The following is a 57,671-nucleotide window of genomic DNA, read 5'->3' on the forward strand; positions in this document are numbered from 1 at the left end:
GCATCGCGACCCCCCTGCTAGGCGGATTGTTGCTGCTGGCCAGTACCTCCATGTTCGTCGGCAGCCTCTTCGTGGCACGCCGACGTATTAATCCGCCCGCTCGGCTCTCCAAGGGGCCCTGGATGCGCCTGCCCAAGAGTCTAATGGCGTTTTCGCTAGGTGTTTTCCTAATCACTCTACCCACGGTGGGCCTACTGCCCCAGGGTTTGCTTGAAGGTGGCAGTAGCTGGCTGCTGGCGCTGGTATTGGCGGGCGTTGTGGCCTGGGGCCTGGGGGAAATGTTTTTCGGCATGACCTGGGGCGGGCCCATGAAGCACGCCTTCGCCGGTGCCTTGCACCTGGCCTTTCATCGTCGCGCCGAACGCTTTTCCACCAAGAAAGGGGGCGCTGGCCGATCAACGGGTCTCAAGGCACTCAACCTTGAGGATGAAGCGGCGCCTCTGGGCGTGGAAAAGCCAGCCGACTTTACCTGGAATCAACTGCTGGGCTTCGATGCCTGCGTGCAGTGTGGTCGCTGCGAGGCGGTGTGCCCGGCATTTGCCGCCGGTCAGCCGCTCAATCCCAAGAAGCTGATCCAGGACATGGTGGTGGGCATGGCCGGGGGCAGTGATGCCGCCTATGCTGGTTCTCCCTACCCCGGCAAGCCGGTAGGTGAACACGCTGGCTCGCCCCATGGGCCTATTGTGGCGCTACAGGGAAAGGCTTTGGTCGACGCCGATACGCTCTGGTCCTGTACGACCTGCCGCGCCTGTGTCGAAGAGTGCCCGATGATGATCGAGCATGTGGATGCGATTGTCGATATGCGCCGCCACCTGACCCTGGAGCGTGGCAAAACGCCCAACAAAGGCGCCGAAGTGCTCGATAATTTGATCGCCACCGACAATCCCGGCGGTTTCGACCCTGGCTCGCGGCTCAACTGGGCGGCGGATCTTAACCTACCGCTCATGGCAGATCTTAAGCAGGTCGATGTGCTGCTGTGGTTGGGGGATGGCGCCTTTGATATGCGCAACCAGCGTACCTTGCGCGCACTGGTCAAAGTGCTGCGCGCCGCTGAAGTCGATTTCGCAGTGTTGGGTACTGAAGAGCGCGATAGCGGCGATGTGGCGCGGCGTCTGGGCGATGAAGCGACGTTCCAGTCTCTGGCGAAGCGCAATATTGCCACTCTGGCCAAGTATCGCTTCTTGCAGATTGTTACCTGCGATCCCCACAGCTTTCATGTGCTGGGCAACGAGTATGGCGAACTGGGTGGCGACTATCAGGTTCGCCACCACAGCACCTTCATTGCCGAGCTATACGAGGCCGGTCGACTGGCGTTCGCACCTTGGAAAGGCGGCAGCGTCACCTATCACGACCCGTGTTACCTGGGGCGCTATAACGGTGAATACGAGGCACCGCGCAACGTACTTAAGGCGCTGGGTATCGAGGTCAAGGAGATGGAGCGCTCCGGCTACCGCTCGCGCTGCTGCGGCGGCGGTGGTGGGGCACCGATTACCGATATTCCCGGCGAACGGCGGATTCCCGACATGCGCATGAATGACGTCAAAGAGAGCGGCGCCGAGCTGGTCGCAGTGGGCTGCCCTCAATGTACCGCCATGCTGGAAGGGGTGGTGGATGCCAGCGCCGAAGTGCGTGATATCGCCGAGCTGGTGGCCGATGCCTTGGTAGAGCGTCCCGCGGGTGATGCGTCTGATGGGCCCCGCCGGCCTGCTGCAACGACGACGGCTGAAGAGGTTACCGTATGAGCGAGATTATACGTCGCGATCCGCGTCGCGAGTGGATCGCCCGGAATCGTCTGCACCCCGAGTACGCCACGGTGCTGGCCGCCCTGGGTGTACACAGGGGCGGCGGAGCGACCAGCGAATGGATGGGCCCCAACGGCGTGGTGCGCAAGAACCCTCGTGCCATCGGTTTTATCGGCCCTAATGGTGTCAAACGGATTGACCGCAGTGGCCTCCAGCAAGGAGGGCAGTCCACCGCGGCAACAACGGCGGCCCGCGATAGCCGCCGCACGGTGACCATTGATCAACCCGCCTTCCTGGTGGCTGTGGTGCCCGACCTGACCGGCGGGCGACTCTCCGGACATGACAAGGATCTGCTGGGCTTGGCACGGCGCCTGGCGGATGCCGACGCCGAGCATCCTGGCGCCGTGGTGGCGATCCTCTTTGGCGAGCATAAGGAAGAGGCGCTGGGCGAAGCTGGCATCGATCGCGTCGTGCATCTTGATGATGAGTTTTACGCGGGGTTCTCGCCTGAAGCGCGCCTGGCGGCTTTAAGCGCCGTCGAGCGGGAGATGACGCCGCGCTTCTGGTTGCTGCCTGACTCCCCGCTGGGGGGCGCCGACCTGGGGCGGCGTCTGTCCTTGCGCTTGGGCGAACGCGCTGCCACGGGGGTGTGGCAGATCGAAGCTGACCACGAGTCTCCACTGGGTTGGCGCTGTACGGCTCGTGGCGGCGCCGGAAGCCTGGATATCCAGCGCCCTCTGCCGCGGGTTGCCCTGGCGCTGGCCGAGTGCGCCGAACCGGTGGACGAGACCCGGCATGCGGCCGAGCACCTGACCCTGGCAGCGTCAATCCCCACCACTCTATCGCGCATTGAAGACCTGGGGCAGGTGGCGGTGGATCCCGCCGGCGTGGCGCTGGCCGAGGCCGAGTTCATCCTCTCCGGCGGCAACGGTGTTAAAGAGTGGGATGCCTTCCACCATGCCGCGAAAGTCCTCGGCGCTACCGAAGGGGCGTCCCGTGTCGCGGTGGACGACGGCTTTATGGCCCGCGATCGGCAGGTGGGTGCGACCGGCACCTGGGTAACCGCCCGAGTCTATATGGCGGTGGGTATTTCAGGCGCTATCCAGCATCTGCAGGGCATTCAGCGCTGCGACAAAGTGGTGGCGATCAATCTCGATCCGGGGTGCGACATCATCAAGCGCGCCGACCTGGCGGTGATTGGCGACAGCACGCAAATTCTGGCCGCATTAGTGGCCATGGTGGAACAGCAGCGGGGAGGTCAGCGCGATGCAGCCTGATCGACAGCAACAACAGCAGGGAATCGATGTGGCAGTGCTGGTCTCCATAGGCCGTCACCCGACAACCGGACGCGCGCGGCGCGCCGAACAGGATGCCCGGGGCCTGGAGCTAGCGCTGGCCATGGAAGCCGAACTGCCGGGCACTCGGATTAGCGTACTGCATGCGGGGCCCCAGGCGGATGACAGCGAATCGGCGCTACGCGGCTACCTGGGCATGGGGCTTGAATCCATGACCTTGCTCGAACAGCCCGCGGGCAGTGATGCCATTCTGTCCCTGGTGGAGCATTTAGCCGCTACCTCGCCCCAGCTAGTGATCACCGGTGCCCGGGCAGAGCGCGGTGAAGGCTCTGGGCTTTTGCCCTATGCGTTGGCAGAACATCTCGGCTGGCCATTGGTGAATAGCTTGGCATCGATAGAAAAGGTGGAAAATGGCGTGGTAACGCTGCTTCAGGCGTTGCCAAGGGGCCAGCGTCGCCGTCTCAAGGTGCGTCTGCCCGCTATCATCAGTGTGGATGAAGCAGCGCCGGCGGCGCGTCAAAGCGCCTTCGGCCCGGCGCGTCGCGCCACCTTTGCGGTTACGCCGACGACCCCTGAAGCCGACAGCGAGCTGGCCCAGTGGCAACTTGCCCTAGCGCGTAAACGGCCTAAGCGTCTGAAAATCGTTAAAGCTGCGTCGGCCAGGGATCGCTTCAAGGCGGCAGCGGCCAAGTCCGAGGGCAAAGGCGGGCAGGTGCTCACCGATGTGACCCCCGAGCAGGGCGCCGAGGCGATCTACAAGTTGCTCAAGGAGGAAGAGGTGCTGCGCTGAAACGCATCACGCCTCTAACCATCGTTCAAGCCCGCTTCCCTGCGGGCTTTTTGTTGGGTGATGGCCCACACGACGCATTGACTATTTGCCAACAAAGCCCGGATAAAGCTGAAGGCGCTGTCTCTCCAGACGCAAGCCTATCCAGGCATGCAGTACCAGCACCAGGATGACCACACCACCACCGAGCAGCGTCGAGGTGGTGGGTGTCTCACCTAATAACCACCACACCCATAGCGTGCCCAGCGCGGTTTCGACCAAATAAAACAGCGCCACTTCCGTTGACGACAGATAGCGAGTGGCGCTGTTGATCAGCACCGTGGCCAAGGGCATCTGCACCAGCCCCATCAGTGCCAGTACGCCATAGCGTTGGGCATCCAGATCCAACGGCGAGGCCATGGGCAGGGCAACCGTCGCAGAGAGCAGCCCACCACCGGCAACCACCGTCATAGGGTCAATCGCTGGATAGCGTCGCAGTAGAGTCAGGTTACCGCCGATAGCTGCCGCGGCCGCCAAGGCATAAAGATTACCTACCAGCATCCCCATGGCCCCTTCTCCCATGAACACCAGGCCCATGCCCAGCATGCAGACAGCAATGGCCACCAGCGTTCGCAGCGCGACTTTTTCACCCAGGAAAATCCTTGAAAACAGCGCAGCAAACAGCGGCGCGGTGCTCAGGATCACCACCACGTTGGCCACGTTGGCGTTCATGACCGCCAGCACAAAAAGGCTGGAGATGAGACCCAGCAGTATGGCTGAGGCTAGCGAGGAAAAGGGGTTGCTTCTCAGCGTTGCCAGTCGCTTGCTAACACTACACAGCACCCCCAGCACGCAGAACATTAATATTCCGCGCCAGAATACGATGGTCCAGCCATCAGTATCGGACAAGCGTATCAACAGACCGTCGAAGCTGAGGCATACCACACCGAGTATCACGATAAGCAGGCCGCGCTGGTACGAACTTAGCTGCATGATCCTATCTCCTGGTCAGCAAAAAAAACTAACCGCCCGCCGGGTAGGCGAGCGGTTGAGTGATTAGTAGCAGGCCAATGATCGTTGGCCTACTCGGGTTGGGTCTCGGCGCTTAACGATTGTCCGCCATGACCGTGCTCGCCGGGGCGGCTTTCTGATCAGGACGAACCAGCCAGTAGCCTACGGCCCCGGCGATAAACAGCATGCTGCCGCAACCTATCGCCAGCAGGTAAGCTCCTTGAACCGCACCGGATGCGAGCGCGAAGCGCTCGGCAAATCCGGCTAACGTCGCCGCGTACTGCTGCCACAAAAACAGCCCGATGGCGACTCCAGAGAGCATGGTGCATATCGCGATCCAACGGGTGCCCGATACCCAACCGCTTACCGCGCCGCTATCAAACTCATGCAGGAAAGCCCGGTACGCTGTCTCTGCCTGACTTACACGCGTCATTTTTGACGCCAGCGTAATCGCTACCAGCGCCATCAGCGTACTCAGCAGCACCGGATGCAGATAAACCGGCAGGCTGAGCCACTCGGCCTGCACCATCAACGAGAGAGCGACATTGCCGACAAAGCCCACGGCCAAGCCCCAGCTCGCGCCTGCGGCGGTGATCCTGCGACTCCAGATGCTCATCAACGCCACCGGGCCCCAGGAGGAGGCAAACAGGGTGGCGGCAAACCACACCACCGACATCACTGCCGGCGGTTGGAACAGCGCGAGCAGCAGTGCTATCAGGCCCGCGCCAAGCACCGCCATACGGCTTTTGCGCATGGCCGATTTTTCGTCGGTTGAGGCGGGCAGGATATCGTTGGAAAGGCTAAAACCAATGATCGACAGAAACGTCGAGCAGGACGAGAGCCCAGCAGCGAACACCCCGGTCAGAATGACCACCCCAAGCCAGGTAGGCAGCACGTTGAGGGCCACCCATATCATGGAGCGTTCAGGGTCGAGCTGCGGGTCATAAAGGTTGATCGCCGCGCCAGTCATCATCATTAGAGCGTAGAAAACGGCAAGTGCCACGGCGGTCAGCATGGCCGAGCGCATCACCACGTGCTCGTTGCGGGCCATCAGGTAGCGGCTGGATTGCCAGGGACTTGCCGCCAGCACCGCCGCCCAGACCAGGCCCAGCGTCAGGCCCCAGATCAGCGCCTCGCCGGGAGAGGAGAAGCTGGCCTCCGGCCCTTCGATCACCCCATGCCACAGCGCGATGCCGGGCTTGTCCGTCTGAATCAGCAGCCCTTCGACGACCCCGCTCCAACCGCCTAAGTCCTGAATGACATACAGCGAGCCGCCCACTGCGGCCAGCGAGAAGATCACGAACATGATGGTGTCGGTCAGCATGACCCCCGGTGAGCCGGAGTAGAGGATGAAACCGGTATAGGTCGCCCACACCAGCACCAGGCCCACCCAGTAGGGCATCCCGGTCAATTCCGAAAACATGATGCCCGCGCCCTGCATTACGCCCAGCAGGTAAGCGCCCAGGCCGACGATCGTGGTGAGCCCGGCAATGGCCTGCACCCGGCGCGAGGCAAAGCGTTTACCGAAGAACTCCGGCACGGTACGTGCCCCGCTGCGGCGCAGATAGCGGCCAAACACCAGCGCGCCCAGCAGGCAGCCCGAGGTGCTCACCGCCGCAAAGATCAACATGACAAACGGATAGCCCTGATAGGCAAAACCCGTCTCGCCGAGAAAGGCGCTGGTGCTTAAGTAGCTGGCCACCAGCGTGCCCAGTATAAAGAAGGTGGGCGCATTGCGACCGGCGACCAGATAGTCATCCAGCCCCTTGACGCGCCGCCCGGCCAGATGGCCGATGACAAAATAGCCGACCAGACTCAGCAGTATTGCGATGGTGTAGATCATGGAAATAGCCGTGGAGTTGTTGACGTTGTTTAGCTATGGTGCAGCGCTTTACCTGCCTTCTCATTGCCATTAGCGGCACACAGTGCCGGAATCACGACACCATATCCGCAAACCAAAAGGGGCGCCATGGCATTGGCGCCCCCGAAAGCAACAGATGGTTGGTTTGATTAGCTAGCGATTTTAGGCATCGCGTTGCTCTGCTGCCACTCTTTGTGAAGCCCTTTGTAGAGGCTGAAACACATCAGCAAGAGTACCAGTGTAAAGGGCAGCCCTGTGGCCACCGCGCCCGCCTGCAGTGCGCTGAGTGCCGTGCTCCCTCCGCCATACAGCAACACACCAGCAATCACGCCTTCAAGCGTTGCCCAGAATACCCGCTGACTCTTGGGCGCATCGGTCTTGCCACCGGCGGTGATGTTGTCGATGACCAGCGAGCCGGAGTCGGACGAGGTAATAAAGAACACCAACACCAGAATAATCGCCAGCGTCGAGGTGATACTGGTCAGGGGCAACTGCTCCAGCATATGGAACATGGCAAGCGAAACGTCGCCAATACCGTTAGCCAGTTCACCCACACCGTTGGCAGCCTGATAAAGCGCAGTGCCGCCAAAGGCGCTCATCCACACCAGTGTGACCAGCGTGGGTACCAGCAGTACGGCGATGAGAAACTCACGAACCGTGCGCCCCCGTGATACACGAGCGATAAACATGCCGACAAACGGTGACCAGGAGATCCACCACGCCCAATAGAAGACGGTCCAGCCGTGGTACCAGGTGTCATCATCGCGGCCAATCCAGTTCGACAGCGGCAGCAGGTGGCTTGCGTAGTCCAGTGCGGTGGTGCCAATCCCCGTCAGAATCATCAGGGTAGGCCCTGCCACCACCACAAACAGCAGCAACGCCGCCGCGATGACCATGTTGATATTCGAGAACAGCTTAACGCCACCGTCGATACCCCGCCATACCGAGATCAGCGCAATGACCGTGACCACCACGATAATTGCCAACTGGGTACCGATGGTATTAGGGACATCGAACAGGTAGGCGAGGCCGCCAGCTGCCTGGGTAGCGCCAAACCCAAGTGAGGTAGCCAAGCCAAAAATGGTGGCCAGCACGGCAAGAATATCGATGATATGGCCCGCCCAGCCGCGCGTTCGCTCGCCTAGGATGGGGTAGAAAGCGGAGCGAAGCGTCAGCGGCAAGCCCTTGTTATAGGAAAAGAAGGCCAGCGAGAGTGCCACCACGCCATAAATGGCCCAGGGGTGCAGTCCCCAGTGGAACATGGTTGCCCCCATGGCGGCGCTGGCGCCCTCCGGCGTCCCTGCCGGTGTATTCAAGGGCGTTCCATACCAGTCGGTGTAGTAGGCTACGGGCTCAGCAACGCTCCAGAACATCAGGCCAATACCCATGCCCGCTGCAAACAGCATGGCGAACCAGGAGGTGCGCGAGTATTCAGGTTTTGCATCCTTACCGCCTAGCCGAATCCGCCCGAGTGGCAAGCAGATCAGTACAAGGCAAAACACCACAAAAATATTGCCAGCGATCATAAACAGCCAGTCGAAGTGTTCGATCGACCAGTTTTTGGCAAGCCCTAAGTGGGTATTAGCAGCATCTGGATAGACCAGCGCGTAGATAATAAACAGTAGGATGGCGAGAGCGGAAAGCGGAAAGACGGGGTTATGAAAGTCCAACCCCAATATCTGAGTATTGTCCTGTCCGGGCGACAGAACCGGGTCGTCGTTGTTATTCATCAGGTTTCCTTGGTGGCTCTTGTTAGACGTCGGGTATGCATCACCATTGCCGACGCTATGAATTGTTGGGCCTGTTTCAAAAGAGGAATGTCGTGAAAGCGACCTCTATCTATTCGTCTTGGCTAGGATGTCTTGAATAGATACGTGAGTGCCTTATTCGGGTAAGTCCTTAAGCGCGGAGGGGATAGGGTGGGAAAGCGCCATCAACCATCATGAACAGAACAATAAACCACAGGAGCCAGCCATGAATGCAGCCAACCGCGGAGTGGTCTACAAGGGGCCGGGTGAGGTCGCCGTTGAGTCCATCGCCTATCCTGAACTCGCCCTCGGCAATCGCAAATGCGAGCACGGCGTGATTCTCAAAGTAGTCACCACCAATATCTGTGGCAGCGACCAGCATATGGTACGCGGCCGCACCACCGCCTCACCTGGCCTGGTACTCGGCCACGAAATCACGGGTTTGGTGATTGAGGCCGGCCGTGATGTTGAATTCATCAAGCCGGGCGATCTGGTCTCGGTGCCGTTCAACATTGCCTGCGGCCGCTGCCGCAACTGTAAAGAGGGCCGCACCGGGATCTGCCTCAACGTTAATCCAGCCCGCCCAGGCGCTGCCTATGGCTACGTGGATATGGGCGGCTGGGTCGGCGGCCAGACCGAATATGTCATGGTTCCCTATGCGGACTTTAATCTGCTGAAGTTTCCGGATGCCGATCAGGCCATGGAGAAGATCAAGGATCTGACCCTGCTCTCCGATATTTTCCCCACCGGCTTCCACGGCTGTGTGACCGCCGGTGTCGGCCCCGGCAGCACCGTCTATATCGCTGGTGCTGGGCCTGTGGGGCTGGCCGCTGCGGTTTCCGCTCAACTGCTGGGTGCGGCCTGCGTGATCGTTGGTGATATGATCGAAGAGCGCCTGGCCCAGGCCCGCAGCTTTGGCTGTGAGACCATCGACCTGACCCAGGACGGTGACATGGCCGACAAGATCGAGGTGATTCTCGGCGAGCGTGAGGTTGATGCCTTTGTCGACTGCGTTGGCTTTGAGGCTCACGCCTGTGGCTGCAATCACGGCAAAGAAGCGCCTGCGACGGTGCTCAACTCGGCGATGTCGTTGACCCGAGCCGGTGGTCAGATCGGTATTCCGGGCCTCTACGTGACCGAAGATCCCGGCGCGGAAGACGATGCTGCCAAGCAGGGCTCGCTGAGCATGCGCTTTGGCCTCGGGTGGGCCAAGTCACACAGTTTCCATACGGGGCAGTGCCCGGTGATGAAATACCATCGCCCGTTGATGCAGGCTATTCTGTTCGGCAAGGTCAATATTGCCGATGCGGTGAATGTCCAAATGATTAACCTGGATCAGGCGCCCCAGGGCTACGCCGACTTCGATGGCGGTGCGGCTAAGAAATTCGTTATTGACCCACATGGCAGCGTGGCTTAATAACTTATTTAATAAGCACTGAGTAATCAGCACTGAGCAATAAGTCCTGAGCAATATGGCCTGAGTAACAAGCCCTGACCACTGCCTGAGGGCAGGCTAGTGCGACCCTAGACGGCGCCCCGCGGGGTGCCGTCTTTGTTCATTCGGCAAAAAGCTGATCAAGATAATAATGAGTAACCCATGACCGTCCAGACCGTGATCCCCAAGCGCCGCTTCCGCGGCAAGCCCCGCGGCCGTGAACTCGACCCCCATCTTCTTGAGGCGTTGCGTGAGCTGCTGGGCGACGAACGCCAGGACGCCACGCTGCGCCGCCGCGACTTATTGATTGAACACCTGCATGCCCTTCAGGATAACCGCGGTCATCTGCTGTTGGCAGATCTGCGTGCTCTGGCGGCTTATATGAACCTGCCCATGGCGGCCATTTACGAAACCGCCACCTTCTATGCCCACTTCGATGTCATTCACGATGACCAACTGCCGCCGCCCGCGGTGACCATTCGCGTCTGCGACTCCCTAACCTGTCAATTGGCCGGTGCCGAGGCGCTTAAGGCACAGCTGGAAGCGAATGTGGATATCGAGCAGGTGCGAGTGCTGCGCGCTCCTTGCATGGGGCGCTGCGACACGGCGCCGGTGGCGGAAGTGGGGCACTATCATGTGCCGTTCGCTACTCAGGAGCGTATCGCGTCGGTGATCGAGGAAGCACACTTTCATCCTGACCCCGTCGATTGGCAGCGACTGGACGACTATCGCCGCGAGGGCGGTTTCGCGTTACTGCAAGCCTGCCGTGAGGGAGAGGTCACGGTGGAAGCGCTGATGGAGGCGATGCAGCAGGCCAATCTGCGCGGCCTGGGTGGCGCGGGTTTCCCTACCTTCAAAAAATGGACGTTCGTGCGCCAGGAGGCCGGCCCCCGTTACTGCGCTATCAATGCCGACGAGGGCGAGCCCGGTACCTTCAAGGATCGCTATTACCTGGAAAATTCGCCCCACCAGTTCCTTGAAGGCGCCTTGGTCAGCGCCTGGGCGGTAGAGGCCGAGGCGCTGTATATCTATCTGCGCGATGAGTATCCGGCGTTACACGGCGTGCTGCGCGAGGCGATTGGCGAACTGGAGGCTGCTGGTCTGGTGGCGCCGGGTTACATTGTGCTGCGTCGTGGTGCGGGGGCTTATATCTGCGGCGAAGAGTCGGCGATGATCGAATCGTTGGAAGGTAAACCGGGCAAACCCCGCCACCGCCCGCCGTTTGTGGCTCAGAAGGGGCTCTTTGATCGGCCGACGCTGGTCAATAACGTCGAGACCGTCTACTGGATCCCCATGATCTGGCAGCGTGGCGCGGAGGCTTTCTCCAGCCAGGGTCGCCATGGCCGCGTAGGGTTACGCAGTTTCTCTGTCTCGGGTCGGGTCAAGCAGCCCGGTGTGTATTTGGCGCCCGCGGGGATAACCCTTCAGGAATTAATTGACGAGTATTGCGAAGGCATGGCCGACGGCCACCGCCTAGCGGCCTACCTACCCGGCGGCGCCTCCGGCGGCATTCTGCCCGCTGCCAAGGCCGATATTCCCCTCGATTTCGACACCCTTCAGGAGCACGGCTGTTTTATCGGTTCCGCAGCGGTGATCGTACTCTCCGATCAGGACGATCTGCGCGGGGTGGCTACCAACCTATTGGCCTTTTTTGCCGATGAGTCCTGTGGCCAATGCACGCCCTGCCGGGTGGGCACGGAAAAAATGCTCACCCTGCTCGAGCGGAATGAGTGGGACGCCGGGCTGATGACGCAGCTCTCCCAGGTAATGATCGATGCCTCTATTTGCGGACTCGGCCAAGCGGCACCTAATCCGGTGCTGGGGCTGTTGAAGGATTTCCGCGGCGAGCTGGCCGCCCAGAACGTAATCGTCAAGGGGTAGGGGGATGAACATGAGCATGAGCGAACAAAACCCAGGCAAAAGCTTTACCCTGACGCTGGATGGCGTTGAGGTGAGTGCAACCCCCGGTGAAAGCCTCTGGCAGGTGGCCAAGCGCGCCGGCGAGACCATTCCCCATCTCTGTTTTAAGGACACAAGCGGTTACCGCGCCGACGGCAACTGCCGCGCCTGTATGGTGGAAATCGAGGGCGAGCGCACCCTGGCCGCCAGCTGTCTCCGTGAGGCAGCCCCCGGCATGGTGGTCAAAAGCGCCAACTCCGAACGGGCGCATACCGCCCGCAAGATGGTCATGGAGATGCTGCTGGTCGACCAGCCTGAGCGGGAAGAGAGCCCCGACAGCTCAAGCCACTTTTGGGCCATGGCTGACCAGTTGGCCATTGATGCCACGGCGGTGCGCCGTAAACTGCCCAGGCGCGAAGAGCGCGAGGCGCCCACCGTACATCATGTGGCGTCCCGGGCGGAAAGTCTGGAACAAGACAGCAGCCACTCTGCCATGCGCGTCAATCTTGACGCCTGCATCGAGTGCAACCTGTGTGTGCGTGCCTGTCGCGAAGTGCAGGTTAACGACGTGATCGGTCTGGCCCACCGCGGCGCGGCATCCAAGATCGTGTTTGATTTCGACGACCCCATGGGGGATAGCACCTGCGTGGCCTGTGGCGAGTGTGTGCAGGCCTGCCCCACTGGCGCGCTTATGCCCGCCACTCTGGTTAACGCAGAAGGGCGCGGTGATTCTGCGGTGGCTGACCGCCAGGTCGATTCGGTCTGCCCCTACTGCGGGGTGGGTTGCCAGCTCACCTACCATATCAAGGATGACGAGATCCTTTACGTGGAGGGCCGCGACGGCCCCTCTAACGAGAACCGGCTGTGTGTTAAAGGCCGCTTCGGCTATGACTATCCGCGCCATCCATCCCGACTAATCGCTCCGCTGATTCGCCGTGAAGGTGTCGCTAAAGGGATTGATCCGGACTTCGACCCTGCCAAGCCGTTGACCCATTTCCGTGAGGCCAGTTGGGACGAAGCCCTGGATGTTGCTGCCAGCGGGCTTGTGAACCTAAAAGCGGCCCATGGCCCGGATGCCCTGGCCGGGTTCGGTAGCGCCAAGTGCTCCAACGAAGAGGCGTGGCTGTTCCAGAAACTGGTACGTACCGGCTTCGGCTCCAACCATGTGGATCACTGCACCCGCTTGTGCCATGCCAGCTCCGTGGCGGCACTCATGGAGTGTATTGGCTCGGGCTCGGTCACCGCCTCCTTTATGCAGGCCAGCCAGGCCGATGTGGTCATTCTTACCGGCTGCAACCCGGCTGTGAATCACCCGGTGGCGGCTACTTTCTTCAAGCAGGCCGCCAAACGTGGCACCAAGATCGTGATCCTCGACCCCCGCGGTCAGGCGCTGGATGCCTATGCCCACCTGAGCGTGCGCTTTTCACCGGGCGCTGATGTGGCGCTGTTCAATGCCATCCTCAATGTGGTCATCAGCGAGGAGCTGTATGACACGGCCTATATCGCCGAGCATACCGAGGGCTTTGAGGCCCTTAAATTGCACACGGTGGATATGACCCCCGAAGCGATGAGCGGCCTGTGCGGTGTTGAGCCCGAGATCATCCGCGATGTGGCAAGGCTGTATGCCAACGCTGAACGGGCGATGATTTTCTGGGGCATGGGCATTTCCCAGCACACCCATGGCACCGATAACGCCCGCTGTCTGATCTCGCTGGCGTTGGCCTGCGGCCAGACCGGTCGCCCCGGCACCGGCCTGCACCCTTTGCGGGGGCAGAACAACGTTCAGGGCGCGTCTGATGCCGGTCTGATACCCATGGTCATGCCGGACTACCAGCCCGTTAGCGATGCCCAGGTACGCAGTGCCTTCGAAGAGCTGTGGAATACCAAACTGGATCCCACACCCGGCCTCACCGTGGTGGAAATCATGGACGCCATCACCGCGGGCACCATTCGCGGTATGTATATCCAGGGCGAAAACCCGGCGATGTCCGACCCGGATCTGGCCCACGCCCGGGCTGCCCTGGCCAAGCTGGAGCATCTGGTGGTTCAGGATCTATTTGTCACTGAGACCGCCCAGTTCGCCGATGTCATCCTGCCTGCCTCCGCCTGGCCCGAGAAAAACGGCACCGTCACCAACACCAATCGCCAAGTGCAGATGGGGCGTGCGGCGCTGCCGCTGCCGGGCCAAGCCAAGCCGGATTGGTGGATCATTCAAGAGATTGCCAAACGTTTTGGCCTGGGCTGGGATTACCAGCACCCGCGGGACGTCTTCGCCGAGATGAAGCAAGGCATGGCCTCTCTCGACCATATTTCCTGGGAGCGTTTGGAGCGTGAGCAGTCGGTGACCTACCCCTGCCCAGCGGAGGACTCGCCAGGGTACGACGTGGTCTTCAGCGATGCCTTCCCCACTGCCAGCGGTCGGGCGAAGTTCGCCCCCACGCGCCCGCTGCCACCGGATGAGCCAGTAGATAACGACTATCCCACGGTACTGACTACCGGGCGCCAGTTAGAGCACTGGCATACCGGTTCCATGACCCGGCGCGCCAAAGTGCTTGATGACCTGGAGCCGGAAGCCGTAGCCAGCCTGGCCCCCGCTGAGTTTATTCGATTGGGAATGGCGCCGGGCGATGACCTGACAATCGCCACCCGGCGGGGCTCCATCACTCTCAAAGCGAGGACGGATCCGGGAATGCCGGAGGGGATGGTCTTCGTGCCCTTCTGTTACGGGGAAGCAGCGGCGAACTTGTTAACCAACCCGGCGCTGGATCCTTATGGCAAGATTCCGGAGTTCAAGTATGCCGCTTGCCGGTTGAGCCGCAGTGCTACCCTTCAAGAGAAGGAGTCGCTAAGCGTCTAAAAATACTTGTCCACTACAGCCTGGCCCGCATTAGCGGGCCAGGCTTTTTTTATAATCCTGAGAACCTCAACCCTGAGCTAGATGAAGCGTCGGGGTATCGTAGCCTAAGTTCTCAAGCACCCGATTGGCGTACCAGTCGACAAAATCGATAACACCGAACTCATAGGTTTCAGAGTAAGGGCCGGGTTGGTAGGCCTTGGAGTTGATGCCGCGCTGGTTCTCTTCGGCCAGTTGGCGATCCTGGTCGTTGGTGGCATCCCATACGCGGCGCAGCTGTTCGGGGTCGTAGTCAACGCCTTCCACCGCGTCCTTGTGAACCAGCCACTTGGTGGTCACCACGGTTTGCTGCGGGCCAAGGGGAAGTACGCGGAACACCACCGCGTGATCGCCCATGAAGTGATTCCATGAATTGGGCAGGTGCAGGATGCGCAGCGAGCCCATATCAGGGTTGGGTAGGCGGCCCATTAGCTTCTTACAGCCGGGCTTACCGTCCATTGTCATGGAGACAATACCGTCCAGCAGCGGCGTGCGGGTCAGACGATTGCGTTTGCCAAAGCGCTTCAACTGATAGGGCACTTTCGCCTCATCCCAATCCGCTTGTTTACATGCCACCAGCTCCTTATAGGCGGGCGTTGCGCGCGGATCGTCGGTGTCATCAAACTCCTGCAATGAGTTCAGCAGCTCAGGGTGTGCGCCGTTGCAGTGATAGCACTCGCGGTTATTTTCGATGACCAGCTTCCAGTTGGCTTGCTCGACGATACTGGACTCGGTGGCGACCTTGACGTTGTCCATCTGGTAGGGCTCAAGATAGTGCTCAAGCGTTTCCAGAAAGTCATCCATGGGGGTCGGGTTGTCGCTTAAGTTGATAAAGATGAAGCCGCCGGCGGTGCAAACGCTGACCGGCTTGAGGCCAAACTGATCCAGGTTGAAATCAGTGCCCATATCGCTGCCGGCAAACAGCAAGCGACCATCAAGCTCGTAAGTCCACTGGTGATAGGGGCAAACAAGTTTTGCCACTTTGCCTTTATCCTTTACGCAAAGTCGCGAACCGCGGTGGCGGCAGACATTGTGAAAGGCATGAATGGTACCTTCACCACCGCGTACGATGACAACGGGGTTGTCACCGATATCCAGTGTCATGAAGTTACCCTTGGTGGGGATCTCGCATGTCATTCCTGCGAACAGCCACTCTTTCTCAAACACCTCTTGCATATCAATTGCAAACAGGCGGGCATCGTTATAAAACGGCTGCGGAAGTGAAAAGGTGCGCTCCCTCGTTTGCAGCATATTGGCCGTTGACTCACGGGCCGCGACGAGCGGGTCATCCATTGTGTTTAACACGTACTTTTGCATACCAGTATCCTCGTAAACCACCGCTTTCCCCTCTAGGGCTGCGAGTCGGCCGTTAGTCAAGATTGTTTATCTTGTTGTTCTGTTGCGTAACCTGGCGTTTTATTCAAATGTGGTCTGACGTCAGGGACAGATTGTGTTGCAGGCTACTCCCTGCCAGTTATCTGCCCGCGACATTAGGTGGCGTAGTGGCGACTAAAAAAGAGGTTTCTAAACGATAAAGAGTGGCACGAGGTAAGTGCGCGTCGTTGTCAGGTAAGTCGGCTAGCAGGCGCATCCCCAGAATGCATCTCAACGGTACTGACCGTATAGCGATTACGGTTCGGTGATGCATAGTGATAACGGCTGGTCAGGCAGAGGCGATAATGACAACCAATTTCTTCAATCCGGTCACGACCCAAACCTGGACCAACGGCCGTCACCAGGTACGTTGCGTTAAGGTCATCCAGGAAACCCAGGACGTGCGCACGTTCTGTTTTATGGCCGAGCAGCCTGTACTGTTCTTTTTCAAGCCCGGTCAGTTCGTGACGCTGGAGCTTGAGATTGATCATCAGCCGATCATGCGCTCCTATACGATTTCCAGTTCCCCTTCGATCCCTTACAGCTTTTCCATCACCGTTAAGCAAGTGCCTGGGGGTAAGGTATCCAACTGGCTGCATGCGAACCTGAAAGTGGGTGACGAGCTGGTCGTGCACGGCCCGGTAGGCAACTTCAACTCCATCGACTTTCCTGCCGAAAAAGTATTGTTTCTCTCTGGCGGTGTCGGCATTACCCCATTGATGTCCATGACACGCTGGCTTTTTGATACTAATGCCACTGTGGACGTTGAGTTCATACACAGCGCTCGAGCCCCTCGTGATGTGATTTATCATCGCGAGCTGGTGCATATGTTTTCGCGCATTCCTGAGTTCAAGCTGCATATCATATGCGAGAGCAAGGAGGACATTGGTGAGGCCTGGGCCGGCTACCGTGGCTACCTTACTCAGCCGCTGTTCGAACTCATTGTGCCGGACTTCATGGAAAGGGAGATATTCTGCTGCGGCCCGACCCCCTACATGAACGCCATCAAAAATATTCTGCGTGCCAACAACTTCAACATGGATCACTACCATGAGGAGTCGTTTGGCGCGACGCCGGTTGAGGTACGTGAAGATGTCCTTGAGCTGGCTGAGCAGGCGGAAGTCGAAGCCGAAAATGTCGATACCAGCGAATTGCACAGCATCGAGTTTGCCTCTTCAGGGAAAAGTGTGCGCATTCAGCCGGGTGAGACGGTTCATGCGGCGGCAGCCAAGCTGGGTCTGCATATTCCCAAGGCCTGTGGTATGGGGATTTGCGGTACTTGCCGTGTAGAGCTCAAATCGGGTGAGGTGGAAATGGAGCATAACGGCGGTATCACGGATGAGGATGTCGAAGAAGGCTATATCTTGTCTTGCTGCAGCCGTCCTAAAGGAGATCTGGTGGTGGATTTCTAGCGCTGGCAGCCATTTTAATCCCTGTCACAAAACGCCCTTTATGGTTATGGCCGTAAAGGGCGTTTTGGTTTTAGTGATAACCAATAAACCTCCATCTTGGACAGCACTGGTCGCTAATAAGTAAGCATTCACCATTGGTTATACCCTGCTGGGATGGGGCTTTTTCGGCGGCTTTTCCGGTGCTTTCGCGTCAGCAGCAACCTAAATGTAGCCGATGTCGCAAATGCATCGAGTGGTGACGTCGGCAAGCATCTTGGGCCCGGAAACCAACGATAGTATCGCGGTAAGAACGCGTTGATAGGGACTTTGGTTAAAAGCGACCTGGGTTTATCAGCATTAAAGAGTATGTCCAGCACTTAATAAAAAAGTGACTCATGAGGAGGCGGTAATGCTTCAAACTAATTTTTCCCCCAATGCACGCTTGGCCAGTTTCGACTCTTTGCTTGCAGAAGCAATTGCAGAAGAGACGGTTCGCCAAGAAGCGCATATTGAATTAATCGCCTCCGAAAATTATACCAGCAAGCTTGTTATGGAAGCGCAAGGTACACAGCTGACCAACAAGTATGCAGAAGGCTATCCAGGTCGCCGTTACTACGGTGGTTGTGAGTTCGTGGACAAGGTTGAAGCCTTGGCCATTGAGCGGGCCTGCCACCTTTTTAGTGCCAATTATGCCAATGTGCAGCCGCACTCCGGGGCCCAGGCCAATGCCGCTGTGTTTATGGCGCTGGTATCGCCGGGCGATACCGTATTGGGTATGAGTCTTGCCCACGGTGGGCACTTAACCCATGGTGCTGCCCCCAATTTCTCGGGTAAGCACTACAACGCCGTACAGTATGGCCTCAAGCCGGAAACCGGCGAGATCGACTACGAAGAAGTTGAACGCTTGGCTCGCGAGCACCAGCCGAAGATGATCATCGCGGGCTTCTCCGCTTACTCTCGCGTGGTGGATTGGCGCCGTTTTCGCGCTATTGCCGATGAGGTAGGCGCCTGGTTGATGGTCGATATGGCCCACGTCGCTGGATTAGTGGCCGCTGGCCTCTATCCAAGCCCGCTTCCCTTCGCTCATGTGGTCACCACCACCACCCATAAAACGCTGCGCGGCCCACGGGGTGGTTTGATTCTCTCCGCCCATGGTGACGAGGCTCTTTACAAGAAGCTCAATGGGGCGGTATTTCCGGGGCAGCAGGGCGGCCCGCTGATGCATGTTATTGCCGCCAAAGCGGTAGCGTTCAAGGAAGCCATGAACCAGGAGTTTGTGCGCTACCAGCAGCAGGTGATCGATAACGCCCAGGCCATGGCCAAAGTGTTTATGGAGCGCGGCTACGACGTGGTGTCCGGCGGCACCGACGACCACCTCTTTTTGGTTTCGCTTATACGCCAAGGCATTACCGGTAAAGATGCGGATGCAGCCCTTGGCCGCGCACATATCACGGTGAATAAAAACACGGTGCCCAACGACCCGCAAAGCCCCTTTGTGACCTCTGGCCTGCGTATTGGCACCCCCGCGGTCACCACGCGTGGCTTCGATGCCGAGGAGTGTAGCGAGCTGGCTGGATGGATCTGCGACATCTTAGACGAATTGGCGGCAGGCAAAGACACGACCTCCATTGAAGCTGAGGTGCAGGCCAAAGTGACCGACGTGTGTGCCCAGCACCCTGTCTACGCTGAGTCCGCCGCTGAAGCCGTCGAATCCATTGCTTGAATTGGCTTGCCGGCAGGGCCCGGCGCGGCTGAACTGAGGAGACACCTATGCAACGCTATTCCGGCTTCGGCCTGGTCAAGCACGCGCTGAGCCACCACGAGAACTGGGAGCGCCAGTGGCGTAATCCAACGCCCAAGAAGCAGTACGATGTGATCATCGTTGGCGGTGGTGGTCATGGCTTGGCCACGGCTTACTACCTGGCCAAAGAGTTCGGCGTCAAAAATGTCGCAGTGATCGAAAAAGGGTGGCTGGGCGGTGGTAACACCGCCCGTAATACCACCATCGTACGTTCCAACTACCTATGGGACGAATCGGCCGCTCTCTATGAGCACGCCATGAAACTGTGGGAAGGGCTTTCCCAAGACCTTAACTACAACGTCATGTTCTCCCAGCGGGGGGTGCTCAACCTGGGGCATACCCTGCAGGACATGCGCGATATCCAGCGCCGGGTGAATGCCAATCGGCTGAATGGCATTGACGGCGAAGTATTAGACGCCAAAGGGGTGCAGGAGCTGGTGCCGATTATGGACTGCTCCAAAAACGCGCGTTACCCGGTCATGGGTGCCTCCTGGCAGCCGCGTGCTGGCGTGGCCCGCCACGATGCGGTGGCTTGGGGCTATGCCCGCGGTGCCGATGCCCACGGCGTGGACATTCTGCAGCAGACTGAAGTGACTGGCTTCAAGATTCGTGATGGCCAGATCTACGGTGTACACACCAACCGTGGCGATATTGAAGCCAAAACCGTCGGTTGTGTGACTGCCGGTAACTCCAGCGTACTGGCCAAGATGGGCGGCTTTAACTTGCCGTTAGAGTCCCATCCGCTGCAAGCCTTGGTGTCTGAACCGATCAAACCGATTCTCGATACGGTGGTGATGTCGAACCAGGTGCATGGCTACATCAGCCAGTCCGACAAGGGCGACCTGGTGATCGGCGCGGGCATCGACGGCTACAACGGCTATGGTCAACGCGGCAGCTATCCCACCGTGGAGCACACGCTTCAGGCGATCGTCGAGATGTTCCCGATCTTCTCGCGGGTGCGCATGAATCGTCAGTGGGGCGGTATTGTTGATACCTGCCCGGATGCCTGTCCGATTATCTCCAAAACGCCAGTGAAAGGCCTGTACTTCAACTGCGGTTGGGGCACCGGCGGCTTCAAGGCGACGCCGGGATCGGGGCATGTGTTTGCCGCCAGCCTAGCCAAGGGGGAGATGCACCCCATTGCCGAGCCGTTCTCCATGTTCCGCTTCCATAGCGGTGCGCTGATCGACGAACACGGCGCTGCCGGCGTGGCCCACTAGGGTTCATACGAGAGGAATATCCGCATGTTCTATATCTACTGCCCCTACTGCGGCGAACACCGTGAGGAAGAGGAGTTCCACCCCAAGGGCCAGGCGCATATCGAGCGCCCCAAGGAGCCCGAGGCGTGTAGTGACGAAGAGTGGGGTGACTACCTGTTCTTCCGTGACAACCCCCGTGGTGTTCACCATGAAATGTGGGTGCACGCGGTGGGTTGCCGCAAGTTTTTCAACGTGACGCGCCACACCGTGAGCTACGAAATTCTCGAGACTTACAAAATGGGCGAGCAGCCGTCGATTACCGCCGACAGCCAGAGCCAGGCTCGCGAGGGCGCTGCGGTAAGCCAACAAGAAGGAGTGCGGGCATGAGTCAGTCCAAGCAACAAGTGTACCGCCTTAACACGGGCGGCCGTATCGATCGCTCCCGCACGTTGAGCTTTACCTTTAACGGCCAGCGTTACCAAGGGCACCCTGGGGATACCCTGGCTTCGGCGCTGCTGGCTAACGGTGTGGATATCGTTAACCGCAGCTTTAAATACTCGCGGCCCCGCGGCATTGTCGCTGCGGGTGCCGAGGAGCCCAACGCCATCGTACAGCTAGGCAGCAGTGAAGCGGCCCAGGTGCCCAACGTGCGCGCCACCCAGCAGGCACTATATGATGGCCTGGCCGCCAGCAGCACCAATGGCTGGCCAAACGTACAGCGCGACCTGATGGGGCTGTTCGGCAAGCTGGGCGGGCAGTTTATGCCGCCGGGCTTCTACTACAAGACCTTTATGGCGCCGGCCTCGATGTGGCTGACCTACGAGAAGTACATCCGCAAGGCGGCGGGGCTGGGTCGCAGCCCCATGGAAGCCGATCCGGACAGCTATGATCACTTCAATCAGCACTGCGATGTGCTGGTTGTCGGCGCAGGCGCCGCAGGTCTTGCGGCAGCGCTGGCCGCCGCGCGCAGCGGCGCTCGGGTGATCGTTGCCGATGAGCAGGAAGAGATGGGCGGCTCGCTGCTGGCCAGCCGTGAAACCCTGGAAGGCAAGCCAGCGGATCAGTGGGTTGCCCGGGTGCTGGACGAGTTGGCGAGCTGCGAGAACGTCACGCTGCTGCCGCGTACTACGGCCAACGGCTATCACGATCACAATTTTGTGACGCTGCACGAGCGGCGTACCGAGCACCTAAGCGATACGGCGCCAGTGGAAAATGGCCACCGTCAGGTACGTGCCCGCCTGCACCGGGTACGCGCGGGTCAGGTGATCCTGTGCACGGGCGCCCACGAGCGGCCACTGGTCTATGCAGGTAACGATGTTCCGGGCAACCTGCTGGCTGGCGCTGTGTCGACCTACATTCGCCGCTATGGCGTGGCGCCGGGCCGCAAGCTGGTGCTCTCCACCAGCAACGACTACGGCTACCGCGCTGCCCTGGACTGGAAAGAGTCCGGCTGCGAGGTTGTCGCTATCGTCGACGCCCGCGAGGCACCAAAGGGCGATTGGGTCGATGCCGCGCGCGCCCAGGGTATCAAGATTATTACCGGCAGCGCCGTTATCGAGGCGAAGGGCAGCAATCGGGTCACCGCGGCACGGGTCGCCAAGATCGATATTGAGGCTTTCAAAGTGAGCGGCCCGGTTCAGGAACTGGCTTGTGACACCATTGCCAGCTCTGGCGGCTACAGCCCGGTGATTCACCTGGCTTCTCACACCGGGGCGCGGCCTAACTGGCGCGACGATATTATTGGCTTCGTGCCGGGGCTGGTGAAGGGCGTTCAGGCCTGTGGCGGTGCCAACGGCTGCTATGCGCTGGGTGACGTGCTGGCGGAAGGTGTCGAGGCGGGCATCAAGGCAGCGGCCGCCATGGGACATGCCGTTCAGACGGTCACTCTGCCGAGCGCTGAACGTCTGCAGCAAGGGCCTGCGGTGGCGCTCTTCCAGGTGCCTCATGAGAAGCCAACGCTGCGCGGTCCCAAACAGTTCGTCGACCTGCAGAACGACGTCACCGCGGCGGGGATCGAGCTGGCGACCCGGGAAGGCTTCGAGTCCATCGAGCACATCAAGCGCTATACCGCGATGGGCTTCGGTACGGATCAGGGCAAGCTGGGCAACATCAACGGCATGGCAATTGCCGCCCGCTGCCTGGGTCGCTCCATTCCTGAGGTGGGCACTACGGTGTTCCGTCCCAACTACACCCCGGTTACTTTCGGCGCCATTGTTGGTCGCCACTGCCGTGACCTGTTCGACCCTGAACGTTACACCGCGCTGCACCAATGGCACGTAGAGCGTGGCGCCGAGTTCGAGGATGTAGGTCAGTGGAAGCGCCCCTGGTACTACCCAGAGAAGGTGAATGGCAAGACCGAGACGATGCATGAAGCGGTTGCCCGCGAGTGTCTGGCGGTGCGCGAGAAGGTCGGTATCCTCGATGCCTCAACGCTTGGCAAGATCGATATCCAGGGGCCGGATGCGCGTGAATTCCTGGGGCGGGTCTACACCAACAAGTGGGAGAAACTGGCGGTTGGTAAATGCCGTTACGGCCTGATGTGTAAAGACGATGGCATGGTCACCGACGACGGTGTGACCAGCTGCCTGGCTGAAAACCACTTTTTGATGACCACCACTACCGGTGGCGCTGCAGCGATCCTGGAATGGCTGGAGCTGTGGCATCAAACCGAGTGGCCGGAACTGGATGTCTATTTCTCTTCGGTGACTGACCACTGGGCCACCATGACCATCACTGGCCCGGAAGCGCGCAAGCTGCTCGCCGAGATCAGTGATATCGATCTTGACCGCGATAGCTTCAAGTTCATGGATTGGCGCTCCGGGAAAGTGGCGGGCGTGCCGGCACGGGTCTTTCGCATCTCCTTTACCGGCGAGCTGACCTTCGAGATCAACGTGCAAGCCAATTATGCCATGCACGTGTGGCAAACCCTGTTCAAACATGGCGAGAAGTACGGCCTGACGCCCTATGGCACCGAAACCATGCACGTTCTGCGTGCTGAAAAGGGCTTCATCATCGTGGGCCAGGAAACCGACGGCTCCGTGACGCCGGAAGACTTAGGGATGCAGTGGTGCGTTGGCTACGACAAGCCCTACTCATGGATTGGTAAGCGGGCCCTGACACGCAGTGACACCAAGCGTGAGAACCGCAAGCAGCTGGTGGGGCTCAGGCCGAAAGACCCGAAGGTGATCCTCGAAGAGGGGGCCCAGATCGTGCTTGATCCCAAGCATGCGATCCCTATGCCGATGGTGGGCCATGTTACCTCCAGCTACTACAGCCCGATTCTGGATTCAGGCTTTGCACTAGCGGTGGTCAAGGGTGGCCATCAGAAACTAGGCGAGACGGTCTACCTGCCCATGGCGGATGGACAAACCCATGAGGCTGAAATCGTCAGCACCATTTTCTACGACCCCAAGGGAGAGCGCCAGCATGTCTAACGCGGCCACCTTCGACACCCGTACTGATACCGCGATCCCGGTAGAATCCCCGTTAGCCTATAGCTATCGTCGCAGCGGCGCTCCTCGGGGCAGCGGTTACCGTCTTAAGCTACGCGAGCGGGCAATGCAGGGGCATCTGATCCTGCGTGGTGGCGCCATCGTGCTTGATGAGGCAGTGCGCGAGGTACTGGGGATCAGCCTGCCTGGCAAACCCCAGGCGCTGGTGCTTGATGCCAGCGGCGAGCGCTCCATTCAGTGGCTTTCCCCGGACGAGTGGCTGGTGATTGTACCCGGTGGGGAAGAGTTCCCACTGGAGACGCAGCTGCGTGAGCGTCTGGGAGATGCCCACTTCGCCATTAGCGACGTTAGTGGTGGACAAACAGTGCTGGAGCTTTCCGGCGAGGCAGCCCGTGAGCTGTTGATGAAAACGGTGATCTACGATGTTCACCCCAGTAATTTCCCAGTGGGGAAAGGCGTCACTACCGTTTTTGCCAAGGCGACCACTATCCTTCGTCGCCCTAGTGAAGAGCGCTGGGAGCTAGTGGTACGGCGCAGCTTTGCCGACTACTGCTATCGCTGGTTACTGGATGCCGGTTCAGAGTACGGCGTTAACGTAGAACAATAAGCTGGCAGGCCGGAACACTGTTTCGGCCGCTACGATCTTTCGCGATGATCTGCCGCTACTAGAGATGCACTATGAGCCGAATGAGTGATACCTGGATACTTGCCGCCCAATGCCCGAGTCGCTTGGGAACGGTGGACGTCGTCACACGCTTCTTGAAAGAGCAGCAGTGCTATATCACCGAACTCAACTCTTTCGATGATCGACTGGGCGGGCGCTTTTTCATTCGCGCCGAGTTTCGCCCAGAACAAGATGAGTTTCATGAAGAGCGCTTTCAGGCCGATTTTGCAGCAAGAGCCAACGAATTCGATATGCAGTTCGAATTGACGGCCCCTGGCAAACGCACCGGCACCGTGATTATGGTCTCCAAGGCCGATCACTGCTTGAATGATCTTCTCTACCGTTATCGGACGGGCCAGCTTCCGCTGGATATCAAGGCGGTGATTTCCAATCATCCTGATCTGGAGCCGTTGGCAGCATGGCACGATTTGCCCTACCACTACCTGCCGATCACGCCCGAGACGAAATTGCAGCAGGAAGCGCAGATACGCGAAATCATCGCGGATACCGACGCTGAGCTGGTGGTGCTGGCAAGGTATATGCAAGTGCTTTCGCCCTCTATGTGTGAGCTCTTAGCCGGCCGGGCCATCAATATTCACCACTCGCTGCTGCCCGGTTTTAAAGGCGCCAAGCCTTATCATCAGGCGTATGAGAAAGGGGTTAAGCTAGTCGGCGCAACGGCCCACTACATTAATAATGACCTTGATGAAGGGCCCATTATTGCCCAAGGGGTCGAGCCAGTGGATCACACCCACTACCCAGAGGATCTGGTTGCCAAGGGGCGTGATATCGAGTGCTTAACCCTGGCTAGAGCGATTAGCTATCACTTGGAACGCCGCGTGTTTTTTTATTCAGGACGTACGGTGGTGTTTGGTAACTAAGATTTTTGGCTTATAGCGATTAACGATAAATACACACAGTTCTAGCGCGCTTTTATAACTGGGCTACTGTCGCCGCTAAGCGTTTTTCAGTGCGCTAGGTAGCCCTTAAACATGCTAATGCGTGCTTAAAAATTTCGGTTTATAAAAATAAAAAAAATCATCAATAAAAGATAGTTTCGTTTTATTTGTCGCCACATCAATAACTTATTAAAACTTTCAGGCGCCGCCTGATTTTCCCCTGTTTATACGTCAAGAGGTGCTCCAATGCCTATCAGTGTTTTCGACCTTTTTAAGATTGGAGTAGGCCCCTCCAGTTCCCATACCGTCGGGCCCATGCAGGCGGCTTTTAAGTATGTCACCACCCTGCGCGAAAACAGCCTGCTCGATGAGGTAGGGCATCTTGAAGTCCATCTTTATGGCTCGTTATCCGCCACCGGTATCGGACATGCCACCGATAACGCCATTATTATGGGGTTGATGGGGGAACGCCCTAGCACAATAGATCCCTCGATTATTGAGCCCGCCATTCAGGCGCTGAAAGAGAGCCAGTCATTACAGCTGGGTCGACAAAAAGCAGTGAAGTTTGTTTGGGAGAGTGACCTCTATTTTCATGAAGAGAGCTTGCCACATCACCCTAATGCCATGAAGCTGGCGGCTTTTACGCATCAGGGCGACTTGGTGTATGAAAATACCTACTACTCGGTGGGCGGCGGTTTCGTGGTTGAACAGGCCCAGGTGGATATGCCGCTGGACGATTTGGGTGGCGTTACCCTTCCTTACAACTTTGACACCGCTGACCAGCTCTTGGCGCTCTGTAAAAAAGAGCAGCTAAGTGTCAGCCGACTGATGCTGGAGAACGAGAAAGTCTGGCGGACAGAGGAGGAGGTCAGAGACGAACTGTGGCGTATCTGGCAAGTGATGTGTGAATGCATCGACAACGGATTAACCCACGAAGGGATACTGCCGGGCGGGTTAAAAGTTAAGCGCCGGGCCAAGCTGCTTCATCAACGCCTTCAAGCAGCAGAGCAGAATGAGTGCCTGATCGCCTCGACGTTCTCAGCGATGGAGTGGGTGAATATCTTTGCCCTCGCCGTCAACGAAGAAAACGCCGCAGGTGGGCGCATGGTCACGGCGCCGACCAACGGCGCCGCGGGCATCATCCCCGCTGTCTTGCACTACTATATGAAGTTTCAGCCCAACGCCTGTGAGAAAAACGTGGTGGATTTTTTGCTGGCGGCAGGCGCCATTGGCATTCTCTGCAAGAAAAATGCCTCAATCTCCGGCGCCGAAGTGGGCTGCCAGGGGGAGGTTGGCTCAGCTTGTGCCATGGCAGCCGCTGGCTTGGCTGATGTGATGGGGGGCACGCCCGAACAAGTAGAGCATGCGGCCGAAATCGGCTTGGAGCACAATTTAGGGCTAACCTGTGACCCCGTTGGAGGGTTGGTTCAAGTCCCTTGTATTGAGCGCAACGCTATCGCAACGGTAAAGGCGATCAATGCCGCTCAGATGGCACTGCGCGGCGATGGCACTCACTTTATATCGCTGGATAAAGTGATTCGTACCATGCGCGATACGGGGAGAGATATGTTGGATAAGTATAAAGAGACATCCAAAGGTGGCTTAGCGGTTAACGCTATTGAGTGTTAACAAGCCGCTGTAGCATTAGATGTAAATGCTGGATCCTTGCTGAGAAAGGATTCAGCATTTTCTTTTTGAGTAATGGGGGCAAAAGAGATGGTTAGCTGGTTAGCCCTGCCATCCCCATCACAAACTTAAGCACCAGCGAAATCAGCAGCAATACACCCACACTTGAAAGCCAGATAGCGACTAGCCAGCTTAGGCGCTTAGCAATTGGTTTCATTTCGGTCTCCTTCGTTATTCGGTTCTCGTGCCTATTTCGTTAACAGCATTAGTGATAAGCGTCACCAGGTTTTACCTTGCCGCGGAAGACGTAGTAACTCCAGGCGGTGTACATCAAAATAACCGGCAGAATAAACAGCGTGCCTACTAAGGCGAAGCCCTGGCTTTGGGCGGGGGCAGCGACCTGCCAGATAGACGCATCGGGCGGGATAATTGTCGGCCACAGGCTAATACCCAGGCCGCTGTAACCTAAAAATACCAGTGCCAGTACCAACACAAAGGGAAGGGCGGTGTCTTGACAGGAGATAGCACGCCATAGCCACCAGCCAGTAAGCACGACTAAAAGCGGTACCGGTAAAAACCACAGTAAGTTGGGTAGCGAGAACCAGCGAGCAGCAATATTCGGGTAGGCCAGCGGTGTCCATACGCTGACCAGAGCGATCATCACCAGAAGCCCGATCATCAATGGCTTGGTAATCTGGTACATGCGCTGCTGTAAACTGCCCTCAGTTTTCATAATCAGCCAGGTACTGCCGAGTAGCGCATAGGCAAACAGCAGTCCAACACCGCAAAACAGCGAAAAAGGCGTGAGCCAATCCAGCGAGCCACCGCTGAAATGAACGCCATCGAAGGCGATCCCCTGAATATAGCCGCCCAAAGCAACGCCTTGTGCAGTGGTCGCCAGCAGCGAGCCACCGATAAAAGCTTTATCCCACACATGGCGCCGCTGGGGGGTAGCCTTGAAGCGAAACTCAAAGGCGACCCCGCGAAAGATCAATCCCAGCAACATAACGATTAGCGGAATCGCCAGCGCTTCCAACACCACGGCGTAGGCGAGAGGGAAGGCGGCGAATAGTCCCGCGCCGCCTAACACCAGCCAGGTTTCGTTGCCGTCCCACACGGGCGCCACGGTGTTCATCATAATGTCGCGTTCATGCTCGTCATGAACGTTTAGAAAAAGTAGGCCAATACCTAAGTCAAAACCATCCATGACCACATACATCATCACACCAAAAAGGATGATAATGGCCCAGGTAAGTGATAAATCAATGCCCATAGTGCACCCCAATCTAATAGTGAGTCGTCAGTGTGTCGTTAACCGCCGAGAGCGGCCGTGCGGGCGTGTGTTGATGGCCTGGGCCACCTGAGGTGTGCGAAGGAGAGTCGCTTGGGCCGTTATTAACCAAGCGCATCATGTAGATAACGCCAGTGCCGAAGACGGCCAGGTAGACCACCACAAAGGCCGCCAAGCTAATGCTGAGGTGCACAGCGTTGTGCGCTGAAGCGGCATCCGCGGTACGCAGTAATCCGTAGACGACCCAAGGTTGGCGGCCCACTTCGGTGGTAAACCAGCCAGCCAGTAAAGCCACTAGCCCTGCTGGGCCCATGCCTAACGTAAACATTAGAAAGCGGCGTGATGTATATAGCCGCCCTTTGATGCGCAGGGTGTTGCCCAGGATGGCAAGCAGTATCATTAACACCCCAAGCCCAACCATTAACCGAAAGCTCCAGAAAACGATAGTCGAATTGGGGCGGTCTTCCGGGGCGAACTCCTTAAGGGCTGGGATTTGCTCGGTCAAGCTGTGCTTTAACAGCAGGCTGCCCAACACGGGTATCTCCACTTTGAAGCGAGTCTCTTCGCGGTTCATATCGGGTAAGCCGAACAGGATCAGCGGGGTGGGTTCACCGCTGCTGTTATCCCAGTGGCCTTCGATAGCGGCGATCTTTGCAGGCTGGTGTTCCAGAGTATTAAGGCCATGCAAGTCACCCACCACGGCCTGAAGAGGGGCAGTGATGGCCAGCATGATCAGCGCCATTGAGAGCATGGTGCGTACTTCTGGGGAGTGTTTGCCCCTTAGCAGCAGCCAAGCGGCGGAGGCGGCGACAAATAGCGCCGTGCTTAAAAAGGCTGCTAGCGCCATATGGGCAAGGCGGAAGGGAAAAGAGGGATTAAAGACAATTTTCATCCAATCAACGGGAATCACCACGCCGTTGACGATGTCGTGGCCTTGCGGGGTCTGCATCCAACTGTTGGAGGAGAGTATCCAAAACATCGATACAAGGGTGCCGAGCGCGACCATGCAGGTGGCAAAAAAGTGCAGGCCCCTGCCAACGCGCTCCCAGCCAAATAGCATTACACCTAAAAAGCCTGCTTCCAGGAAGAAAGCTGTGAGCACTTCGTAGGTGAGCAATGGCCCTGTGACACTCCCCGCAAAGGCAGAAAACCCGCTCCAGTGGGTGCCAAATTGGTAGGCCATGACAATGCCCGAGACCACGCCCATGGCAAAGTTGACGGCAAATATTTTGGACCAAAAATGGTAAAGGTGGCGGTAGGTATCCCGCTGGGTCTTTAACCATAGCCCTTCCAGCACGGCCAAGTAGCTGGCTAAACCAATGGTGATGGCGGGAAAAATAATATGAAAGGAAATAGTAAAAGCAAACTGCACCCTGGCCAGATCAATGGCCGCGATTCCGAACATGGCGCTTCCTCCGATGACAGCCACTGTCTTAACTAAATAGTGGGCCGGTATAGCCGCTGTGTGGCTTCATCGGGACAGTCTAGTGATTTCTGTGTTGCATAACAGGCTCAGTGTTTAACTAAATAACCATATCAGTTGCCTGGCGATAGCGTCGGCGGTCTTCGCTAAAAAAGGCTTAATAACCTGCCTAAGGTTTCCATGCCGCGTTCGCTGCTTTGTGTCCAGGGGTGGCCGTAGCTTAGCCGTACGCAGTGGCGAAATTGTTGCGTGGCGGAAAAAATCGGGCCTGGCGCTAAGCTAACGCCATGATCGAGTGCGGTATTAAATAGCTGCAGCGAATCCACCTGCTCGGGAAATTCAACCCATAAGAAGTAGCCGCCTGTGGGTCGGGTAATGCGGGTGTTGGTAGGAAAATAGCGATCCGCTGCCGCCAGCATACTGCCTTGTTGGGACTCTAATGCGTGGCGGAGCTTGCGTAAGTGGCGGTCATAACCGCCGTGCTGCAAGTAGTCAGCAATGGCTGCTTGGGCGGGCACGGAAGGTGAGATGGTGGTCATCAGTTTTAGCCGTGAGATGGCCTGTGCATAGCGGCCGCCCGCTACCCAACCGACCCGGTATCCGGGGGCCAAGCACTTTGAGAAGGAGCTGCAGTGAATGACCAACCCCTCATCATCGAAGGTTTTTACGGGGGCGGGTGGGGTGCTGCCAAAGTACAGCTCGGCATATACATCATCCTCTAGCATCGGCACTTGGTGCTGTTTTATCAGTTGATAGAGGGCTTGTTTGCGCTCTCTGCTCAGGCTGGCGCCGATTGGATTCTGTAAATGGCTCATAAACCAGCAGGCTTTGATGGGCAGTGTCTCTAGCCGCTCTGCCAATACGTCGAGGTCGATCCCCTCCCGTGGGTGAACCGGAATCTCCACGGCGCGAAGTTTTAGCCGCTCCAATACCTGCAGGCTGGCATAAAATGCTGGCGACTCAATCGCCACCAGGTCGCCCGGCTGGGTAACACACTGCAGCGCTAGATTAAGTCCCTCCATTGCACCATTAGTAATCACCAGCTCTTCCATCGGCAGTTGAATACCACCCAGCATGTAGCGCAGCGCAATCTGCCGACACAGGTCGGTGTGCCCGGTGGTCATGTCAGCCACCACCTGCTGGGGCGAAAGCTCGCGTAACCCCCGTGTCATGCTAGTAGCCAGGCGAGAAAGCGGAAACAGCTCGGGGCTGGGGAACGCCGACCCCAAGGGCACCGTTCGGTCATCCTGAAGCGAGCCAAGCACTGAGAACACCAGCTCGCTGACTTTTACCTCTGCGGGGTCAGTGCGCTGAAGCGTGACGCGCGGTTCGTCCAGCAAACGCCTAGCGTGCTCACGAACAAAATACCCTGAGCGTGCCCGCGCGGTAATAAGGCCTTGGTTTTCCAGTAAGTAATAAGCCTGAAACACCGTAGAAGGGCTGATGCCATGGTGGCGGCTCGCTTGGCGCACCGAAGGAATACGCTCTCCAGGGCCAAGTACACCTTGGCGAATTAGCGTGGCTATCTCATCGGCAAACTGTTCGTAGCGTTTCATGGGGTAAACCGTCGGTGCATTGAGTAGAACGCCAGAATACTCCATCACAGTGTTAGGTGGCACAGTGCGGTTCTCTGCTAATAGAAAACATCACTGTGTCTTATGTGGTGAGCATAAAACAGGCTCAACTTCGTTGATATAAAGCGTATCAGAAGGTGATTGTATGGGCTAGATTGCGGTAACTGATATGGAGTATTTCTTTAAAACTGCGCCTGTTTGTACGCAGACTGTGTCGGCATAGTAGCGGCTAATGGTAAAAGTCGCGCCCTCAAACAAATACTGAACTACCTAACTGCGACGCCCCTCGACCGCATAAACCTTCATTCCTCTTTTTGGATATCGGTATGACGCAACGCATTCCACTGCAAGACATGACCAGCGAGGCGGTCGTTGAACACCATACGCCTCCATCTAAGGCTCCTGGCTCTCGGCCTCCCAATAGCAAGCCACCCAAGCTCGGGCATATTTATGTGCGCGAAATAGGTGGTTTTTTCCAGCGCATTCGACAACGCTCTAACTGGCTTCTGATGGCGCTCTATTTTGGTTTGCCATGGATCAATTGGGGCGACCGGCCATTGGTGTGGTTTGACCTCTCTGCCCAGGAATTTCACCTGTTCGCGGCGACGTTCTATCCACAGGACTTTATCTTACTCACCTGGATCTTGGTGATCTGTGCTTTTGGCCTGTTTTTGATCACGGTGGTGGCGGGGCGGGTGTGGTGTGGCTACAGCTGCCCGCAAAGCGTGTGGACGTTTCTATTTATCTGGTTTGAGCATCGTTTGGAAGGGCCACGGCACCGGCGCATTCGGCGTGATAAAGCGCCAGGTGGTATGGATACGCTATGGCGCAAAACCGCCAAACATACGGCTTGGCTGATGATTGCGGTGGCAACGGGGGTAGCCTTCGTTGGTTACTTCACGCCGATAAGAGCGTTAACAGTGGATATGTTCACTCTGGATATGCACCCTTTGGCGCTGTTCTGGATCGGTTTCTTTACCCTGTTTACCTACTTGAATGCCGGTTGGCTTCGCCATCAGGTTTGCCTGCATATGTGTCCCTATGCGCGCTTCCAGTCGGCGATGTTCGACGCCAATACGCTGATTGTTTCCTACGATGCCGCCCGCGGCGAGCCGCGCAGGAACTCTCCTCAAAAGGGCGTTGAGGCCACTCGGGTTGGGGATTGCATCGACTGTGAACTCTGCGTTCAGGTATGCCCCACCGGTATCGATATTCGTGATGGGCTGCAGTATGAGTGCATTGGCTGCGCTGCGTGTATCGATGCCTGCGACAGTGTTATGGCGCGTATTAATAAACCGCTTGGCCTGATTCGTTACACCACCGAGCGCGCGTTGGCAGGTAAAACGACCCGCTTTTGGCGTCCTCAGTTATTTGCCTATGCGACGGCGCTACTCGCCATGGTGGTATTGCTCATTGGCTTCTTAAATGCACGTGTGCCTCTTGATGTCGATATTGCACGGGATCGACAAGCGCTGTTTGAAAGCACAGCAGAAGGTCGACTGATCAATTACTACAATGTGGCACTGCGTAATCAAGATGGCCAAACACATCGCTATGCGGTATCGGCTACAGGGCTGCCAGGGCTTCGCCTGGGGGGAATGGACACCATCGAGGTAGCGGCTTTTGAAACGCGCAGCCTGCGGCTAGCCCTCACCGCCGATGCGGATGACCTGACGCAGCCTAGCCATCCTATCGAACTGCATATCACCGCCTTAGATGATCCATCGATAGCGAGCATCATTGAAACGCGGTTCCTCGGGCCTTCTGGGGAGTAAGTAGGTGAAGATAACTTTTCAACAGGCTACTTAATGAGTTTTTGAGCTAGTTGTTACTTAGCTGATTGTTGATGTTTTAATACTTAAGTATAGTATTCTTTAGTATTGTGTTTGCTGCCATGATTAAATGTAATACCTCATCGAGTTAAAAGGTATTGGACGCTGTTTTTTGTTATGGCTAATTTGTGCCTGCAAATAATTTTTAAATAAAAAACTTGATGGGCATTTTCGTGAATATACAAAAAACAATATCTAGCTTGATGCTTGGCATGCTGATAGCTGCATATGCAGGGGCGGCTGCATCCAATGAAAACTCGCCTAATGAAAAACGGGCTAATCAAAATGGGGAGAGTGATTATCCTAACCAACCCATTCGCATGATTATTCCCTTTGCACCCGGTGGCCCTGCGGATGCCATCGGGCGTGTAGTGGCGACAAAGCTGTCTGATGTGCTGGGAACCCCTGTCGTCGTTGAGAGCCGTGGTGGTGCCGGTGGCGTGATCGGCACTGGCTATGTGGCCAAAGGGCAGCCTGATGGCTACTTAATCGCTATGACGAGCGCTGGTGCTCTGGCGATTAGCGCAAGCGTCCATGAGAACGTACCGTTCAATAATGCCACTGATTTCTCTCCCATCATGCTACTGGCCAATGTGCCTGAGTTGTTAGTGGTTAACAACGATGTAGCGGCGACCTCTCTTGAAGAGTTGATTGAACTCGCAGCGGATAACCCAGGGGTGCTGAATTTTGCTTCGTCGGGCCCTGGTTCGATGCCGCACTTGGCCGGTGAGATGCTCGGGCATGTGGCAAACATTGATATTGTTCACGTTCCATACGTGGGAGCAGGCCCAGCTGTATTGGATCTGCTGGGTGGTCAAGTGGATATGATGTTTGCTGATAGCCCCGTTCTTCTTCCCCATGTGAAAGCGGGCGCGCTGCGGGCGATAGCGGTGGGTAGTCAGTCGCGCATGGAGGCGCTATCCGAAGTGCCCACCATGTCAGAAGCAGGCGTTCCGGAAGTCACTGCGGTCAACTGGTATGGCATCGTTGCACCCCCTGAGCTACCTGACCATATCACTGAAACACTCAACAATGCTTTGATGACCGTCATCCAGGATGAGCAAGTGATCGAAAGAATGAATGACATGGGCGTTATGCTTGCTGGGTCAACGGCAGAAGCGTTTCAAGCGTACATTGAGAGCGAGACAATTAAGTGGGAGGCCGTCGTCGAGGCTTCAGAAGACTCTTCTAATTAAATGGCCGTATTACTAAAGCTCTAAGTAAATGCTCCCTAAAATTTAAGGAATCAGTTTTTAGTCGGCAAGAGCGTTTAATTTCAAAAAGATAATTAGTTTGTAAATAAAACTATAACTGTATTTGCAATAATATTTATGGAGAACGTCATGAAACACTATCTCGCACTCCCCGTGATAGCTATTTTTACATCGTTAGCGACGCTCGGCAGTAGTGCACTTGCTAGCAGTGATGGTGTGAACTATCCAGAGAAGCCGATACGCTTGATTGTCCCCTTTGCACCTGGAGGCCCCAATGACACCGTGGCGCGATTAATGACGCCTAAGCTGTCAGAAGAGCTAGGGCAGCCGGTGGTTGTCGAGAACCGTGGTGGCGCAGGCGGCGTCATTGGCACCGATGCGGTGGCAAAAGCCGAGGCGGATGGTTACGTTATCGGCATTAGTAGTGCGGGGGCACTGGCGATAAGCAAAAGTGTTCAAGACCAAATGCCCTATGACACCCTAACGGATTTAGCCCCCATCACGCTGATTGCCACGGTGCCAGAGTTGCTGGTGACATCGCCTGATGTTGAAGCCCAAACACTGCCTGAGTTGATTCAGTGGGCTAAAGATAACCCCGGTTACTTGAACTATGCCTCCTCTGGCCCCGGTGGGATGCAGCATTTGGCCGGTGAAATGCTTAACTATGAAGCGGGCATTGATACGGTGCACATCCCCTACAGAGGAGCAGCGCCTGCCGTGCTGGATGTAGTGGGTGGGCAAGTTGATATGATGTTTGCTGACCTGCCGATCTTACTCTCTCAAGTGAAAGAGGGGGCTTTACGCCCTATCGCTGTCGGCAGCAAAACGCGCTCCTCCGCACTGCCTGATATTCCAACTACAGCAGAAATGGGCCTTGCCAATGTCGTTGCCGAGAATTGGTACGGCATTGTGGCGCCTCAGGGTACCCCAGAGGCAATCCTTGAAACACTCCATACCGCCTTTTATGCCACGCTCACTGACCCTGACGTAGTCGCCGCATTAGAGCTACAGGGCTTGGAGATTATTGCCTCATCCCCTGAAGCGTTTAGCGACTATATCGCTCAGGAGACACAGCGCTGGGCAGATGTTGTTGAGGCAACCGGGGCCATTCTGCAATAGCCGCTAACACTATATCCGTTAGCGGTATATCAGCGATACGTGTTTCCGCTATCCCCATGATCTAGCCGTTTAATGAGAATAAATATTATGTCTGAAGCTATGTTGTTGAGAACATCTCTAACATCACCCTTTGGCCGCAAGGTTCGCATGACCGCTATTTTGTTGGGGATTGACGAGCAGATAGAAGTGGTGGGCGCTAACCCGCTAGACGAGAACGATAGCCTACGTCAGCAGAACCCCTTGGGAAAAATGCCCTGCCTTGTGCTGCCAAGTGGCGATACGCTTTACGATAGTAAGACAATCGTCGAGTACCTGTGTGCTTACGCTAACAGTTCAGACCTGTTTCCCAGCCAACCACTGGATCTGGCCATTGAGAGAAGCCGTATCACATTAGCCGACGGCATTACCGAAGCAGCCTTGGCGATGGTGTACGAGGGCCGGTTCCGTGAACCATCACAGCAATCAGAATATTGGCTATCCCACCAGCGCGGCAAGGTGACGCGTGGCTTGCTAGCAATAAGTGAACAGTTGCCACCGGTCATGCCCCGGTTGGCGGCCAGCAGCTTATCGTTGGCCGCTGCGCTGGGGTACCTCGACTGGCGCCGACCAGTGGAGTGGCGCAGCTCATATCCTCAGCTAGTCAAATGGCTGGATGATTTTAATCAGCACCACCCTTTATTAGCAGCCACGATGTCGGAGGCCTCAGTATGAGTGACACCACTGGCTACATGCCGCAGCCAAGTAAACCGCGTTTATGGCTGCCGGAAGGAGCGTGTGATTGTCATACCCATGTGTTTGGGCCACAGAGCACCTTTCCGTATGCGGAGAATGCGCTTTTTCGACCTCAGGATGCGCCCAAAGAAGCCCTGTTCGCTCTGCACAAACACCTTGGTATTGACCGCTGTATTATCGTCCAGTCAGGCTGCCATGGGTTCGACAACAGCGCGATGCTGGATGCCATGAGATCGCGCCCAGGGCAGTACCTGGGCGTGGCGCTGGCCCCTGTCGATATCAGTGACGCCCACCTTGCAAGCTTGGCGGAGCAAGGAGTAAGAGGGGTTAGATTCAACTTTATGCCCCATCTTGATGCGGCGGCTAGTCCCGAGGAAATAGTGGCATTCAGCCATCGGCTAGCGAGGCATGGCATGCACTTGCAAGTGCATATGCATCACACTCTGATAGAGCGTATTGGTCAACAGCTTAGCCACGCATCAACAGCGGTGGTAATCGACCATATGGGTCGTATCGATGCTGCGCAAGGGAGCGACCAAGACGCCTTTAATGCCTTGATGACGCTGATGGAGAATGACAAGTTTCTCGTCAAGGTGAGTGGCTGTGATCGTGCGTCAGCGCTTGGCTCGCCCTACAGCGACGCGGTGCCTTTTGCCCAAACACTGGTCAAAAACTTCCCCGACCGTATTTTATGGGGAACTGATTGGCCACACCCGAATATCAAGGGTGGCACCCCGGATGATGGGGTATTGGTTGATATCCTGGAGAGTATTGCGCCTGACCCTTTACATAGGAAAGCGCTTTTAGTTGATAACCCAGCTTGGTTTTATGGTTTTTGATATTGACTGAATGCGCGCCCAATATAGCTCTTTGACCAAAAGTAATAACCAATAACAATTCAAAAATACAGGACACTACCTGATGAGTATCAATAGAAAAGAGGTGGCAGCAGGCTTGCTTATTTTACTGATAGGGTTAGCCGCACTGTTAATAGTGACTGATTATAATATCGGCACTGCAAGAAGAATGGGGCCTGGTTATTTTCCTCTAATTATGAGCGGTCTCCTCAGTGTAGTGGGCGCTCTGATTATGGTCGCGGGCATCAAGTCCGAAGCCAAAAGCCTGCCGAACGTTTCTTGGCGACCGATGGTGGTTATATTTATTAGTTTGGCCGGTTTTATGCTGGCGATGTTTTTAGGTGGCTTACTACCCGCCATTGTCCTAACGATCGCTATTTCATCAATGGCAGACAAAAATAGCACTTGGAAAGACGTAGCGATACTGACTGCACTTGTTCCGCTTGCTGCTTGGTTGATTTTTAACCAGGGGTTAAGCCTGCCTATTCCTTTCCTAGAGTGGAGGTTTTAAGCGCCATGCTGGATAACGTATTACTTGGCCTGCAAACGGCCTTCACGCTTGAAAATATCATGTACTGTTTTGGCGGTGTTTTTCTGGGCACCTTCATTGGTGTACTACCTGGTATTGGTTCCCTAGCCGCCGTCTCTATGCTGCTGCCGCTCTCCTTTTATCTTGACCCAACGACGGCGCTGGTGATGCTGGCAGGTGTCTATTATGGCGCAGAGTATGGGGGCTCAACGGCCTCTATACTGCTTAACCTACCGGGCACCCCGTCATCGGCCGTTACCTGTTTAGATGGCTACCCCATGGCGATGGCCGGTAGAGCCGGCGTTGCTCTGTTCATTACCACCATCGCTTCCTTTGTGGGTGGATCAATTGGCATTGTGATGTTGATGCTCTTTGCCCCTCTCTTAGCAAGTTTTGCGCTATCGTTCGGGCCTTCAGAGTACTTTGCGCTAATGACCCTGGGCCTGATTGCCGCCGCAGGCGTGGTACAAGGATCACCCTTGAAAGGTTTGGCAATGGTTTTACTAGGCCTCTTACTCGGCGCTGTGGGGGCAGATGTTAATACCGGCGAAACGCGTCTCACCTTTGGACTACTGGGGCTTTATGATGGCATTAGTTTAGTGGCATTAGCGATGGGGCTTTTTGGGGTGGCGGAGATTATTTCGTCGATTAACACCCATAAGTCGGCATCAAAGGACATGAGTGTTCGGCTGAGCTCCATGATGCCTAGTGCGGAAGAGCGTCGTAAAATTGGCCTACCCATGCTTCGTGGTGCCGGTATTGGCAGCTTCTTCGGGGCCTTGCCAGGCGCTGGGCAGTCGATTGCTGCCTTTATCGGTTATGCGGTTGAAAAGCGCGTCTCAAAAGATCCTTCGCGCTTTGGCAAGGGGGCACCTGAAGGAATAGCATCACCAGAAGCAGCCAACAATGCGGCTGTTCAAGCGGCATTTATCCCTACGTTAACCCTGGGTATCCCAGGCAGCGCGACAATGGCGCTGATGCTGGGGGCGTTATTGATCCATGGGATCACCCCTGGGCCAGGGCTCATTGCAGAGCGCCCCGATATTTTCTGGGGACTAACCATGAGCTTTTGGATTGGCAATATTATTCTGCTGATTCTTAATATTCCGTTAATTGGGATTTGGGTAAGCTTACTCAAAATTAGATATAATTACCTTTATCCTACTATTCTCTGCTTGATATGTATCGGTGTTTATACGCTTAACTATAGCTTATTTGAGGTTGGCCTAGTGCTGGTGTTTGGTGCGCTCGGTTACTTCATGCGTCTATTTGGCTTTGAACCGGCACCGGTTCTTATTGGCTTTGTACTCGGGCCAATGCTTGAAGAGAATCTGCGTCGGGCAATGTTGTTGGCAAGGGGTGACTTTATGCTACTGCTGGAGCGACCAATTACCGCAGTGCTTTTGGCAATATCAGCAATATTGCTGATTAGAATTGCCGTTCGAATAGTAGGTAATGCTAGACGATCTTCGGTATCTGGTTAGTCTAATATTTATCTGAACGTAGTGAGCATGCCAGATAAACTCTGGCATGCATTTTATTATGTATGGGATTTTTCTAACGTATTGATGACCTCACGTTTGAGCCCTAATAAAATAGGTGACATGACTTTTTCAATATCGCCAATAGGTCGTTTGGTCGAGAGGCTGATGTTCATTATATAGGTAGCATGGTTGGCGATTGATATGGGAGTAGATAAGGCAATAATCTCAGGCTGCCAGGATAAGATGCAGTAGCCATTAAGCCATACAGACTCCATAGATCGTTGGATAGAATGCCACTGCAGTTCTTGGGTGTGTTTCTTTAGCGTTAGTGAAGTGAGTATCTCTTTTCGCATACTCTCGGGAATGGTAGATAGGTAGGCATGACCCAAGGATGTCAATTCGATGGGGATGCGTTGACCCGATACAATGTTACGTAATGCTGATTTGGCGTGGTAACGTATAGACTCAAGGTAAACCATCTCATCACGATCAGCTTTCGCTATGCCTACATTGACATGGTGCTTCTCTGAGGTGGCGCGCATTAGTGGTACCGCGTATTTGAGTATGGGGTTACTATTTCGCATGGCATGTGCAAAGCACAACACCGGAGCGCCCAGCCGATAAGCACGTTGCTGCTTATCATGTTCAAGTATTCCTGCTGAGCAAAGCGTCTGTGTTAATCGACTAACTGTTGAGCGTGAAAGGCCAGTCCGTTCTGCCAGTTCACTATTTCCTATTAAGTCGTAGCCTACACGAAACGCACGAATGATCTCGATGCCACGCTCTAAAGAGTGCACTGTTTTTCTGGAGCTTGCTGGCTTAGGATGGGAATCGGAGGGAGTGTTTTGCATTTTTATTTCCCCTTTGAATAATATTCTTTAAAATGTAGCCTAACATTATACGTCAATTCATATGCTCGTTAAATTGTATCTTTTGTATAAGGCTTTAAACTAGATGCGTGTAAGAGAATGGTTAGTATAACGTATGTTTGGCTGTTTTTCAGCTAAGTACCAAGTGTTTTTAATCTAAAGGGTTTTTATTTTAAAGTTTAAATAGATGTTTGGTGGTGTTGTTAGTAGTCGATGCCTACGAGGAAAACAGTTTCCTGATCACTGTTTTCATAATCTGTAATAGGAGTGGGTCATGAGAAGAAATGTGAGGGAATGGCAGCCAGAACTAAGAACACTGCGTTATTTTGTATGTGTTGCCGAGGAAAAAAGTATAACCCGGGCTGCCGAGCGATTAATGGTTGCTCAGCCTGCGCTGAGCCGCCAAATCGCAAAGCTTGAAGATGATCTAGGCTTATCTGTTTTTGCGCGAACATCCCGGGGGGTTGAGCTGACAGAGGAGGGCGGGATTCTGCTTGTCCGATGCTACGCTATCCTGGAGCAAATCAGCCAAGCTCATCACGATGTCACCGCCCACGTTGAAGAACCGAGGGGTGTCGTTGTGCTGGGAATGCCTCCTACGCCAGGTGAGTTTATTGCCCCTCTTTTGCTCACCTCTGTAAAAGAGCAATATCCTGAAATCGAACTGCGGTTTATAGAAGGGTTTAGTCGAGAGTTAGAGGGTAAGCTTGCCCGTGGGGAAATTGGCATTGCTGTAATGCATAACCCACCCGAAAAAGAGGAGATCGTTTCTAAGCCTTTACTGACGGATCGACTTTATTTGATTTCGCCGCCTGAAACTCACCTTCGGAAAAGCATACAGCTAAGCGAAGCCGCGTCTTTGCCTTTGGTTATGCCAAGCCGACAAAATTTTCTGCGCACGCTAGTTGACCGCCATGTTAGTGATATGAAAATGGAATTGAATGTTACCCAACATGTTGATGGTCTTTGGCACCTAAAGTCGTTAGTGCGCCACGGTCATGGTCACTCTATTTTAACCTATGGCGCAGTGATATCTGAAGTACAGCAAGGAACACTGACCGCTGTGCCGATCACGGATCCTGTTATTAACTGGCCGCTTGCCATCGCTACAAAAGCTGATCAGCAGAAGAAAAGAGCGATACAAGTCGTAGAACTCGCTATACAAGATATTACAAAAAAACTTGTATCCGAAGGGATATGGAAGTGATTAAACCAATTTTATAATGGGGCGATTTTCCTTGAGTGATGGCCTGTAATTTATGCTTTTAATTGATGGCAGGTATGACTATATAGTATTTCAAATAATGGTTTTTTAAAGATACTCTATTGGTATAGCGCTTTTTCTGTATAGAAGTTGGGTTGTGTTAGTTTGACGGTATAGCTGTTCTAACATTAGACGTTCTGCTGCTATAGACAACCTCTCTGATTTAGTCTTGTTTTTTAATAATATAAGCATAATAGGCGAATACAATGCCATCATCTCACGTTTGGCCGACTCAAAGGTTACTACCGCCAGATCAAAGTACCTATAACGCCCATCAGCAAGAAATCCACAACCTTATTGCTTCCGGCCCGCGAGGACAGGTCAGAGGGCCATTGGCTGTATGGCTAAACCGGCCTGGGCTGGCCGAGCGAGCTCAATCATTAGGCGAGTATTGCCGATACGATAGCTCCCTTGAGAAACGACTATCCGAACTGGCGATTTTGACGATTGCAAAAGTGTGGAAGGCCGAGTTTGAGTGGTTTGCACACGAGCCGCACGCCCTTGATGCAGGCGTATCTGAAAGCGTCGTTAGGGCGATAAAAGAGGGTGAAGAGCCAGCCTTTGAAAAACAGGATGAGGAGGTTGTTTATCGTTTCACGCTGGCCGCCCATCTGGATAGAAGCGTCTCCGATACCTTGTACAACCAGGCGTTCGATATCTTAGGTAAAGATCGACTGGTCGACCTGGTCGGTCTGCTTGGCTACTACTCGTTGATTTCCCTCACTATTAATATCTTTAAGATATCACCGCCACAGGGTACTCCACCAAGTTTCAGCTAATGATCTGTGTGCTTAAACGTCAATATAAATTAATAAACATAAGGCTCTATGATGAGTAAAAAACGTCTGGAAGGGAAAGTGGCCATTATCACCGGTGCAGGTTGCGTGGGTAAAGGCTGGGGTAATGGTCGGGCAGCCTGTGTGCGTTTTGCTGAAGAGGGAGCCGCCGTTTTTGCCGTCGATATCCGTGAAGAGACGATGGTCGAGACGGTTGCCCGAGTGCATGAGGTTGGCGGTACCGTAGAGACCTATCTATGTGATGTCACCAGCCAAGACGCTGTGAAAAGTATGGTGGCGGCGTGTATTGAACGTTTTGGACAAGTGGATATTCTTGTCAATAATGTGGGTGGCTCTGCAAAAGGCGGGCCCGTGGATATGGATGAAGCAACCTGGGATCGTCAAATTGAGTTCAACTTGAAAAGCGTGTATCTGACCAGCCGGGCTGTGCTTCCGCATATGGCAGAGCGTGGTTCAGGTGCTATCGTTAATACGTCTTCAACGTCGGGAATGCGCTGGACAGGCTCTGCCCAGTCTGCCTATGCAGCGACTAAAGCCGCTGTCATTCAGTTCTCCAAAGTCGTGGCGGTGGAGTATGCGTCCAAAGGTGTCAGGGTCAATACGGTCGTCCCAGGGCAGTTGCACACGCCAATGGTAGAGGAGCGTCTAGCCGGGCAGCGGGCTGGTGGGGATGTTGATGCGTTGCTTGCACAACGACTTGCTCGAATTCCGCTTGGCTTTATGGGTGATGGGCGTGATACCGCCAATGCAGCGCTCTTTCTGGCCTCGGATGAAGCCCGCTTCATTACCGGTACGGAAATCGTGGTAGATGGCGGAATGATAGCGCGCTGCGATTAAGCGAGCTTTTTAGGATTCAACTTTCTCTCGACTGAAGGTTGCCCTCTTTTGGGGCAACCTACTGTCGTTATTAAGCCGCTGTGTTCAAGAATAGTGTCAACGCCCTGTTGAATTGTTCCGGCTGTTCTATGCAAGTCATGTGAGCAGCATCAGAGATTACCACCAACGTGGATGCTTTAAGATTGCGGTGGATGGTCAGTGCGGCCTCCAGGGGAGTTCCAATGTCGCGTTCCCCTACGATGACCAGTGCTGGGCAAGTGATTTCATGTAATCGATCGGTTGTGTGCACGTCTGCGATAGCAGCACAGCATCCGCACCAACCATCAATGGTGGTTTCGAGAATCATATCGGTGACCCACTGCGTTTGCTTAGGGTCATGTGTCCGAAACTCTTCGGTAAACCAGCGTGTGATGGCGGGGCCAGCGACGGTGGGAATGCCTTGCTCACGTGCCGTTCGGATACGCTCTTGCCACATTGAGAGTGGTGTATCCTTATGCTCGCTGGTGGTGTCTGCCAACATGAGCGAGAGCACACGATCAGGGTATTTTAGTGCTAGTACCTGACCAATCATCCCCCCCATTGAAAAGCCTAGCCAGTGTGCTTTCTGAATACCCAGATGATCCATTAACATCAGAGCATCATCAGCGAGCAGGTCAAGAGTGTAGGGGGGCTCTGAACTACCGCTCCCTCCATGCCCCCTGGTGTCGTAACGTAGCAAGCGATAGCCCTTCAACACTTCTAGTTGGTGATCCCACATGGCTTGTGTGCAACCAAGTGAGTGTGACATAACAATCCATGGCCCTTGGTCACCAATGATAGAGTAGCTGATATCAGTACCGTTTATCGTCGTTTTCATTGGGTAATTCACTCCATTATTCTGGAACTATATTGGCTTCTGCAGCAATCTGCTTGAACTTATCCAGCTCTGCTTCAAGAAGCTGTTGAAACTCTTCTGGGGGGGCTGCCGATACAGTGACGCCCATTTCCCCCAAGCGGTTGGCAACGTCTTGAAGGTTAAGGATCTCTGCAATTTCTTGGTGTAAGCGTTGCACCGTCTCGTCGGGAGTCTGTGCAGAAACAAGCAAGCCATACCAGAACATCCACTCATAATCGGGCAGACCGGCCTCCATTGCGGTAGGCAGTTCCGGCATATCAGGAAGGCGTTCTCTGCTGGTTACGGCCAGTGCCCGAACCCGGTTAGCATTGACGTAATCAATCGCCGCTACGTACGGAGCTAGTGTAAAATCAACGCGTCCTGCCATCACCTCCGTGATGGCATCACTCACACCGCTGTAGGGAATGTGGAGTACATCAATACCCGCCTGCTGTTTAAACAGTTCTGCACCAAAATGAGTGCTACCGCCGACGCCTGCTGATGCGTAATCGAGATCGCCAGGATTTTCTCTGGCTGCAATGATTAGCTCTTCAAGAGTGGCATACTCTGAATCATTTGGAACAATCAGCAGCGCAGGCCCATCACCAATCAACGTCACCGCTGAGAAGTCGTTAAGGGTGTCGTACCGCATCGTTTCGAATATGGCAGGTGCCGTGGTATGAGCAGGTGTAATGCTAAGTAGGGTTGTGCCATTGGCAGGTGCCGATAGTACATCTTGGGCTGCCATGGTTCCTCCCGCGCCAGGCCTGTTAACCACTACGGCGGGTATCCCTTGGCGTTGGCTGAGCTTCTCAGCAATGAGACGCGCTGCAAGGTCGGGTATGCCACCTGGGCCAAAGCCCACAATGAATCGGTAAGAAGAGGCCTCAGGTATTAGCGGTGACGTTTCAATTGTATCGCCTGCCATTGCGAGCGTTGAGCTGCTTAGTAACAGGCAAGAGAGCAGGGCCGACTTAATAGTATTCGAGAGCTGTAGTGTTGGCTTATTCATAAGAGATGTTCCTTATGGCTATTATTGTATTTAGGAATGCTTTTCATGAATAAGTGTCGTGCAACTTGTCCACGCGATACAGCGCTCAATTCCACCTAGTGGAATTGAGCGCTGTATCGAGTGGCATGATCACAGGCTAAAGCACTCTGCGAACCATTTGTTAACCATCACCTGACGTTTTATCAGTCCACATAGCGCGCTTATTTCTGCATTGTTAATTCATGATAGATCGGCGAAATATCATTGCTGGTCAACAATGAAGAGCAACAACAATCAATAAGTGCGCTGAGGTCATTATGTCTTCCCCGTTTGAAAATATCCGTGTCGTTGATGCTACCCACGTATTGGCGGGCCCTTTCGCTACCTACCAGATGGCGGTGTTAGGTGCCGATGTGATCAAGGTAGAGTCGCCAAGTGACCCGGATCAAGCGCGCATGCAAGGGTCTGATCGAGCGCTTAATGATCAGGGGCTGGGCACCGCCTTTATGTCCCAAGCCAGCAATAAAAAAGCCGTAGCGATCGACTTTAAACATCCCCAGGGGCGTGAGGCGTTAAAGAAGTTACTCGCCACCGCAGATGTGTTTGTCGAAAACTATCGGCCGGGGGCATTAGAGAAACTGGGGCTGGGTTACGACGACCTGAAACAGCTCAACCCTAAGCTGATTTACTGCTCCATCTCCGCTTTTGGCAGCACCGGCCCGCGCCGGGAGCTCACCGCCTACGATAATGTGATTCAAGCCTATTCGGGCATGATGGCCATGACGGGTGACCACCATACCGGCCCGCTCAAAAGCGGCGCGCCTGTGGTGGACTATGCCACCGGCACCACGGCTGCGTTTGCCATCTCAACCGCGCTGTTTCAGCGTGAACGCAATGGTGGCAAAGGGCAATTTGTGGATGTCTCCATGTCAGATACGGCGATGATGCTCGCCAGTCCCTATTTAACGGCGTTGCTGTGGAATGGCAAAAAGCCAGAGCCTAAAGGCAATACCTTTCCTTTCGCCACCATTGGCTGCTACCACGCATCTGACCAGCCATTGATGATCGCTGCATCAAACTTGACCCAACAAAAACGCCTTTGGACGGCCCTGGGCCGAGAGGACATGATCAAACAAAACAATAATCAACGTCTTGATAGCCACGCTGAAGAAGCCAAGGTGATCGCCGAGATTATTAGCACCATGACTGCCGATTACTGGGAGGCGTTTTTGCAGAAACGCCGGATTCCTGCCTCACGCATTAGGCGGCTCGAAGAGACACTGGATGATCCTCATGTCCACTCCAGAGGCGTCTTACACGCTCAGCCGCTAAGTCCAGACGTTGAGCAAGCGCTCACTGTTCCGGTATCCGCGTTTTGCATGTCCGAGGGAACCCGTGGCATTACGTCACCGCCGCAAAAAGTGGGCGCGCAAACTGAAGAGGTGCTGAAGAGCTTGGGTTATTCAAAGCAGGAGTTAGCGGCACTGATCGCCGATGGCGCAATTAGCGGGCCTATAGAGGAAGGCATTGGAATCGCTACCCGCCCAGGAGGCCGAACTTGAACAACTCTATAACTAACCCGCTTGAACGTCTGGCCCAGTCTGCTTATCACTGGAACACTCGCCCGCTGAACGCTGAGACTGATTGGGCCGCTCGCCGGGCATTGCTTGACTGGTTCGCCACCACGCTGCCGGGGTGCAGCCAAGCACCCGCCACGCTGCTATCGGATGCGTTTTCCACCACGCGGGGGGAAGGCCGGTCGGTATGTTATGTCGATGGTCACCTGGGGTCACCACGTTATGCTGCTTTGTTGAATGCGACGGCGAGCCACACCGTTGAGTTTGACGACATCTTCAAGGATGGCGGTTATCACCCCGGTAGCTCAACGATTGCGGCGGCTCTGGCGGTAGCACAAGATATTCAGGCATCTCGAGAACAGCTTCATCGCGCCATTATTGGCGGCTATGAAGTGGGCTGTCGCATTGCCCTTGCCATCCAGCCCAGCCACTACCGCTTCTGGCACACTTCCGCCACTGTGGGCACCCTAGGGGCGGCGGTTGCCACCGCGATGCTGCTCGGTGCCACCGCGGAGCAAATGGGTCACGCCATGGGGCTGGCCAGTAGTTTTGCGGGTGGGCACCAGCAGAACTTGCAGGGCGAGGGTATGGCCAAGCCGCTGCATGCGGGTCACGCCGCTGATGCAGGCGTCATGGCGGGAGTGGCGGCGGTAAAAGGGGTGACCGCATCGCTAGATAGCCTACATGCCAGCAATGGATTTGCCGCGGCCACCAGCGACTCCACGGGTGATTGGGCCGCGGCGCTTGAGGGGCTCGATGAGTGGACGCCGATCACCCGCATGACGGTGAAAAACCATGGCTGCTGCGGGCATATTTTTCCCGCCCTGGATGGCTTAAAAGCGCTGCAAGCCTCCGCGCCCATTACAGCGGAGAGCATTGAATCCATCCATATCGAAGGCTACGGCGCGACCTACTCGATGTGCAATCGTCCTTCCCCGTCTTCAGCCCAAGAGGCGCGCTTCAGTATTCAGTACTGTATTGCCGCTTACTTGGTGTTGGGCAAGGTTAGGCTGCAAGCCTTCGAGCCGCCGGTGCTGGAAGATGCTCGTATCCGCGCGTTGATGCCCAAAGTGAGCGTCGCAGAGTGCGCCGACATTGCTGCCCGTTACCCCCGCCAGCGCATGGCCAATATTAGGGTCGCCACTACCGATGGCACTACCTACCAGCACCTTCAGGAGACGCGCAAAGGGGATCCAGAAGACCCCATGACCGACGCTGAACTGCTTGAAAAGTATCAGGAGTTAGCCAGCGGATCGCTCTCACCTTCGGCGCTTCAATCACTGCAAGAGGTCGTAATGTCGAGTAATGAGCTGCCTGGTTCGGTTACATTTTTTGATGCAAGAGATGACAGACAATAAGTTAACCAACCCCCAATGTATCGTTGGTGGTCAGTAATTTGCGGCTGTGCCAGTATCGATAAAGTGGTTATCACAATTATAACGATTGAGGTGTTTAACGTGGTTCATAAGATAACTCCTTTGCGTAAGTTAGTAGTCGGCGCTGCATTAATATCATTGGCACTTCCATTAACCGCTGCAAACGCAAGTGATGACAGTTGGCCACAAGGCCCTGTTAGCTTTGTTATGCATACCCAGGCAGGTGGTTCGGCAGATGTATTTATAAGGACACTCGCCGAGTCATTGGAACCACAAATTGGCCAGCCGATTGTGGTGATCAATACACCGGGAGGTGCGGGTGCTACCCAAATGTCGCGCCTTAAGAGCGCAGAGCCAGATGGTTTAACGCTGGGTATTAATACGCTATCCCACTTTACTGGGATGCTGACCAACTTAAAGGGTGTTTTTGAACTAGATGATTTTTCCTGGATAGCCTCTACCCAAGAGGATGTTCATATTGTTTTTGCAAACCAAACATCAGAAATAGATAGCATTGATGCGCTGATTGATAAAGCCAAAGAGGGTGGTGGTAAAGTCAGCGTTGGCGGGTTTGGCCCTCGAGGATCCACACAAAATATCGCTATTTCGATGCTCGAGAATGCGGCTGATGTCGAGTTTGAATGGATTGCATACAACGGCACCCCTGACATTGTAGCCGCCGTTATGGGCGGGCATGTGGATGTTGGGGTTTCTAATCTGAGTGCGTTAAAAACGTTTTTCGATGCAGAGCGAATCCAGGGGCTTGGCGTCATTGCTGATGAGCGCCTAGCGTCTCTTCCCGACGTGCCAACTTTTTCTGAGCAAGGCGTTGATGTCGATACTAGCTGGGTACAGGTTAGAGGGGTATTTGGGCCAGCGGGCATTCCTGTAGAAACACAGCAACAAATTGCTGATGCCTTTCATGAGGCCATGAAGAGTGAGCATTATCAAACCTATGCCCGGAATGCGGGAATTACGGACTCTTGGATGGGGCCTGAAGCGTATACCGAGTTTGCGTCTCGTATTAGTGAGGTAGCTCAGGCTGAGCTAAATGAATAATTTTAAAGCGAGATGATTTTAAGTTTTAAGAATCTTTCAATAACGCTATTACAATAGCTACAAAAATGAGGTGCATGCCCATGTTTACTATAAAGAGAAATGTAATATCTAAGATGCTGTTGGGTGCTACAGTCATATCAGTAATGGCGACAAGCGCTATGGTGTCTGCTAATGAAGAAGAGTGGCCCCAAGATACCGTCCGCATCATTATGCACACTAAAGCGGGTGGTTCCGCCGATGTGTTCATGCGCACACTTGCCGAGTCGTTGGAGCCTCAGATCGGCCAGTCCATTGCGATTATAAATTCGCCCGGCGGCGGCGGTGCTAGCCAGATGTCGCGAGTACGCTCTGCAGAACCCGATGGCCTGACGCTTGCTGTGAATACCCTTTCACACTTCACGGGCATGCTCACGAATTTGGAAGGCGTATTTGCCATTGATGACTTTAGCTGGATTGCGACGGCGCAGTCTGATCCTAACTTGATCTGGACGCGTACCGACTCCCCGATAAGTGATCTGGATGATTTGATTAACGAAGCGAAACAGCGCGATGGAAAAGTCACCGTTGGCGGGTTTGGGCCGCAAGGCTCTACGCAGCATATCGGCATGAGCATGCTGGAGAATGTCGCCGGTGTGGAATTCGAGTGGGTGCCCTTCAATGCCACACCCGACATCGTGGCGGCCGTATTGGGCGGTCATATCGATGTGGGGATGTCCAACTTGAGCGGCGCCCAGGCCTATTTTGACGCGGGTCGCTTGAAAGGGCTCGGTGTGCATGGTGAAGAGCGGCTAGAGAGCCTCCCCGATGTGGCTACCTTTGAAGAACAAGGGTATGACGTCGACTCAAGCTGGGTGCAAGTGAGAGGCATATTTGGCCCTGCCGGGATGCCCATGGAGCTCCAGCAGCAAATTGCCGATGCGTTCCATGAGGCGATGCAAACCGAGCACTACCAAGCCTATGCGCGTAGCGCTGGGGTAACGGACTCTTGGATGGGCCCTGAAGAGTATACCGAGTTCGCTTATCAAATTAGTGAGGTCGCCCAGCAAGAGTTAGATAAATAAAATAAGTTTTATTGAGTTTTTCAATGCGGCGAAATTCTTCGCCGCATTTTTATCTTTTTTTCTTTCTTTCTTGGCGTTTTGTATTTCACTTTTGCCATAACCATTTAATAGGCAAATCCTTATTTTTCATCAATGGAAGCTATAAGGCATTGTTGTCAAAATACTTGTTAGTGCTTTTGTTTCTAATAGTCCCGCAAATAATAACGTATTAGAGGATCTGGTTATGAACCAAGAACCGTTAGTCTCTTATTCAGTCGAAAATGGCATTGCCCTGCTTACCCTAAACCGCCCCGATAAACGCAATGCCATGAGCGATGCCATGCGCGCCGAATTGGTCGATCATCTGCAGGGAGTTCGTACAGATCGCTCGATACGCGCCCTGGTACTCACCGGAAGCGGCAAAGGGTTTTGCGCGGGTGGCGATATCGCCGGTATGAAAACTCGCATGGAAGCCGACCCCGCTACCGTTGGTTTCAATGGCTGGGAGCGTCAGCAGGGCGTTCACTATGCGGCAAGTCTATTACTTAACTTGCCCATTCCCACCGTGGCGGCGGTGAACGGCGCGGCCGCCGGTTTGGGGGCGGATTTAGCACTCTCCTGTGATTTTGTGATTGCCTCTGACTATGCCCACTTTACCTGGGCCTATATTGCCCGCGGACTGATTCCAGACGGCGGTGGCATGTACTTCCTGCCACGCCGGGTAGGACTAGCACGCGCCAAAGCGCTGATCTTTAGCGGTCGGCGGGTCAATGCCGATGAGGCGCTGCAACTCGGGATTGCTGATCAGCGCTGTAGTGCTGATGAATTGCTTGGCACTGCCCGTACCATGGCGGATGAGATGAGCAGCGGCTCACGCACGGCGGTGGCGCTGACCAAATCGATTATCAACAAAAGCTACGAAATGTCTGAAAGCCAAGTATTCGCCGAAGGCAGTAAAGCCCAGGGCATCTGCTACACCTCCGAAGAGCACCGTGCTTCGGTGCAGGCCTTCCTTGATCGTATGAAGGAGGCTCAACAATGAGCCAGATCCACGCCCTCCTGAACCCTAAGAGCATTGCCGTTATCGGTGCCTCCGCCGACCCTAAAAAAACCTCCGGGCTGCCCGTCTCTTATTTGCTTAAGCACGGTTTTAAAGGCCCGATTTACCCGGTTAACCCGAAAGCCACCGAGATTCAGGGGCTGACCTGTTACCCCAATGTTGAAGCTTTGCCTGAAGCGCCCGATGTAGGGCTTGTGCTGCTGAATGCCAAACGCAGTATCGACGCAGTGCGCTCCCTGGCCGAGATGGGCTGCCAAGCGGCGGTGGTATTGGCCAGTGGCTATGCCGAGGCTGGCGAGGAAGGTTTGGCGCTGCAGGAGGAGTTAAAAGCGGCCGCAGGCGACATGCGACTCCTCGGCCCCAATACCATCGGGTTGGTTAATTTATCGGCGGGCATTCCGCTCTCGGCCAGCGGTGCGTTGGAAGTGAGCGAGCTACCCAAGGGGAGTGTCGCGGTAGTTTCCCAAAGTGGCGGCATTCTGGGCGCGCTGCTGTCGCGGGCCGCCGGGCGGGGCATTGGTTTGTCGTCGCTGATTGCCACCAGTAATGAGGTGGATCTGGAAGTCAGCGATTTTGTCGACTACCTAGTGGATGATCCGAACACCAAGGTAATTGCGCTCTACCTGGAGAGTGTTCGTCACCCGGCGCGCTTCCGTGAGGTGGCCCTGCGCGCACGGGCGGCGGGCAAGCCGCTGGTAGTCTTCAAAATTGGCCGTTCCGAAGCCGGTGCCAGCGCAGCAAGCTCCCACACCGGTGCCTTGGCGGGTGAAGATCGGGTTTACGATGCCTTCTTCCGTGAGTTAGGGGTGATTCGGGTAAACACCTTTGACGAGTTCTTGGACGTGCCCGCAGTACTCGTTGCTGGCCGCCAGCTGGCCGGGCGTCGGGTGGCGGTGCTGACCTCGACCGGGGGCGCCGGTACGCTGATTGCCGATAGCCTCGGTGTCAACGGCTTTGATACGCCCGCGCCGGATCACGCGACGGCAGAAAAACTGCGCGCCTTGCAGGGCGATACGCCGACCGCGCTAGACCGTAACCCCATCGACGTGACTCTGGCGGGGCTGCAGCCCGACTTGCTGCGCCAAGCGATTCGCATATTGCTGGAAAGCGATAGCTACGACGCCTTGGTCGTGATTATTGGCTCCTCCGGGTTGGCGATGCCCGATCTTGTCGTGGGGGCCATCCGCGACAGCCTGGCGACTAACAATAAGCCACTCCTGGCCTATGTTAGCCCTTACGCCCCAGGTACGCTGCAGCGCTTGAATCGTGCCTCAATCCCCGGCTTTAGCTCGCCGGAGAGCTGCAGCGCGGTGCTGGAAGCGTTGCACTTTATCGGTAGGCCTTTGCTTGGCGGCGGTGAGTCACCCCGTGTATCGCTACCCGATTTAACTGCCTTGCCTAAGGGCTCAATTGACGAAGCCGCGGCGAAACAGCTGTTCGCCCAGGCAGGCATTAGTGTACCGCCTAGCCGGGTGGTTCACAGCCGCGAAGAGGCGGAACGCGCAGCCAAAGAACTGGACGCCCCCGTGGTGCTCAAGGTGATGGACGCCAACCTACTGCACAAAAGCGATATCGGTGGCGTTGCACTGCATTTAAATGCCGAGACTATTGGTCAGCGGTTTGATCAGATGGTGAGCGACGTTGAGGCCCACGTTGCACGCCGCCCTGATACCTTTCTGGTGGAAGCCATGGTGGCGGGTGGGCACGAGCTGATCCTCGGTGCTAACCGTGATGCGTTGGGCACGGCCATCTTGCTGGGCGCAGGTGGGGTCACGGCAGAGCTGTTCAAGGACACCACCCTACGTTTGCTGCCAGAGCGAGGCGCTCTGACTCTGGAGCAGGCGCGGGAGATGATGCAGCAACTAACGACATGGCCACTACTCGATGGCTATCGCGGTGCGCCACGGCGTGATACCGAAGCGCTTGCCCAAGCGATTGTCGCCTTCTCAGCCTTGGCCGCTGGGTTAGGTGACCGTCTGACCACGGCTGAGATTAATCCGCTGTTCGTGATGCCGGAAGGCCAAGGTGTCGTGGCCGCTGATGCGGTACTGGTACTGGAGGATGGCATGGAAGTTGGTGATGCTCATGGCTGATTCTTCCAACACTTCACCCATCTCGGGCCGCGTTCATCTTAGTCAGGAAGGGCAAATTGCCATTATCACCCTGGATAACCCGCCGGTGAACAGCAGCAACGACGCGGTGCGCCGAGGCATTTTGGCCGCGCTGAACAGGATCGATACGCAGCAGAGTCGTGCCGTGGTGCTGATGGGTAAAGGCCCGAACCTAATGGCAGGGGCTGACCTGCGCGAGTTGGAACATGAACCAACAGAACCGACGCTGCCCCAGGTCACCGCCGCGCTTAGTGCTTTTCCACTGCCGGTGATTGCGGTGATCAGTGGCCATACTCTGGGTGGCGGCCTGGAACTGGCGCTGGCCTGCGATAGCCGCATCGCCACGCCCACCGCGCTGCTGGGCCTTCCCGAAGTGACGGTAGGCGTGATACCCGGTGCCGGTGGCACCCAGCGCCTGCCACGGGTGGTAGGCCTACCCCTGGCGCTGGATATGATCGTTTCCGGTAAGCCCATGACGGCGCTTGACGCCCATAAGATCGGATTGGTCGACGAACTCCTCCGCTCCTCAGAGGGCGACGGGTCGGATACAGAGTCATTCGAGCAGGTGCTGGCCTACGCCAACCGCTACCAGGGGGGCAAACAGCCACTAGCAGAACGCGATGTGCCCCCTGCTGATGAGCAAGCACTAAACGCCCAGGTTGACAAGCTGCTGGCACGTGCGCGCGGCTTACCTGCCGCACCGGTCGCTGCCAAAATAGTAATGAAAGCCCCTACGCTCAGCTTTAGCGCCGCGATTGCCGAAGAGCGGGCTCAGTTTCTTGCCCTGCGTGGCAGCGAGTCGGCCCAGGCGCTGCGTTATCTGTTTTTTGCCGAACGTGAAAAACCCTTTGAGCCCACTCAGCCCGTTAAGGCCGCGCCGGTATCGCGTATCTCGGTAGTGGGCGCAGGCACCATGGGGAGCGGTATTGCCCTTTGTGCGCTCAAGGCAGGCTACAGCGTCGATCTATTGGAGTTAAACGATCAAGCGCTTGAAGCAGGCGTGGCGCGGATTACCCAGGCGTTAGATGAAGGCGTCAAGCGCCAGCGGCTAACCCAGGCACAGCGGGATGATGCGCTATCTCGGCTGAATCCTACTCAGCAGTTACCCGAGGTGGCCGGTACCGACCTGGTGATCGAAGCGATCGTGGAAGAGTTGGCCATCAAGCGCTCACTGTTTGCCGATTTGGCCCAGTGGGTGAGCGAGGGTACGCTGCTGGCCAGTAATACCTCCTATCTGGATATCGAGCAGATTGCCGAGGGTATTCCCCACCCCGAGCGAGTACTAGGGTTACATTTTTTCAGCCCGGCAGACCGCATGCCGCTGATGGAGATCGTGCGTTGTAACGCCACCAGCGAGCAGACCTTGAGCACCGCCGCGCGCGTTGCGCACCAGTTAAAAAAGAGAGCCATCGTCGTCGCCAACTCATGGGGCTTTGTGGGCAACCGGCTCTACGCCGCCTATCGGCGCCAGTGTGAATTTATGCTCGAAGAGGGAGCTAGCCCTGAGCACATTGATGCCGCGCTAGAAGCTTACGGCTTCGCCATGGGGCCCTTTAAAGTGGCGGATATGTCCGGACTGGATATCGCCTGGAAAATGCGCCAGCAAACTGCCGATACCCGCCACCTTAGGCGCTACGTGGGGATACCGGATCTGCTCTGCGAAGCGGGCCGTTTCGGGCGCAAAACCGGCCGTGGCTACTACCGCTATGACGAAGCTACGCAGCCGACGTCAGACCCGGAAGTCGCCCAGCTAGTCGAGCGCTACCGGGAAGAGCACGCCATTACGCCTAACGCGTTTAGCACGCAGGAGATCCAGCAGCGCGCGGAGCTTGCCTTGATCAACGAAGCCCTGCTGTTGCTGGAGGAGGGCGTGTGCCAGCGACCAGCAGATATTGATATTGCCTTGGTCAATGGCTATGGCTTTCCCCGCTGGCGGGGCGGCCCGCTGTTTATTGCTCGACAGATGAGCGATCGCCAATTGGAAAGCGCGCTGGACACATTAGCCGACGTGAGTGGTAAAGGCCACCAGCGTACCCATCGACAGGCCTTTTAGGTGTCGATCATCCTTTAGTCGTGTTTCAGCCTAATAGTAGCGGTGGTCAAGCCTGATAAATGGTCAGTTTCTCTTTTGGCCGCCCTGCGCCATGATTGGAAAAAAGGTAATACTAGAAACAGACGTTAAAAACATCCATTAAAAACAGTAGCTGGAAAAGCAATATTAATAAAATAAGTGTGGTGGCGTTTTTTAAGAATACGCCAATCATTAACTACAAGAATATGGAGGCCGCCAGTGAGTATTAAAAATGCTGATGCAGAAGCGCCTGAAGTGGCAAATAAGACACTTGTAATACGAAAAAAGTGGCTGGAATTAGCGGTCTATTTTGTGCTGCTGGCAGCGACGGCTTTATATGCCAATGACGCACTTAAGCTGCCCAGCTATAGCTCGTCAGGTATTGGTGCTAGTGGGTTTCCGCTGTTGGTCGCCACGCTGATGGGAGTTTCATTACTGCTTTTAATTGTAGTGAGTTTTTTAAGTAAGCCTAGCCAGGAAAGCGATTCATTGGTTGAAATTAGCCGGCCTGCGCAAGTGTTGCTATCGATGATGGTGATGGCTGCTGTGGTGCTGGCACTCGAATGGGTTGGACTCATAGTGGGCATTGCCCTCATGGCGTTTTTATTAATGAAACTGGGAGGGGAGAACCGTTACTCGTTACTGCTAACGCTGCCACCCTTACTGGCACTTGGCATTTACGCCATCTTCGTACTGGTGCTCGGCGTCTATTTTGATTGAGGTTTGAACATGATTGATAATCTATTGATAGGACTGAATGCCTTTGCCGACCCCATGGTGCTTGTTGGTCTTATCGCGGGCGCCTTAATTGGTTACTTGATTGGTGCTATTCCTGGCTTGGGGCCTAGCCTGGGGATCGCGCTGATGATTCCCTTCACTTACAGTATGGATCCGCTTGTCTCTATCGTCATGCTGGTCGCGCTGTTTGCCGCTGCCGAGTATGGCGGCGCCATTTCGGGCATCTTGCTTAACTCTCCTGGCACGGCAGCGGCGGTGGCGACCACCTGGGACGGCTACCCCCTTACCAAGCAGGGTAAAACCGGTATTGCGCTGAATATTTCCATTATTTCCTCGGGTATCGGTATCTTTGTCAGCACCATTCTGCTGTTTTTTACCGCCGTACCGCTCTCTGAATATGCGCTGAATTTTGGGCCATCGGCTTATTTTGCGCTTGCCCTGCTGGGGTTGAGCCTGGTGTCGAGCTTCTCGTCCGGTTCAATGCTGAAAGGTGCTCTGGCGATGGGGTTTGGCCTTGCTTTAGCCACCGTCGGACTGGATAGTCAAACCGGTGTTCCACGATTTAGCTATCATCCAGATTTTTTTGAAGGTCTACCGTTAGTCCCTGTCTTGCTCGGCTTATTTGCCCTTTCCGAAGTACTCTTTATGATTGAGGCGGGCGCAAGCCATAAAGTAAAGAATCAGCCAATGAGCGGTATTTTAGAGGTGCCCTTCAAAACCTTTTATAAGATGAAGTATCTGTTTTTGCGTAGCTCATTGATCGGCTATTTTGTGGGCGTCATACCGGGGGCTGGGGCGTCCATTGGTTCCTTCATCTCCTACGCGGTGGCGAAGCGTTTTTCAAAGCGGCCTGAGCTGTTTGGTAACGGCAGCTACGAAGGGATTGCGGCCTCTGAAACGGCCAATAATGCCTCGGTTTCGGGCTCTTTGTCGCCGTTGCTCGCGCTGGGTATTCCGGGCTCCGCTACGACTGCCATTATGATCGGCGCGCTAATGATTCACGGGGTGCAACCAGGCCCATTGCTGTTCACCACGAACCCTGAAATTCCCTATACGGTGTTTGTGTCGCTCTGGTTGAGTGTGCCGATCATGGTCTTTATTGGCCTTGCAGGGGCGCGGTTCTGGGCCAAAGTAGCGGATATCCCGCGTCCGGCGATTGCCGCCATCGTGGCATCAATTAGCTTGATTGGGGCCTATGCGTCGACAAGCTCCATGTTCCCGGTCTACGTGGCGCTTACCTTTGGGGTTGTCGGCTATGTGCTGCGCAAAGCGAATATTCCCTTGGCGCCGGTCATTTTGGCCCTGGTATTAGGTGATATGCTGGAGACCAACCTGCGCCGGGCGCTGTCTATTTCCAATGGTGATGTGACGACCTTGATTACTAATCCGCTGAGTGCAACATTGTTAGCTATTGCAGCACTCTCCTTCTTTCTCCCGGCGCTGGGTATGTTTCGTAAAAAAGTGAAGGGGTATCGAGCCACTAATACTTAATGGGTGCTTGGCAACGTTATTCACCATGGGCATCAGTGACAGGGAGGTCGGCATGACGTTCGAAAGATGCCATGAATAAGGCGTTTGCCTGCATCTGTCTCAGCTTAGGCACCGCCTTTGTCGTACAAACGATGCTACTGGTGGCGGTGCCGCTCGCGGCCATTGAGCTGGGTGCGACACCGTTAATGCTGGGCTTTATCGTCAGTGCTCCTTACGTATTACCGCTACTGTTAGCGCTCCCTTTTGGCTCACTGGTGGCACGCTTGGGCAGCCCTCGCACCCTTCAGATAGGGGCCGTGGCCATGGTGATCGGTGCCGGGCTATTGGCGGTCATGCCAGGCTTTAAGGGATTAATCGCCGGGCAGCTGGTGATTGGTTTGGCGCAGCTGTTGATGATTATTTCAG

General features: G+C 55.6%; 45 protein-coding genes (1 of these 45 cut by a window edge). 34 read left to right on the forward strand and 11 right to left on the reverse strand.

All coding sequences use genetic code 11. The annotated features are described in order from the left end of the window. From JI62_RS07550 to JI62_RS07560, 3 genes are all read left to right on the forward strand, one after another. A partial coding sequence (locus JI62_RS07550) for a DUF3483 domain-containing protein (RefSeq protein WP_088699572.1) occupies positions 1-1,742 on the forward strand: 1,742 nt, incomplete at its 5' end. Beyond that, a complete protein-coding gene (locus JI62_RS07555; RefSeq protein ID WP_088699573.1) occupies positions 1,739-3,019 on the forward strand; it encodes an electron transfer flavoprotein subunit alpha/FixB family protein in 1,281 nt (426 codons plus the stop codon). The genes JI62_RS07550 and JI62_RS07555, both read left to right, overlap by 4 nt. Continuing rightward, on the forward strand, positions 3,009-3,827 hold the full coding sequence (locus JI62_RS07560) for an electron transfer flavoprotein subunit beta (RefSeq protein ID WP_088699574.1): 819 nt from the start codon (positions 3,009-3,011) through the stop codon (positions 3,825-3,827). The genes JI62_RS07555 and JI62_RS07560 overlap by 11 nt, the downstream gene beginning before the upstream one ends. Before the next feature lie 81 nt (positions 3,828-3,908). Here JI62_RS07560 and JI62_RS07565 read toward each other — a convergent pair whose 3' ends face one another. The 3 genes from JI62_RS07565 to JI62_RS07575 all read right to left on the reverse strand — a co-directional run bounded on the left by JI62_RS07565 (position 3,909) and on the right by JI62_RS07575 (position 8,405). After that, positions 3,909-4,796: a DMT family transporter gene (locus tag JI62_RS07565; protein ID WP_088699575.1), complete on the reverse strand. Its 888-nt coding sequence runs from the start codon at positions 4,794-4,796 to the stop codon at positions 3,909-3,911. 112 nt (positions 4,797-4,908) lie between these two features. Continuing rightward, positions 4,909-6,657 (reverse strand): sodium:solute symporter family protein, encoded by a 1,749-nt coding sequence (locus JI62_RS07570; RefSeq protein WP_088699576.1) that lies wholly within the window; start codon positions 6,655-6,657, stop codon positions 4,909-4,911. Positions 6,658-6,824: 167 nt separating this feature from the next. Next, positions 6,825-8,405, reverse strand: coding sequence for a BCCT family transporter (locus JI62_RS07575; RefSeq protein ID WP_088699577.1), 1,581 nt, complete (start codon positions 8,403-8,405; stop codon positions 6,825-6,827). Positions 8,406-8,649: 244 nt separating this feature from the next. Between JI62_RS07575 and fdhA the strand changes: the two genes are divergently transcribed. The 3 genes from fdhA (at position 8,650) to fdhF (ending at position 14,614) form a co-directional block, all read left to right on the forward strand. Next, entirely contained in the window at positions 8,650-9,840 is a 1,191-nt protein-coding gene (gene fdhA / locus JI62_RS07580) for a formaldehyde dehydrogenase, glutathione-independent (protein WP_088699578.1), read from the forward strand. A 180-nt stretch (positions 9,841-10,020) separates the two neighbouring features. Beyond that, positions 10,021-11,739, forward strand: coding sequence for an NADH-ubiquinone oxidoreductase-F iron-sulfur binding region domain-containing protein (locus JI62_RS07585; protein WP_088699579.1), 1,719 nt, complete (start codon positions 10,021-10,023; stop codon positions 11,737-11,739). A gap of 16 nt (positions 11,740-11,755) precedes the next feature. Beyond that, the gene (gene fdhF, locus JI62_RS07590) at positions 11,756-14,614 is read left to right on the forward strand and encodes a formate dehydrogenase subunit alpha (RefSeq protein WP_088699642.1); all 2,859 of its coding nucleotides are present in this window, start codon (positions 11,756-11,758) and stop codon (positions 14,612-14,614) included. A 66-nt stretch (positions 14,615-14,680) separates the two neighbouring features. On the opposite strand, the gene JI62_RS07595 is transcribed toward fdhF, so the two are convergent. Continuing rightward, the gene (locus JI62_RS07595) at positions 14,681-15,967 is read right to left on the reverse strand and encodes an aromatic ring-hydroxylating oxygenase subunit alpha (protein WP_088699580.1); all 1,287 of its coding nucleotides are present in this window, start codon (positions 15,965-15,967) and stop codon (positions 14,681-14,683) included. 362 nt (positions 15,968-16,329) lie between these two features. Between JI62_RS07595 and JI62_RS07600 the strand changes: the two genes are divergently transcribed. From JI62_RS07600 to JI62_RS07635, 8 genes are all read left to right on the forward strand, one after another. After that, positions 16,330-17,436: a hybrid-cluster NAD(P)-dependent oxidoreductase gene (locus tag JI62_RS07600; RefSeq protein WP_088699581.1), complete on the forward strand. Its 1,107-nt coding sequence runs from the start codon at positions 16,330-16,332 to the stop codon at positions 17,434-17,436. A 388-nt stretch (positions 17,437-17,824) separates the two neighbouring features. Further along, positions 17,825-19,138 carry a serine hydroxymethyltransferase gene (gene glyA, locus JI62_RS07605; RefSeq protein ID WP_088699582.1) on the forward strand — a complete coding sequence of 438 codons (1,314 nt, stop codon included), beginning with the start codon at positions 17,825-17,827 and terminating at the stop codon, positions 19,136-19,138. Positions 19,139-19,185: 47 nt separating this feature from the next. Beyond that, entirely contained in the window at positions 19,186-20,436 is a 1,251-nt protein-coding gene (locus tag JI62_RS07610) for a sarcosine oxidase subunit beta family protein (protein WP_009286043.1), read from the forward strand. A 24-nt stretch (positions 20,437-20,460) separates the two neighbouring features. Then, entirely contained in the window at positions 20,461-20,802 is a 342-nt protein-coding gene (locus JI62_RS07615; RefSeq protein ID WP_022521483.1) for a sarcosine oxidase subunit delta, read from the forward strand. Then, positions 20,799-23,849, forward strand: a complete 3,051-nt coding sequence (locus JI62_RS07620; RefSeq protein WP_088699583.1) for a sarcosine oxidase subunit alpha family protein — start codon at positions 20,799-20,801, stop codon at positions 23,847-23,849. The genes JI62_RS07615 and JI62_RS07620 overlap by 4 nt, the downstream gene beginning before the upstream one ends. After that, a complete protein-coding gene (locus JI62_RS07625; RefSeq protein WP_088699584.1) occupies positions 23,842-24,474 on the forward strand; it encodes a sarcosine oxidase subunit gamma in 633 nt (210 codons plus the stop codon). The genes JI62_RS07620 and JI62_RS07625 overlap by 8 nt, the downstream gene beginning before the upstream one ends. A 71-nt stretch (positions 24,475-24,545) precedes the next feature. Continuing rightward, positions 24,546-25,412: a formyltetrahydrofolate deformylase gene (purU, locus tag JI62_RS07630; RefSeq protein WP_088699585.1), complete on the forward strand. Its 867-nt coding sequence runs from the start codon at positions 24,546-24,548 to the stop codon at positions 25,410-25,412. Between the two features lie 264 nt (positions 25,413-25,676). Next, on the forward strand, positions 25,677-27,059 hold the full coding sequence (locus JI62_RS07635) for an L-serine ammonia-lyase (protein WP_088699586.1): 1,383 nt from the start codon (positions 25,677-25,679) through the stop codon (positions 27,057-27,059). Positions 27,060-27,150: 91 nt separating this feature from the next. On the opposite strand, the gene JI62_RS07640 is transcribed toward JI62_RS07635, so the two are convergent. The 4 genes from JI62_RS07640 to mapR form a co-directional block, all read right to left on the reverse strand. Beyond that, positions 27,151-27,273, reverse strand: coding sequence for a DUF2474 family protein (locus tag JI62_RS07640; RefSeq protein WP_088699587.1), 123 nt, complete (start codon positions 27,271-27,273; stop codon positions 27,151-27,153). A 48-nt stretch (positions 27,274-27,321) separates the two neighbouring features. Then, positions 27,322-28,329, reverse strand: a complete 1,008-nt coding sequence (gene cydB / locus JI62_RS07645) for a cytochrome d ubiquinol oxidase subunit II (protein ID WP_088699588.1) — start codon at positions 28,327-28,329, stop codon at positions 27,322-27,324. A gap of 13 nt (positions 28,330-28,342) precedes the next feature. Next, positions 28,343-29,752: a cytochrome ubiquinol oxidase subunit I gene (locus JI62_RS07650; RefSeq protein WP_088699589.1), complete on the reverse strand. Its 1,410-nt coding sequence runs from the start codon at positions 29,750-29,752 to the stop codon at positions 28,343-28,345. Between the two features lie 164 nt (positions 29,753-29,916). Further along, the gene (mapR, locus tag JI62_RS07655) at positions 29,917-31,326 is read right to left on the reverse strand and encodes a GntR family transcriptional regulator MpaR (RefSeq protein WP_088699590.1); all 1,410 of its coding nucleotides are present in this window, start codon (positions 31,324-31,326) and stop codon (positions 29,917-29,919) included. A 344-nt stretch (positions 31,327-31,670) separates the two neighbouring features. Here mapR and ccoG point away from each other — a divergent pair, with 344 nt between their 5' ends. The 7 genes from ccoG to JI62_RS07690 all read left to right on the forward strand — a co-directional run bounded on the left by ccoG (position 31,671) and on the right by JI62_RS07690 (position 39,111). Next, the gene (ccoG, locus tag JI62_RS07660; RefSeq protein WP_088699591.1) at positions 31,671-33,119 is read left to right on the forward strand and encodes a cytochrome c oxidase accessory protein CcoG; all 1,449 of its coding nucleotides are present in this window, start codon (positions 31,671-31,673) and stop codon (positions 33,117-33,119) included. A 269-nt stretch (positions 33,120-33,388) separates the two neighbouring features. Continuing rightward, positions 33,389-34,372: a Bug family tripartite tricarboxylate transporter substrate binding protein gene (locus JI62_RS07665; protein ID WP_205737496.1), complete on the forward strand. Its 984-nt coding sequence runs from the start codon at positions 33,389-33,391 to the stop codon at positions 34,370-34,372. A gap of 147 nt (positions 34,373-34,519) precedes the next feature. Beyond that, positions 34,520-35,509 (forward strand): Bug family tripartite tricarboxylate transporter substrate binding protein, encoded by a 990-nt coding sequence (locus tag JI62_RS07670; RefSeq protein WP_088699593.1) that lies wholly within the window; start codon positions 34,520-34,522, stop codon positions 35,507-35,509. An 87-nt stretch (positions 35,510-35,596) separates the two neighbouring features. Beyond that, positions 35,597-36,220 (forward strand): glutathione S-transferase N-terminal domain-containing protein, encoded by a 624-nt coding sequence (locus JI62_RS07675; protein ID WP_170938503.1) that lies wholly within the window; start codon positions 35,597-35,599, stop codon positions 36,218-36,220. Continuing rightward, complete coding sequence (locus JI62_RS07680) at positions 36,217-37,080, forward strand: amidohydrolase family protein (RefSeq protein WP_088699595.1); 864 nt, start codon at positions 36,217-36,219, stop codon at positions 37,078-37,080. The genes JI62_RS07675 and JI62_RS07680 overlap by 4 nt, the downstream gene beginning before the upstream one ends. Before the next feature lie 82 nt (positions 37,081-37,162). Beyond that, entirely contained in the window at positions 37,163-37,609 is a 447-nt protein-coding gene (locus JI62_RS07685; RefSeq protein ID WP_088699596.1) for a tripartite tricarboxylate transporter TctB family protein, read from the forward strand. 5 nt (positions 37,610-37,614) lie between these two features. Then, positions 37,615-39,111, forward strand: a complete 1,497-nt coding sequence (locus JI62_RS07690; protein ID WP_088699597.1) for a tripartite tricarboxylate transporter permease — start codon at positions 37,615-37,617, stop codon at positions 39,109-39,111. Positions 39,112-39,167: 56 nt separating this feature from the next. On the opposite strand, the gene JI62_RS07695 is transcribed toward JI62_RS07690, so the two are convergent. Further along, on the reverse strand, positions 39,168-39,962 hold the full coding sequence (locus JI62_RS07695; RefSeq protein ID WP_088699598.1) for an IclR family transcriptional regulator: 795 nt from the start codon (positions 39,960-39,962) through the stop codon (positions 39,168-39,170). A 292-nt stretch (positions 39,963-40,254) separates the two neighbouring features. Here JI62_RS07695 and JI62_RS07700 point away from each other — a divergent pair, with 292 nt between their 5' ends. From JI62_RS07700 to JI62_RS07710, 3 genes are all read left to right on the forward strand, one after another. Then, positions 40,255-41,187 (forward strand): LysR family transcriptional regulator, encoded by a 933-nt coding sequence (locus JI62_RS07700; RefSeq protein ID WP_088699599.1) that lies wholly within the window; start codon positions 40,255-40,257, stop codon positions 41,185-41,187. Positions 41,188-41,450: 263 nt separating this feature from the next. Continuing rightward, positions 41,451-42,023: a carboxymuconolactone decarboxylase family protein gene (locus tag JI62_RS07705; protein ID WP_205737497.1), complete on the forward strand. Its 573-nt coding sequence runs from the start codon at positions 41,451-41,453 to the stop codon at positions 42,021-42,023. 51 nt (positions 42,024-42,074) lie between these two features. After that, entirely contained in the window at positions 42,075-42,878 is an 804-nt protein-coding gene (locus tag JI62_RS07710; protein ID WP_088699600.1) for an SDR family NAD(P)-dependent oxidoreductase, read from the forward strand. Positions 42,879-42,948: 70 nt separating this feature from the next. Here JI62_RS07710 and JI62_RS07715 read toward each other — a convergent pair whose 3' ends face one another. Both JI62_RS07715 and JI62_RS07720 read right to left on the reverse strand, forming a co-directional pair. Continuing rightward, the gene (locus JI62_RS07715; protein WP_088699601.1) at positions 42,949-43,734 is read right to left on the reverse strand and encodes an alpha/beta fold hydrolase; all 786 of its coding nucleotides are present in this window, start codon (positions 43,732-43,734) and stop codon (positions 42,949-42,951) included. Positions 43,735-43,750: 16 nt separating this feature from the next. Next, the gene (locus JI62_RS07720) at positions 43,751-44,764 is read right to left on the reverse strand and encodes a tripartite tricarboxylate transporter substrate binding protein (RefSeq protein WP_088699602.1); all 1,014 of its coding nucleotides are present in this window, start codon (positions 44,762-44,764) and stop codon (positions 43,751-43,753) included. A 296-nt stretch (positions 44,765-45,060) separates the two neighbouring features. Between JI62_RS07720 and JI62_RS07725 the strand changes: the two genes are divergently transcribed. The 10 genes from JI62_RS07725 to JI62_RS07770 form a co-directional block, all read left to right on the forward strand. Next, entirely contained in the window at positions 45,061-46,305 is a 1,245-nt protein-coding gene (locus JI62_RS07725; RefSeq protein WP_088699603.1) for a CaiB/BaiF CoA transferase family protein, read from the forward strand. After that, positions 46,302-47,678 (forward strand): MmgE/PrpD family protein, encoded by a 1,377-nt coding sequence (locus tag JI62_RS07730; protein WP_088699604.1) that lies wholly within the window; start codon positions 46,302-46,304, stop codon positions 47,676-47,678. The genes JI62_RS07725 and JI62_RS07730 overlap by 4 nt, the downstream gene beginning before the upstream one ends. 90 nt (positions 47,679-47,768) lie before the next feature. Beyond that, the gene (locus JI62_RS07735; RefSeq protein WP_240513167.1) at positions 47,769-48,755 is read left to right on the forward strand and encodes a Bug family tripartite tricarboxylate transporter substrate binding protein; all 987 of its coding nucleotides are present in this window, start codon (positions 47,769-47,771) and stop codon (positions 48,753-48,755) included. A gap of 158 nt (positions 48,756-48,913) precedes the next feature. Then, the gene (locus JI62_RS07740) at positions 48,914-49,816 is read left to right on the forward strand and encodes a tripartite tricarboxylate transporter substrate binding protein (protein ID WP_240513168.1); all 903 of its coding nucleotides are present in this window, start codon (positions 48,914-48,916) and stop codon (positions 49,814-49,816) included. A 223-nt stretch (positions 49,817-50,039) separates the two neighbouring features. Then, positions 50,040-50,837, forward strand: coding sequence for an enoyl-CoA hydratase/isomerase family protein (locus JI62_RS07745; protein WP_088699607.1), 798 nt, complete (start codon positions 50,040-50,042; stop codon positions 50,835-50,837). Then, complete coding sequence (locus tag JI62_RS07750) at positions 50,834-52,948, forward strand: acetate--CoA ligase family protein (protein WP_088699608.1); 2,115 nt, start codon at positions 50,834-50,836, stop codon at positions 52,946-52,948. The genes JI62_RS07745 and JI62_RS07750 overlap by 4 nt, the downstream gene beginning before the upstream one ends. Then, positions 52,941-55,019 carry a 3-hydroxyacyl-CoA dehydrogenase NAD-binding domain-containing protein gene (locus JI62_RS07755; protein WP_088699644.1) on the forward strand — a complete coding sequence of 693 codons (2,079 nt, stop codon included), beginning with the start codon at positions 52,941-52,943 and terminating at the stop codon, positions 55,017-55,019. The genes JI62_RS07750 and JI62_RS07755 overlap by 8 nt, the downstream gene beginning before the upstream one ends. Before the next feature lie 237 nt (positions 55,020-55,256). After that, positions 55,257-55,757 carry a tripartite tricarboxylate transporter TctB family protein gene (locus tag JI62_RS07760; RefSeq protein WP_170938504.1) on the forward strand — a complete coding sequence of 167 codons (501 nt, stop codon included), beginning with the start codon at positions 55,257-55,259 and terminating at the stop codon, positions 55,755-55,757. Positions 55,758-55,766: 9 nt separating this feature from the next. Further along, complete coding sequence (locus JI62_RS07765) at positions 55,767-57,266, forward strand: tripartite tricarboxylate transporter permease (RefSeq protein ID WP_088699610.1); 1,500 nt, start codon at positions 55,767-55,769, stop codon at positions 57,264-57,266. A 71-nt stretch (positions 57,267-57,337) separates the two neighbouring features. Continuing rightward, positions 57,338-57,671: the 5' end (the start) of an MFS transporter gene (locus JI62_RS07770; protein WP_088699611.1), read on the forward strand. 833 nt of this gene lie beyond the right edge of the window; only the first 334 of its 1,167 coding nucleotides appear in the window; it begins with the start codon at positions 57,338-57,340; its stop codon lies off the right edge, out of view.

The sequence above is a fragment of the Halomonas campaniensis genome (assembly GCF_002211105.1).
GTDB lineage: Bacteria > Pseudomonadota > Gammaproteobacteria > Pseudomonadales > Halomonadaceae > Vreelandella > Vreelandella campaniensis_A.

What these genes read in the sequence shown, in the direction of transcription:
- JI62_RS07620 (WP_088699583.1), top strand. Translation starts at nt 20,799, where the DNA reads ATGAGTCAGTCCAAGCAACAAGTGTACCGCCTTAACACGGGCGGCCGT.
- JI62_RS07635 (WP_088699586.1), top strand. Translation starts at nt 25,677, where the DNA reads ATGCCTATCAGTGTTTTCGACCTTTTTAAGATTGGAGTAGGCCCCTCC.
- JI62_RS07720 (WP_088699602.1), bottom strand. Translation starts at nt 44,764, where the DNA reads ATGAATAAGCCAACACTACAGCTCTCGAATACTATTAAGTCGGCCCTG.
- JI62_RS07650 (WP_088699589.1), bottom strand. Translation starts at nt 29,752, where the DNA reads ATGTTCGGAATCGCGGCCATTGATCTGGCCAGGGTGCAGTTTGCTTTT.
- JI62_RS07740 (WP_240513168.1), top strand. Translation starts at nt 48,914, where the DNA reads ATGGTGTCTGCTAATGAAGAAGAGTGGCCCCAAGATACCGTCCGCATC.
- JI62_RS07755 (WP_088699644.1), top strand. Translation starts at nt 52,941, where the DNA reads ATGGCTGATTCTTCCAACACTTCACCCATCTCGGGCCGCGTTCATCTT.
- JI62_RS07725 (WP_088699603.1), top strand. Translation starts at nt 45,061, where the DNA reads ATGTCTTCCCCGTTTGAAAATATCCGTGTCGTTGATGCTACCCACGTA.
- JI62_RS07705 (WP_205737497.1), top strand. Translation starts at nt 41,451, where the DNA reads ATGCCATCATCTCACGTTTGGCCGACTCAAAGGTTACTACCGCCAGAT.
- cydB (WP_088699588.1), bottom strand. Translation starts at nt 28,329, where the DNA reads ATGGGCATTGATTTATCACTTACCTGGGCCATTATCATCCTTTTTGGT.
- JI62_RS07765 (WP_088699610.1), top strand. Translation starts at nt 55,767, where the DNA reads ATGATTGATAATCTATTGATAGGACTGAATGCCTTTGCCGACCCCATG.
- JI62_RS07625 (WP_088699584.1), top strand. Translation starts at nt 23,842, where the DNA reads ATGTCTAACGCGGCCACCTTCGACACCCGTACTGATACCGCGATCCCG.
- JI62_RS07675 (WP_170938503.1), top strand. Translation starts at nt 35,597, where the DNA reads ATGTCTGAAGCTATGTTGTTGAGAACATCTCTAACATCACCCTTTGGC.
- purU (WP_088699585.1), top strand. Translation starts at nt 24,546, where the DNA reads ATGAGCCGAATGAGTGATACCTGGATACTTGCCGCCCAATGCCCGAGT.
- JI62_RS07560 (WP_088699574.1), top strand. Translation starts at nt 3,009, where the DNA reads ATGCAGCCTGATCGACAGCAACAACAGCAGGGAATCGATGTGGCAGTG.
- JI62_RS07610 (WP_009286043.1), top strand. Translation starts at nt 19,186, where the DNA reads ATGCAACGCTATTCCGGCTTCGGCCTGGTCAAGCACGCGCTGAGCCAC.
- JI62_RS07745 (WP_088699607.1), top strand. Translation starts at nt 50,040, where the DNA reads ATGAACCAAGAACCGTTAGTCTCTTATTCAGTCGAAAATGGCATTGCC.
- JI62_RS07555 (WP_088699573.1), top strand. Translation starts at nt 1,739, where the DNA reads ATGAGCGAGATTATACGTCGCGATCCGCGTCGCGAGTGGATCGCCCGG.
- JI62_RS07615 (WP_022521483.1), top strand. Translation starts at nt 20,461, where the DNA reads ATGTTCTATATCTACTGCCCCTACTGCGGCGAACACCGTGAGGAAGAG.
- JI62_RS07585 (WP_088699579.1), top strand. Translation starts at nt 10,021, where the DNA reads ATGACCGTCCAGACCGTGATCCCCAAGCGCCGCTTCCGCGGCAAGCCC.
- JI62_RS07690 (WP_088699597.1), top strand. Translation starts at nt 37,615, where the DNA reads ATGCTGGATAACGTATTACTTGGCCTGCAAACGGCCTTCACGCTTGAA.
- JI62_RS07570 (WP_088699576.1), bottom strand. Translation starts at nt 6,657, where the DNA reads ATGATCTACACCATCGCAATACTGCTGAGTCTGGTCGGCTATTTTGTC.
- JI62_RS07575 (WP_088699577.1), bottom strand. Translation starts at nt 8,405, where the DNA reads ATGAATAACAACGACGACCCGGTTCTGTCGCCCGGACAGGACAATACT.
- JI62_RS07710 (WP_088699600.1), top strand. Translation starts at nt 42,075, where the DNA reads ATGAGTAAAAAACGTCTGGAAGGGAAAGTGGCCATTATCACCGGTGCA.
- JI62_RS07700 (WP_088699599.1), top strand. Translation starts at nt 40,255, where the DNA reads ATGAGAAGAAATGTGAGGGAATGGCAGCCAGAACTAAGAACACTGCGT.
- glyA (WP_088699582.1), top strand. Translation starts at nt 17,825, where the DNA reads ATGCTTCAAACTAATTTTTCCCCCAATGCACGCTTGGCCAGTTTCGAC.
- fdhA (WP_088699578.1), top strand. Translation starts at nt 8,650, where the DNA reads ATGAATGCAGCCAACCGCGGAGTGGTCTACAAGGGGCCGGGTGAGGTC.
- ccoG (WP_088699591.1), top strand. Translation starts at nt 31,671, where the DNA reads ATGACGCAACGCATTCCACTGCAAGACATGACCAGCGAGGCGGTCGTT.
- JI62_RS07665 (WP_205737496.1), top strand. Translation starts at nt 33,389, where the DNA reads ATGCTGATAGCTGCATATGCAGGGGCGGCTGCATCCAATGAAAACTCG.
- mapR (WP_088699590.1), bottom strand. Translation starts at nt 31,326, where the DNA reads ATGAAACGCTACGAACAGTTTGCCGATGAGATAGCCACGCTAATTCGC.
- JI62_RS07750 (WP_088699608.1), top strand. Translation starts at nt 50,834, where the DNA reads ATGAGCCAGATCCACGCCCTCCTGAACCCTAAGAGCATTGCCGTTATC.
- JI62_RS07670 (WP_088699593.1), top strand. Translation starts at nt 34,520, where the DNA reads ATGAAACACTATCTCGCACTCCCCGTGATAGCTATTTTTACATCGTTA.
- JI62_RS07680 (WP_088699595.1), top strand. Translation starts at nt 36,217, where the DNA reads ATGAGTGACACCACTGGCTACATGCCGCAGCCAAGTAAACCGCGTTTA.
- JI62_RS07685 (WP_088699596.1), top strand. Translation starts at nt 37,163, where the DNA reads ATGAGTATCAATAGAAAAGAGGTGGCAGCAGGCTTGCTTATTTTACTG.
- JI62_RS07695 (WP_088699598.1), bottom strand. Translation starts at nt 39,962, where the DNA reads ATGCAAAACACTCCCTCCGATTCCCATCCTAAGCCAGCAAGCTCCAGA.
- JI62_RS07715 (WP_088699601.1), bottom strand. Translation starts at nt 43,734, where the DNA reads ATGAAAACGACGATAAACGGTACTGATATCAGCTACTCTATCATTGGT.
- JI62_RS07640 (WP_088699587.1), bottom strand. Translation starts at nt 27,273, where the DNA reads ATGAAACCAATTGCTAAGCGCCTAAGCTGGCTAGTCGCTATCTGGCTT.
- fdhF (WP_088699642.1), top strand. Translation starts at nt 11,756, where the DNA reads ATGAGCGAACAAAACCCAGGCAAAAGCTTTACCCTGACGCTGGATGGC.
- JI62_RS07595 (WP_088699580.1), bottom strand. Translation starts at nt 15,967, where the DNA reads ATGCAAAAGTACGTGTTAAACACAATGGATGACCCGCTCGTCGCGGCC.
- JI62_RS07600 (WP_088699581.1), top strand. Translation starts at nt 16,330, where the DNA reads ATGACAACCAATTTCTTCAATCCGGTCACGACCCAAACCTGGACCAAC.
- JI62_RS07565 (WP_088699575.1), bottom strand. Translation starts at nt 4,796, where the DNA reads ATGCAGCTAAGTTCGTACCAGCGCGGCCTGCTTATCGTGATACTCGGT.